This window comes from uncultured Comamonas sp. (assembly GCF_964277875.1).
GTDB lineage: Bacteria > Pseudomonadota > Gammaproteobacteria > Burkholderiales > Burkholderiaceae_C > Comamonas > Comamonas sediminis.
This window is the reverse complement of the sequence record NZ_CAXYJV010000040.1, coordinates 1-41,255: the sequence shown is the minus strand read 5'-3', so window position 1 is coordinate 41,255 and position 41,255 is coordinate 1. Positions and strand designations below refer to the sequence as shown.

The 41,255-nt window shown below is 63.1% G+C and carries 38 protein-coding genes; 19 read left to right on the top strand and 19 right to left on the bottom strand.

What is annotated here, in order from left to right:
• Positions 1-228: 228 nt before the first annotated feature.
• Entirely contained in the window at positions 229-1,107 is an 879-nt protein-coding gene (locus tag ACHWUQ_RS15525; RefSeq protein WP_394681660.1) for a DMT family transporter, read from the top strand.
• Between the two features lie 321 nt (positions 1,108-1,428).
• Entirely contained in the window at positions 1,429-2,142 is a 714-nt protein-coding gene (locus ACHWUQ_RS15520; protein ID WP_021025131.1) for a Crp/Fnr family transcriptional regulator, read from the top strand.
• A 185-nt stretch (positions 2,143-2,327) separates the two neighbouring features.
• On the opposite strand, the gene rnhA is transcribed toward ACHWUQ_RS15520, so the two are convergent.
• A complete protein-coding gene (rnhA, locus tag ACHWUQ_RS15515; RefSeq protein WP_027010474.1) occupies positions 2,328-2,777 on the bottom strand; it encodes a ribonuclease HI in 450 nt (149 codons plus the stop codon).
• A gap of 97 nt (positions 2,778-2,874) precedes the next feature.
• Positions 2,875-3,780 carry a class I SAM-dependent methyltransferase gene (locus tag ACHWUQ_RS15510; RefSeq protein ID WP_394681659.1) on the bottom strand — a complete coding sequence of 302 codons (906 nt, stop codon included), beginning with the start codon at positions 3,778-3,780 and terminating at the stop codon, positions 2,875-2,877.
• Between ACHWUQ_RS15510 and gloB the strand changes: the two genes are divergently transcribed.
• The 3 genes from gloB (at position 3,779) to ACHWUQ_RS15495 (ending at position 6,548) form a co-directional block, all read left to right on the top strand.
• The gene (gene gloB / locus ACHWUQ_RS15505; protein WP_394681658.1) at positions 3,779-4,552 is read left to right on the top strand and encodes a hydroxyacylglutathione hydrolase; all 774 of its coding nucleotides are present in this window, start codon (positions 3,779-3,781) and stop codon (positions 4,550-4,552) included. The genes ACHWUQ_RS15510 and gloB overlap by 2 nt on opposite strands.
• Positions 4,552-6,102 carry a transglycosylase SLT domain-containing protein gene (locus tag ACHWUQ_RS15500; RefSeq protein WP_394681657.1) on the top strand — a complete coding sequence of 517 codons (1,551 nt, stop codon included), beginning with the start codon at positions 4,552-4,554 and terminating at the stop codon, positions 6,100-6,102. The genes gloB and ACHWUQ_RS15500 overlap by 1 nt, the downstream gene beginning before the upstream one ends.
• Before the next feature lie 113 nt (positions 6,103-6,215).
• Positions 6,216-6,548: a tetratricopeptide repeat protein gene (locus ACHWUQ_RS15495; RefSeq protein WP_394681656.1), complete on the top strand. Its 333-nt coding sequence runs from the start codon at positions 6,216-6,218 to the stop codon at positions 6,546-6,548.
• A gap of 91 nt (positions 6,549-6,639) precedes the next feature.
• Here ACHWUQ_RS15495 and gsiD read toward each other — a convergent pair whose 3' ends face one another.
• The 8 genes from gsiD to ACHWUQ_RS15455 all read right to left on the bottom strand — a co-directional run bounded on the left by gsiD (position 6,640) and on the right by ACHWUQ_RS15455 (position 15,317).
• Complete coding sequence (gene gsiD, locus ACHWUQ_RS15490) at positions 6,640-7,602, bottom strand: glutathione ABC transporter permease GsiD (protein WP_312460463.1); 963 nt, start codon at positions 7,600-7,602, stop codon at positions 6,640-6,642.
• Between the two features lie 15 nt (positions 7,603-7,617).
• Positions 7,618-8,538: a glutathione ABC transporter permease GsiC gene (gene gsiC, locus ACHWUQ_RS15485; protein WP_239808781.1), complete on the bottom strand. Its 921-nt coding sequence runs from the start codon at positions 8,536-8,538 to the stop codon at positions 7,618-7,620.
• A gap of 3 nt (positions 8,539-8,541) precedes the next feature.
• Positions 8,542-10,074 carry a glutathione ABC transporter substrate-binding protein GsiB gene (gsiB, locus tag ACHWUQ_RS15480; RefSeq protein WP_239808782.1) on the bottom strand — a complete coding sequence of 511 codons (1,533 nt, stop codon included), beginning with the start codon at positions 10,072-10,074 and terminating at the stop codon, positions 8,542-8,544.
• 100 nt (positions 10,075-10,174) lie between these two features.
• Positions 10,175-12,079, bottom strand: a complete 1,905-nt coding sequence (locus ACHWUQ_RS15475; RefSeq protein WP_394681655.1) for a dipeptide ABC transporter ATP-binding protein — start codon at positions 12,077-12,079, stop codon at positions 10,175-10,177.
• A gap of 321 nt (positions 12,080-12,400) precedes the next feature.
• A complete protein-coding gene (locus tag ACHWUQ_RS15470) occupies positions 12,401-13,411 on the bottom strand; it encodes an isoaspartyl peptidase/L-asparaginase family protein (RefSeq protein WP_394681654.1) in 1,011 nt (336 codons plus the stop codon).
• A 52-nt stretch (positions 13,412-13,463) separates the two neighbouring features.
• The gene (locus ACHWUQ_RS15465; RefSeq protein ID WP_394681653.1) at positions 13,464-14,345 is read right to left on the bottom strand and encodes an alpha/beta fold hydrolase; all 882 of its coding nucleotides are present in this window, start codon (positions 14,343-14,345) and stop codon (positions 13,464-13,466) included.
• Between the two features lie 8 nt (positions 14,346-14,353).
• A complete protein-coding gene (gene aroQ / locus ACHWUQ_RS15460) occupies positions 14,354-14,815 on the bottom strand; it encodes a type II 3-dehydroquinate dehydratase (protein ID WP_394681652.1) in 462 nt (153 codons plus the stop codon).
• Positions 14,816-14,969: 154 nt separating this feature from the next.
• The gene (locus ACHWUQ_RS15455; protein WP_239808787.1) at positions 14,970-15,317 is read right to left on the bottom strand and encodes a hypothetical protein; all 348 of its coding nucleotides are present in this window, start codon (positions 15,315-15,317) and stop codon (positions 14,970-14,972) included.
• 207 nt (positions 15,318-15,524) lie between these two features.
• On the opposite strand from ACHWUQ_RS15455, the gene ACHWUQ_RS15450 reads away from it, so the two are divergent.
• Entirely contained in the window at positions 15,525-17,342 is a 1,818-nt protein-coding gene (locus ACHWUQ_RS15450) for a glutamine--tRNA ligase/YqeY domain fusion protein (RefSeq protein ID WP_239808788.1), read from the top strand.
• A gap of 65 nt (positions 17,343-17,407) precedes the next feature.
• On the opposite strand, the gene ACHWUQ_RS15445 is transcribed toward ACHWUQ_RS15450, so the two are convergent.
• Entirely contained in the window at positions 17,408-19,054 is a 1,647-nt protein-coding gene (locus ACHWUQ_RS15445) for an acyl-CoA synthetase (RefSeq protein WP_394681651.1), read from the bottom strand.
• Between the two features lie 134 nt (positions 19,055-19,188).
• On the opposite strand from ACHWUQ_RS15445, the gene dnaG reads away from it, so the two are divergent.
• The 5 genes from dnaG to ACHWUQ_RS15420 all read left to right on the top strand — a co-directional run bounded on the left by dnaG (position 19,189) and on the right by ACHWUQ_RS15420 (position 26,076).
• Entirely contained in the window at positions 19,189-21,252 is a 2,064-nt protein-coding gene (gene dnaG / locus ACHWUQ_RS15440; RefSeq protein WP_312460489.1) for a DNA primase, read from the top strand.
• Positions 21,253-21,604: 352 nt separating this feature from the next.
• Positions 21,605-24,073, top strand: a complete 2,469-nt coding sequence (gene rpoD / locus ACHWUQ_RS15435; RefSeq protein ID WP_239808791.1) for an RNA polymerase sigma factor RpoD — start codon at positions 21,605-21,607, stop codon at positions 24,071-24,073.
• A gap of 116 nt (positions 24,074-24,189) precedes the next feature.
• Positions 24,190-25,020, top strand: coding sequence for a formate dehydrogenase accessory sulfurtransferase FdhD (gene fdhD / locus ACHWUQ_RS15430; protein ID WP_312460496.1), 831 nt, complete (start codon positions 24,190-24,192; stop codon positions 25,018-25,020).
• A 285-nt stretch (positions 25,021-25,305) separates the two neighbouring features.
• Positions 25,306-25,611 carry a helix-turn-helix domain-containing protein gene (locus tag ACHWUQ_RS15425; RefSeq protein WP_027010615.1) on the top strand — a complete coding sequence of 102 codons (306 nt, stop codon included), beginning with the start codon at positions 25,306-25,308 and terminating at the stop codon, positions 25,609-25,611.
• A gap of 111 nt (positions 25,612-25,722) precedes the next feature.
• The gene (locus ACHWUQ_RS15420) at positions 25,723-26,076 is read left to right on the top strand and encodes an FKBP-type peptidyl-prolyl cis-trans isomerase (RefSeq protein WP_394681650.1); all 354 of its coding nucleotides are present in this window, start codon (positions 25,723-25,725) and stop codon (positions 26,074-26,076) included.
• A 99-nt stretch (positions 26,077-26,175) separates the two neighbouring features.
• Here the strand turns inward: ACHWUQ_RS15420 and ACHWUQ_RS15415 are convergent, their stop codons facing one another.
• Together ACHWUQ_RS15415 and ACHWUQ_RS15410 are read right to left on the bottom strand one after the other, a co-directional pair.
• A complete protein-coding gene (locus ACHWUQ_RS15415) occupies positions 26,176-28,212 on the bottom strand; it encodes a VC_2705 family sodium/solute symporter (RefSeq protein ID WP_394681649.1) in 2,037 nt (678 codons plus the stop codon).
• A complete protein-coding gene (locus ACHWUQ_RS15410) occupies positions 28,196-28,474 on the bottom strand; it encodes a hypothetical protein (protein ID WP_239808794.1) in 279 nt (92 codons plus the stop codon). Before ACHWUQ_RS15410 ends, ACHWUQ_RS15415 begins: the two co-directional genes overlap by 17 nt.
• Positions 28,475-28,687: 213 nt before the next feature.
• Here ACHWUQ_RS15410 and ACHWUQ_RS15405 point away from each other — a divergent pair, with 213 nt between their 5' ends.
• The 4 genes from ACHWUQ_RS15405 to ACHWUQ_RS15390 all read left to right on the top strand — a co-directional run bounded on the left by ACHWUQ_RS15405 (position 28,688) and on the right by ACHWUQ_RS15390 (position 32,585).
• The gene (locus ACHWUQ_RS15405) at positions 28,688-29,899 is read left to right on the top strand and encodes an ABC transporter substrate-binding protein (RefSeq protein ID WP_312415237.1); all 1,212 of its coding nucleotides are present in this window, start codon (positions 28,688-28,690) and stop codon (positions 29,897-29,899) included.
• 139 nt (positions 29,900-30,038) lie between these two features.
• Complete coding sequence (locus ACHWUQ_RS15400; RefSeq protein WP_394681648.1) at positions 30,039-30,974, top strand: hypothetical protein; 936 nt, start codon at positions 30,039-30,041, stop codon at positions 30,972-30,974.
• 103 nt (positions 30,975-31,077) lie between these two features.
• Positions 31,078-31,638 (top strand): sigma-70 family RNA polymerase sigma factor, encoded by a 561-nt coding sequence (locus tag ACHWUQ_RS15395; protein ID WP_239808797.1) that lies wholly within the window; start codon positions 31,078-31,080, stop codon positions 31,636-31,638.
• Entirely contained in the window at positions 31,635-32,585 is a 951-nt protein-coding gene (locus ACHWUQ_RS15390; RefSeq protein WP_394681647.1) for a hypothetical protein, read from the top strand. Before ACHWUQ_RS15395 ends, ACHWUQ_RS15390 begins: the two co-directional genes overlap by 4 nt.
• Positions 32,586-32,695: 110 nt before the next feature.
• Here ACHWUQ_RS15390 and ACHWUQ_RS15385 read toward each other — a convergent pair whose 3' ends face one another.
• From ACHWUQ_RS15385 to ACHWUQ_RS15365, 5 genes are all read right to left on the bottom strand, one after another.
• Complete coding sequence (locus ACHWUQ_RS15385) at positions 32,696-33,343, bottom strand: LysE family translocator (protein WP_394681646.1); 648 nt, start codon at positions 33,341-33,343, stop codon at positions 32,696-32,698.
• Between the two features lie 206 nt (positions 33,344-33,549).
• Positions 33,550-34,407, bottom strand: a complete 858-nt coding sequence (locus ACHWUQ_RS15380; protein ID WP_394681645.1) for a siderophore-interacting protein — start codon at positions 34,405-34,407, stop codon at positions 33,550-33,552.
• Between the two features lie 243 nt (positions 34,408-34,650).
• Positions 34,651-35,256: a lipocalin family protein gene (locus tag ACHWUQ_RS15375; RefSeq protein WP_239808801.1), complete on the bottom strand. Its 606-nt coding sequence runs from the start codon at positions 35,254-35,256 to the stop codon at positions 34,651-34,653.
• Positions 35,257-35,380: 124 nt separating this feature from the next.
• On the bottom strand, positions 35,381-35,908 hold the full coding sequence (locus tag ACHWUQ_RS15370; protein ID WP_239808802.1) for an MgtC/SapB family protein: 528 nt from the start codon (positions 35,906-35,908) through the stop codon (positions 35,381-35,383).
• A 103-nt stretch (positions 35,909-36,011) separates the two neighbouring features.
• Positions 36,012-36,221, bottom strand: coding sequence for a CsbD family protein (locus ACHWUQ_RS15365; RefSeq protein ID WP_394681644.1), 210 nt, complete (start codon positions 36,219-36,221; stop codon positions 36,012-36,014).
• A gap of 278 nt (positions 36,222-36,499) precedes the next feature.
• On the opposite strand from ACHWUQ_RS15365, the gene ACHWUQ_RS15360 reads away from it, so the two are divergent.
• From ACHWUQ_RS15360 to ACHWUQ_RS15350, 3 genes are all read left to right on the top strand, one after another.
• A complete protein-coding gene (locus ACHWUQ_RS15360; RefSeq protein WP_239808803.1) occupies positions 36,500-36,724 on the top strand; it encodes a hypothetical protein in 225 nt (74 codons plus the stop codon).
• A 204-nt stretch (positions 36,725-36,928) separates the two neighbouring features.
• Positions 36,929-37,225, top strand: a complete 297-nt coding sequence (locus tag ACHWUQ_RS15355) for a DNA-directed RNA polymerase subunit alpha C-terminal domain-containing protein (RefSeq protein ID WP_239808804.1) — start codon at positions 36,929-36,931, stop codon at positions 37,223-37,225.
• Positions 37,226-37,505: 280 nt separating this feature from the next.
• The gene (locus ACHWUQ_RS15350) at positions 37,506-38,777 is read left to right on the top strand and encodes a serine hydrolase domain-containing protein (protein ID WP_394681661.1); all 1,272 of its coding nucleotides are present in this window, start codon (positions 37,506-37,508) and stop codon (positions 38,775-38,777) included.
• 57 nt (positions 38,778-38,834) lie between these two features.
• Here ACHWUQ_RS15350 and ACHWUQ_RS15345 read toward each other — a convergent pair whose 3' ends face one another.
• Complete coding sequence (locus tag ACHWUQ_RS15345) at positions 38,835-39,524, bottom strand: hypothetical protein (protein ID WP_239808805.1); 690 nt, start codon at positions 39,522-39,524, stop codon at positions 38,835-38,837.
• A 163-nt stretch (positions 39,525-39,687) separates the two neighbouring features.
• Here ACHWUQ_RS15345 and ACHWUQ_RS15340 point away from each other — a divergent pair, with 163 nt between their 5' ends.
• Positions 39,688-40,023, top strand: a complete 336-nt coding sequence (locus tag ACHWUQ_RS15340; RefSeq protein ID WP_394681643.1) for a Rap1a/Tai family immunity protein — start codon at positions 39,688-39,690, stop codon at positions 40,021-40,023.
• The last annotated feature ends 1,232 nt before the right edge of the window (positions 40,024-41,255 follow it).

The window sequence follows — 41,255 nt, the reverse complement described above, 5'->3', positions numbered from 1 at the left end:
AAACCCTCGCCAAGCGGGATGGACGCGGATCGCCCGAGACCGCGTTCAGACCACGGCGGGGCGTTTTGCGGAGGATCCCTATTGCCGATCTGAAGAAGCCTTCCGATCGGCTTTTTTGCGCCTGCATGACAAGCTAGGCCGCTGAATCAGCCTATTGATGCGGTGACAGAAAAATTGTCAACCCGTGGTTACAATCGGCCGCCTCTGCTGCGCTAAAACTGCCTTTTCATGAGCCAACTCGGTATCGTCCTGCACGTGTGCGGGCTGTGGATTCTCTCCAGCCTCGATGCCAGCGGCAAGCTGCTGGTCGTTGCGGGCGTGCCGGTGCTGATGGTGGCCTGGTTCCGCTATGTCGGCCATGTGGTGCTGATAGGTGTGCTGGTGCTGCCCAGGCGCGGCATGGGGCTGTTCCGCACGCAGTCGCTCTCGCGCCAGATCCAGCGCTCGGTACTGATGATTGCCACCACCTTGCTGTTTTTCCATGTGCTGGGCATGGTGCCGCTGGCCGAGGGCACGGCGATGAATTTCATGGCGCCGCTGTTGGTGATGGCCTTGGCGCCCTGGCTGCTGGGCGAGCGCCCTGGCTGGCACCGCTGGGCGGGCGTGGTGCTGGGCTTTGTCGGCATGCTGGTGGTCATCCGCCCGGGCGGGCAGTTGTCCACCGAGGGCGCGATCTGGGGTGTGGTGACGGCCAGCACCTTTGCGCTGTTCCAGATCAGCACACGCCGCGTCGCTGCGGACGACCCGCTGACGAGCAATCTCTACGGCGGGCTGTTTGGCGCGTTGGTGCTCAGTGCCTTGCTGCCCTTTTTCTGGCAGCAGCTGGATCTGACGGTCTGGCAATGGCTGCTGCTGGCCTCCACCGGGCTGTCCGGCTTCGTCGGCCATTGGTTGCAGATCACTGCATACAGCAAGACCAGCGCCACCTTGCTGGCACCTTTCAACTACCTGCAGATCGTCTCTGCCACCACGTTGGGCTGGTTGATTTTTGGCCAGTTGCCCGACGCGGCAACCGCTGCCGGCATGGCTTTGATCTGCTGCGCGGGCCTGGGCGTGGTGCTGGTCGAAGTCTGGCAACAGCGCTTGCGCAAGCGCCTCTCTGCCTGAGCACACAAGAGGGAAAGCGCTGAAGCGCCGCCCAATACCCCAGCGTTTAAGACCAGCTTCACCATTGAAGAAGTACCCCTTCGCCAATCGCGCACACCGGGGAAACCCAAATATCAAATTGATAGCTATATACGCAAACCCAATGGACGGATAAGGCCCATTCGTTGCAGACGCACAGGTTGCAAAACCGGTCAACTTGGATTGCCGTGCCGCTGAGAGGCCGGGGTGACAATTAACAATTTGGCGGCGATGCTATACATTCGGTGATGACCGTCGCACAAGCGACAAAATTCATAATTCCAGTCACCGAGACGACATGCCATGGACGACCCCATCCTGACCCCCGAAGAGCGCGAAGCCATCAACACAGGGCGCTGGTTCAGCACCCTCTCGCCGACTTTGCGCCACGACATTCTGCGCTGCGCCTATGTCAAGCGCTTCAAGGACGGCGGATTGATTTTCTCGCGCGGCGATGAGCCCGAAGAGTGGGTCTCCGTGGCCCGGGGCTCGGCCCGTGTCAGCTCGGCGTCGCTCACCGGCAAACAGATCACGTTGACCTATGTTGAGCCAGGCACCTGGTTTGGCGACGTGGGCCTGTTCGATGACGACAGCCGCACCCATGACGTCTACGCCCATGGCGAGACCACGCTGGTCTGCGTCAGCAAGGCAGATTTTCAACGCATCCTGCAGACCCATGTGGAGTTCTACCAGGCGCTGGCGCGCATGCATGCGCGCCGCATCCGCAGCCTCTACGGCATGGTGGAAGACCTCAACACGCTGCCGCTGCGCGCACGCCTGGCCAAGCAGCTGCTGCACCTCTCGCGCAGCTATGGCGTGCCCGGCAAGGAAAGCAGCGAAACCCGCATCGGCCTGCAACTGGCCCAGGAAGAGCTGGCCCAGCTGCTGGGCGCCTCGCGCCAGCGGGTGAACCAAGAGCTCAAGTCGATGGAACGCGAGTCTTCGATCCGCATCGAGCCCTCGGGCCTGACGGTGCGTGACAGCAATGCGCTGCGCCGCATTGCGGCGTCGGAATAAGTTCGCGCCAGCTACTCGGCACGGGCCCACCCGCTGCGCATTGCGGTGGGCCCGTGCCGAACGGCATGTCTAGAAAACGCCGTAGCGGTAGGCCATATACAAAGCGGCCAGCACACCGACAACCGCCAGAATGCGCATGATGCGTCCCATCGCTCGCTCTCCCCTATTTGTATTGCTAAAAGGGCTCAGCCCCGGCCCAGCGCCATCGCGACACCCCGGTTGGCCAGCGCGTCTGCCCGCTCATTGCCCGGGTCACCCGCGTGGCCCTTGACCCAGTGCCAGGTGATGCGGTGCTCGCCGCCATGCACCAACGCATCGAGGCGCTGCCAGAGGTCCACATTCTTGACGGGCTCCTTGCTCGCCGTGCGCCAACCCTTGGCCTTCCAGCCGGTGATCCATTCGGTGATGCCCTTGCGGACATATTGGCTGTCCAGGTACAGCTGCACGTCGCAGGGGCGCTTCAAGGCTTCGAGCGCCTGGATCACCGCCATCAGCTCCATGCGGTTGTTGGTGGTACCCAGTTCACCCCCGAACAGCTCCTTCTGCGCTGTGCCAGCGCTCAGCAAAGCGCCCCAGCCGCCTGGGCCAGGGTTGCCCTTGCAGGCACCGTCCGTATAAATCACCACTTGGTTCACACCCACTCCTTGGCACACAGCCACGATTACAGGGGGCCACTATAAGCGCATTTGCAACCCCTCTGCAGCCTGATTGCAGGGCTGTGGCAGCCCCCGTTCAAACCGTGGGCGTACCCGCCGGGGGGTTGTGCGCGGACGCTCCATCGCCGCGGCGATGGGTTTCCGTGAGCCCTTCGCGCACGGCCACCGCTGGTCGGGCTGCCGGGCTGGGGACCGCAGGCTTCCAAGGCACTGGCAGCTTGCGCACACCCGCGACCTTTTTGACCGCTTCGACAAAATACACGCCGCCGAGTATCGGCCAAGCCGTTGGCCCCAAACGGTCCATCCATTCCCAACGCGCCAGCCAGGCATCACTGCGCATCGCGGGCCGGAAACAGCCAAAGCTGGCGCTTTGCAGCTCCAGATCCAACAGCTTGAGCCAGTCACGCAAGCGGCCATAACCGATCAGGTTGTGGTCATCGGGCATCGGCGGCAGCTTCTGCAAACCGGGAATGCGGCGGCTCCAGGTGTGCATGCCCCAGAGACTGGCCGGGTTGATGCCGCTGATCAGCACGCGGCCCTCGGGCACCATCACACGGGCCACCTCGCGCAACACCGCATGCGGGTCGGCACTGAGCTCGAGCGTATGGGGCAGCAGCACCAGGTCCAAGGTATCGGCGCCAAACGGCAGCGCATGGGCATCACACAGCAAGCCGGCCGTCACGGCCTCAGCGGGCGTTGCAGGCAGGCCCACATCACTTTGTAAAGGCGGCGCAAAGCGCTTTACATCTGCCAGTCTGCTCTGCTGCCACTGCGCCATCTGTTCGTTCGACTCCAGCGCGAGCCAGCGGTGGGGCGTGCGATTGTTGCGCAGCCCCTGCAGCGGGAAAAGTCCCATCTGCAGGCTATGGAAGCCAAAAATATCGGCCACCGCATCGTCGTAACATGTTTGCTCCCAGGACAGCATGTAGCTGCCCAGCGGCGTCTGCCACCAATTTTGCGTGCCTATAATTTGGTCATTCATGCATCTGTTACCTCTGCCCGCTTTCAACGACAACTACATCTGGCTGCTGCACAACGGACAGCACGCGCTGGTCGTCGACCCAGGCCAGGCTGCGCCCGCGCTTGCGGCGCTGCGCCGCCTTGGTCTGCAGCTGCAAGCCATTGTAGTGACCCACCACCACGGCGACCACACCGGCGGCGTGGCCGAGCTGCGCGAGGCCACCGGCGCCCGGGTCTACGGCCCCGCGACCGAAGACATCCCCCAGCCCTGCGAGCCCCTGCGGGGCGGCGATGGGCTGGCGCTGCTGGGCCTGCAGTGGCAGGTGATCGATGTGCCCGGCCATACCGCCGGGCATATTGCCTATTACTGCGCCGATGTGGCCGGACAACCGGTGCTGTTCTGTGGCGATACCTTGTTCTCAGGCGGCTGCGGCCGCCTTTTTGAAGGCACGCCTGCGCAGATGCATGCCTCGCTGTCGGCACTGGCTGCGCTGCCCGCCGATACGCAGGTCTGCGCTGCCCATGAGTACACACTCTCCAACCTGCGCTTTGCGCAGGCGGTTGAGCCCGACAACCAGGACGTCGCCCGCTATCTGGCGCACTGCGAGCAGTTGCGTGAACGCGGCGAGCCGACCCTGCCGGCGCAGCTTGGCAACGAGCTGCGCATCAACCCATTCCTGCGCAGCAGCCTGGCCCCTGTGGCCCGCGCTGCCCAGCAGTTCGATCCCTCCACCCCTAGCAGCGACCCGGTCGCCGTTTTTGCCGCGCTGCGTCGCTGGAAGAACCAATTTTGATGAAGCATCTGTACCTGTGGAGCCTGAGCGCCCTACTCGCCCTGACCGGCTGCGCCACCACCGAGACCGGCGGCCCGAATACCCCGGCAGCAGGTGACACCCCGAAGACCAGTTCGGCGCCGCACACCCCCAGCTACCCCAGCGGCCCCCTCAGCCCCATCAGTGCGGCCAACCTCCAAGGCAATGGCGCCGTCACCAGCCTGGCGGTGCCGGAAGATCTCTGGGATCGCATCCGGCGCGGCTTTGCGATGCCCGATCTGGAAAACGACCTGGTCAGCAACCAGGAGCAGTGGTACGCCAGCCGCCCCGATTACATCCAGCGCATGACCGCGCGCTCGTCCAAGTACATGTTCCACATCGTCGAGGAACTGGAGCGCCGGGGCATGCCGACCGAGCTGGCACTGCTGCCCTACATCGAGAGTGCCTACAACCCGCAGGCAGTCTCCAGTGCCAAGGCGGCCGGCATGTGGCAGTTCATGCCCGCCACCGGCACCTATTTCGATCTGAAGCAGAACATGTTCCGCGACGACCGGCGCGATGTGCTGGCCTCGACCCGCGCAGCGCTGGACTACCTGCAAAAGCTCTACAACATGTTTGGCGACTGGCACCTGGCACTGGCAGCCTACAACTGGGGGGAAGGCAGCGTGGGCCGCGCGCTAGCGCGCAACCAGAAGCAAGGTCTGGGGGGTACCTACACCGACCTGAGCATGCCCGACGAGACACGCAACTACGTCCCCAAGCTGCAGGCGGTCAAGAACATCATCGCCCATCCCGAGCGCTTCCAGGCTGAGTTGCCGCTGATCGAGAACCACCCCTACTTCCAGGCCGTGACCCTGGACCGCGACATCGACACCGCCCAGGTGGCCGAGATGGCTGGCGTCACGATGGATGAGCTCAAGTCGCTCAACCCCTCGTTCAACCGCCCCGTGATCTTCAAGGCAGGCACACCGCAGGTGCTGCTGCCCTGGGACAATGCGAATGTCTTCCGCCGCAACCTGCAGGCGCATGAAAAAGGCCAGTACGCGAGCTGGACCGTCTGGACCGTGCCCAGCACGATGACGGTGGCCACTGCCGCCGGCATGGTCGGCATGAGCGAGAACGACCTGCGCGCGGTCAACAACATTCCGCCACGCATGATGGTCAAGGGCGGCTCGGCGCTGATGGTGCCGCGCTCGGCCGCCGTCAAGCAGGATGTCTCCAGCCACCTCGCCGACAACGCCCACATCGCGCTGACCCCGGAAGTCGTCACCCGCCGCACGACCGTCAAGGCGCGCAAGGGCGATACCGTCGCCCGCGTGGCCCAGCGCTACCGGGTCACCGCCGCACAGGTCGCCGATTGGAATGATGTCGGCGTCAAGAGCGCCTTCAAGGTGGGCCACCAGGTCGTGCTGTACATTCCCGTGCGCGTAGGTGCTGCACCGGCAGCACGCGGCGGCCAGGCTGCGCGCGGCAGCCGCAGCAGCACGGCCAAACGGCCGGCGGTGCGCCAGACAGCGACCCAGAAGGCCCCCTCCAAGCGCAGCACCAGCACCACGAAGAAAAAGCGCTGAGCAAGCCCCTAAAGCCCCACCACAAGACGCTCCCTGGAGCGTCTTTTTTTATGCGCACAGACTCTGCGGACAAAGGCCTGGCACTATGCTGGGTGCAACACCGAGGAGACCGCATGCGCGAAGGATTGGAAAAACTGCTGGCCAAGGGACAGGACAGCGCTGTTCTGCGCTTTGGCCTGGGCCAGGCCTGCTTGAAGGAAGAGGACTATGCGGCCGCAGCGCTGCACCTGGCGCAGGCCGTCAAGCAGAATCCGCAGTACTCCGCCGCCTGGAAGCTGCTGGGCAAGGCCCAACTGGAGTCGGGTGCAGCGGATGCCATTGCGCAAGCCCAGGCCAGCTGGCAGCAAGGCCTGCAGGTGGCAGAGCAGCACGGGGACACGCAGACGTTCAAGGAGATCACGGTGTTCCTCAAACGCCTGCACAAAGCCGCTGGCGGAGCTGCTTGAGCGGCGCTGATCGCCGATAAAAAAGGCAAGGCCTGGAAGGCGCTTGCCGTTTCTGGATGGCAGCTGGCCAGCAACTGCCAGCTGCCGATGATCAGTTGTCCAGCTTGGGGTCCAGCGCATCGCGCAGGCCATCGCCCAGCAGGTTGAAGGCCAGCACCGTCACAAAGATCGCCAGGCTCGGGAACAGGGCCACATGCGGGGCATTGAGCATGTCACTGCGCGCCTCGTTCAGCATGGCGCCCCACTCCGGCGTCGGCGGCTGCGCGCCCATGCCCAGAAAGGACAGGCTGGCAGCGGTGATGATCGAGGTGCCGATACGCATCGTCAGGTAGACCACCACGGAAGACACGGTGCCCGGCAGCAGGTGGCGCAGCATGATGACCCGGTCGGGCGCGCCGATGGAGCGCACCGCCTCGATGTAGGTCTGCTGCTTGAGCGCCAGTACATTGCCGCGCACCAGGCGGGCAAAGGCCGGCACGCTGAACACGGCCACCGCCATGATCACATTGATCATGCCGTTGCCCAGAATGGCGACAATGCCGATGGCCAGCAAGATGCCAGGGAAGGCAAACAGCACATCGGACATGCGCATCACGCAGCGGTCCCACCAGCCCTCGTAGTAGCCGGCCAGCAGGCCCAGGATCGCACCGATCACCGCGCCGATGGCCACCGACACAAAGCCGGCCGCCAGCGAGATGCGCGCACCCACGAGGATGCGGCTGAAGATGTCACGGCCCAGCGAATCGACGCCAAACCAGTGCTTGGCGGTGGGGGGTGAGTTCAGCGCGTCGTAGTCAAAAAAGTTCTCGGCATCATAGGGCACGATCCACGGTGCCAGGATGGCCACCAGCACCAGTGCGATGATGAAGACGCCAGCGAACAAGGCCAGCTTCTGGCGCTTGAACTTGCGCCAGAACTCGGCCATCGGCGTGCGCATGCGCGTCGATGCGGCCAGGTTGGCAGGCAGAGACGGCGTGGCAACGCTGGCGGCCGGGACGGTGGTGGCCGCCGCCACAGCGCGGTCGGCAGATTCAGGAGCGTTCGGAGTATTCATGGCCAAAGCACCTGCTTAGCGGTAACGGATGGTGGGGTTGATCCAGGCATAGAGCAGATCGACCACCAGATTGATCAGGATGAATTCCAGCGAGAACAGCAGCACGAGGGCCTGGATGATCGGGTAGTCGCGCATCTCGACCGCATCGACCAGCAAGCGGCCCATGCCCGGCCAGTTGAACACCACCTCGACAACGATGGAGCCGCCCAGCAGGAAGCCGAACTGCAGGCCCATCATCGTCACCACCGGAATCATCGCATTGCGCAGGCCATGCTTGATGACGACCACGGTCTCCTTCAAGCCCTTGGCGCGCGCGGTGCGCACATAGTCCTCTTTGAGGATGTCGATGAAGGAGCTGCGGGTAAAGCGCGCCATCACCGCGGCCACAGCCGCACCCAGGGTCAGCGACGGCAGCACATAGTGCTTCCAGCTGTCGGCGCCCACGGTGGGCAGCCAGCCGAGCTTGACCGAGAAATACTGCATCAGCAGCATGCCCAGCGCAAACGACGGGAACGAGATGCCCGACACCGCCAGGGTCATGCCCAGGCGATCGGGCCACTGGTTGCGCCAGACGGCCGAGACAATGCCCAGGAACATGCCCAGCACCACCGACCAAGCCATCGCCACGACGGTGAGCCAGAAGGTCGGGCCAAAGCGCTCGGCAATCTCTTGCGAGACCGGGCGCTTGGTCCGGATGGATTTTCCAAAATCGCCCTGCAACGCATTGCTGAAGAAACGGACGAACTGCTGGTGCAGGGGCAGGTCCAGCCCCAGGTCCTTGCGGACCAGTTCGATCGTCTCCGGGCCGGCTTCTGGGCCAGCCGCCAGGCGCGCGGGGTCACCGGGCAGCATGTGCACAAAACCAAAGACCAGCACCGCCACGATGAGCAGTGTCGGTATCAGCCCGAGCAAGCGTTTGAGCAGGTAGCGATACATGGATTACTTCAGGTCGACATCGGTGAAATTGAAGTTGCCGTCCGGGATCACGTAAAAGCCCGACAGCTTCTTGGACTTGGCAGACACCAATTGCTCGGTGTTCAGGAAAATCCAGGGCGCGTCCTTCCAGATCTTTTGCTGTGCATCGGCATAGATCTTGCCGCGCTCGGCCGCATCGGTGGTCACCAGCGCCTTGGCAATGCCGGCATTGACTTCGGCGTTGTTGTAGTACGCAGTGTTGAAGCCGCGTGGAGGCTGGCTCTCACCGGCCAGCAGTGGGCGCATCGCCCAGTCGGCTTCGCCGGTGGACGAGGACCAGCCCACGTAGTACATGCGCACGGCGGCCTTGCTCGCATCCTGCACCGATTCCACTTCCGCCACGCGCTGGCCTGCTTCCAATGCGCGCACGGTCACCTTCACTCCCACCTGGGCCAGTTGCTGTTGGGCAAACTGGATGACCTTTTGGGCCGTCGAGTGGTTGTAGGCCGACCACAAGGTGCTCTCAAAGCCGTTGGGGTAACCGGCTTCCTTCAGCAAGGCCTTGGCCTTGGCAGGATCGTAGGGCCAGGGACCTAGCTTGGTGGCAAATTCCACACCCTTGGGCAGCACGCCTTCGGAGGGGATGGCGTAGCCGGCAAACGCCACCTTGGCCAGTGCTTCCTTGTTGATCGCGTAGTTCAGCGCCTCACGCACCTTGGGGTTGTCGAAAGGCTTTTGCGTGGTGTTCAGCGAGATGTAGCGCGCAATGATCGAAGGCGCCACGACAATGTCAAGGTTGGCATTTTTCTTGAGGTTTTCAACTGCTTCGGGCGGCACGCTGAAGGCGAACTGTGCCTCACCGGTCTGCATCATCGACGAGCGGGTGTTGTTGTCCACCACGGGGCGCCAGGTGATCGAATCCACCTTGGGCAGGCCGGACTGCCAGTAGCCATCAAACTTGCTGACCTTGACATAGTCCGAGGGCTTCCACTCGACGAACTTGAAGGGGCCGGTGCCCACGGGATGCTGCGCAATGTCCTTGCCATACTGCTTGAGCGCAGCGGGCGAGATGATCACGCCCGAGGGGTGGGCGAGCGAGTTGACGAAAGGCGCAAACTGTTCCTTGAGCGTGAACTTGACCGTGTGCTCGTCCACCGCCTCGGTCTTGGCAATGTTCTTGTACAGGTTGTAGCGCTTGAGCTTGTTGTCCGGGTTGGTCACGCGGTCAAAGTTGGCCTTCACCGCTTCGGCGTTGAAAGGGGTGCCGTCATGGAACTTCACGCCGCTGCGCAGCTTGAAGGTGTAGACCAGGCCGTCCTTGCTCACGTCGTAGCCGGTGGCCAGCACCGGGATCATCTTCATGTCCTTGTCGAAGCTGTACAAGCCTTCGTAGAAGGACTTGGCCATCGCTTGCGACAGGGTGTCATTGGCGTCATAGGGGTCCGTCGTCGTGAAAGACGAGTACACCGCCACCGTCACATCCTTGGCGGCAAACGCCGGCAAAGCCGAGCCCGCCAGCAGCATGGCTGCGGCGATCGAAGTCAAACGTCGTTGCATATCAACTCTCCTCTTCAGGTTTTGCATCGGCTGGCCCACCACGGCGGCGACCAGACCCACTACATTCTTGGCATTACGCACCTTGGCACACTGCGCAGGCTCACGCCGGCTGCAGATCCTGCACTTCACCCGCTGGCACCGCAGGCTGGGGCATCTCCTGCGCCACCCAGTGGCCCGGGCCCACCTCGCGCATCGGCAGCACGCGTGGCGGGTCATCCACGCCACGCACGGGGCTGGGGATCTCGGCCACATTCAAGGTGTGCTTGCGGCGCTGCGTCGGGTCGGCAATCGGCACGGCCGCCATCAGGCGCTTGGTATAGGGGTGCTGCGGGTTCTCGAACACCGCGCGGCGCGGGCCGATCTCGACGATCTGGCCCAGGTACATGACGGCCACGCGGTGGCTGACCCTCTCGACCACGGCCATGTCATGCGAGATGAACAGAAAGGCAATGCCAAACTCCTGCTGCAGGTCCATCATCAGGTTGATGATCTGCGCGCGGATCGACACATCAAGGGCCGAGACGGCCTCGTCGGCAATCACCACCTTGGGGTTCAGCGCCAGTGCACGGGCAATCGCAATGCGCTGGCGCTGGCCACCCGAGAACTCATGCGGGTAGCGGTTGGCAGCAGCCGGTGGCAGGCCCACCTTCTCCAGCAGCCACTCCACCTTTTTCTCGGCCTGCTCGCGCGGCAGCAGCTTGTGGATCAGCATGGGCTCCAGAATGCTGTAGCCCACGGTCAGCCGAGGGTCGAGCGAGGCAAACGGGTCCTGGAAAATGAACTGGATATCACGGCGCAGCGCTTGCAGTTGCGCGCCCTGCAGCTTGGCAATATCGCGCCCGGCCACCTGCACATCGCCGGATTGGAAATCGATCAAACGGGCCAGCGCGCGGCCCGTGGTGGACTTGCCGCAACCGGATTCGCCGACCACCGCCAGGGTCTCGCCCGGCTGCAGGCTCAGGCTCACCTGCTCGACCGCGTAGACCTGGCGCTTGACACCGCCAAACAGGCCTTCCTTGATCGGGAAACGCGTGACCAGCTTGTTGACCTGCAGCACCGGCTCGCCCGCCTGCACGGTCGATGGCTGGGGCGCGGGCGCCTCGGCCTGCGTGCTCTGGCCCAGCAGGCTGAAGCGCTCGGGCAGATCCTTGCCGCGCATGGCGCCCAGCTGCGGCACGGCGGCCAGCAGGTTGCGGGTGTAGGTCTGCTGCGGGTTGGCAAACAGCTGCACACAGTCCTGCTCTTCCACCTTGTCGCCGCGGTACATCACCAGCACGCGGTCAGCCACCTCGGCGACCACGCCCATGTCGTGGGTGATGAAGATCACGCCCATCGACATCTCGCGCTGCAGCTCCTGCACCAGCGCCAGAATCTGGGCCTGGATGGTCACATCCAGCGCCGTCGTCGGTTCATCGGCAATCAGCAGCGAGGGCTTGCACGACAGCGCCATCGCAATCATCACGCGCTGGCGCATGCCGCCCGACAGCTGGTGCGGGTGGCGCGTGAGCACATTGCGCGCCTCCGGAATGCGCACCAGCTCCATCATGCGCAGCGCCTCGGCCAGGGCGGCGCTGTTGGACTTGCCCTGGTGCAAACGAATCGATTCGGCAATCTGCTCACCGACGGTGAACACCGGGTTCAGCGAGGTCATCGGTTCCTGGAACACCATCGCCATATCGGCCCCGCGCACCTGGCGCATCTGCGCTGGCGTGGCCTTGGCCAGGTCGATCGTGCCGGCATGGCGGCCGCGCAGCAGCATCGAGCCGCTGTCGATCTGGCCGCCACCGGTTTCCACCAGCCGCATCAGCGCCAGCGATGTGACCGACTTGCCCGAGCCCGACTCGCCCACCACCGCGAGGGTCTGGCCGGCATAGACATCGAGGTTCAGGTTCTTGACCACCTGCACCCGCCCCTGCTCGATCTTGAAGCTCACGGACAGATCCCGCACCTGCAAAACGGGCGGCGTCAGGTCATCGTGCACGGGAGTAGAACTGGGGTTGGACATAGGTAGATGGGGCAGTGCGGGACTTCGGAAAGAAGGCACGAGCCGTAATGCAGGACAGGCACCCGGGTTGGGACAAATCCTTGAGAAAAATCCCCGTGATAGCAAGAACACTGGGGCTTACACATTCACCTGGGTGACAGTGCTAGCAATTGTAGAAAGCCGGGGATGGGGTTTGGATGCAAAACCTCCTATGGTTTTCACCTACGCAATATCCGCAGTAGTGCGCACCACCGCATTGCGTGGCTTGCCCGTTGCAGGCAAGCCACTTCACCAGGGCCGGGGTCGGGTATAGCTGCTGCCCCCTGGCTCAGCGATGCGCCATCAGGCCGGCGCCAACGCGTCGTTGGCATAAATGGCCACCAGCGCCTCGCCGTCGATGCCGATCTGCCCCCGGTACATGCCTTCGGAGTTGAAGCACAGCGAGACCTCCCCGTCGGCGCCCACCGCAATCAGGCCGCCATCGCCACCCAGCGGGGGCAGCACGCGGTGGATGACCTCGGCCGTCGCCTCGGCCACCGACTCACCCAGCAGTTCGATGCGCGCTGCCACAGTGTGGGCGGCCGAGCCCCGGATGAAGGCCTCGCCCACGCCCGTGCAGGAGACGGCCACCACGCCATGCTTGGCATAGGTGCCCGCGCCCACCAGGGGCGAGTCGCCGACACGGCCGGGCTTCTTGTTGGTCAGACCGCCGGTCGAGGTGGCAGCGGCCAGCTGGCCCTGCACATCCAGCACCACCGCGCCGACGGTGCCCATCTTCTTGCGCTCATCCAGCGGCGCTGCCTGGGTCTGGCTTTGGGCGGTGTGGTCCAGCGCCACCTGCTCGCGGCCCGATGCCAGCGCCGCCGCCTGCACGGTACGCAGCTGGGTCAGGCGCTGCTCGGTCGAGAACCAGTCGCGCGCCACCATCTCGCAGCCCTGGGCCTGGGCAAAGCGCTCGGCGGCCTCGCCAATCATGAACACCGGACCGCCCGCCTCCATCAATGCCAAAGCCGCACGCACCGGGTTGCGCACGGTGCTGACACCGGCCAGCGATCCGCAGGCCAGATCGCGCCCGCGCATCACACAGGCATCCATCTCATGCGTGGCATCGGCCGTGAACACGGCGCCGCGCCCGGCGTTGAACAGGGGGCATTCCTCGAGCAGGCGCACGGCCTCCACGGCCACTTCTTCGGCAGGCGCGCCTGCAGCCAGTTTTTGCTGCGCGCCTTGCAGCACATCGCGCAAGGCGTCGCGGTAGGCCTGCTGTTGCGCAGGGGTGATGGAGGCACGGGTGATGGTGCCGGCGCCGCCATGGATGGCGATCACAGGACGGAAGGTGGTGGAGGTCGTCATAGTTGTAGGGCCGGCCGCCTCTTGCGCTGCCAGCCGGTTCCAGGTGAATCAATCAGGAAGAAAGCAGCGGCAGCAGTGCCGCCATGAAAGCCTCGGGCTGCTCGTACTGCACCCAATGGCCGCTGTCCGGCAACCGCACAAAGGCCTGCAGATGGGGGGTGACCGCACGGTATTGGTGCTCCAGCGCGGGCATATAGCTTTTGTACAGGGCGTCATAAGCGCCATAGATCGCAGCGACCGGGCAGGCGATCTGCGGCAGCGACTGCGCCAGGATATCGGTGTTGGCCAGGCGCCGGCGCGGCAGGCGATCGCGCAGCACATTGTGCTGGTGCAAGGCCAGCGCCTGGCCGTCGATCTTCGCAGCATCCCAGAGCATCAGCGCGCCCAGGTTGTAGCGGTGCATCTCCAGCTGCTCGGCCGGGTCGCTCAGATGGCGCCAGCCCTTCAAGCTGAACTGCTTCTCCGGCACGACACCCATCGCCGGAGCACCGACCAGCACCAGGCGCTCGGCCGCCTGCGGGTAGGCGGCGGTTAGCATGGCCGCCGTCATGCCGCCAAACGAGAAACCCATCAACTGGCAAGGCAGCAGATCCAGCTGCGCCATGCCGGCATGCAAAGGCGCCAGCATCGCATCGGCATCGGCGCCCAGCGCTGGCGGGTCGGAATCGCCGAAACCCGGCAGATCGGGCAGCCAGAGCTCGTAGCCTTGGGCAAGCAGCGCATCGATATTGCGGATCCAGTGGGTCCAGCTGCCGCTGCCGCCATGCAGCATCACCAGGGGCAGCCTGCCAGGGCGGCGCTCGCCCCAGGTATGCCAGACCAGGGTCCGGCCTTCAAAAATCGTGGTGTGCCGTGTGGCCTGGGCCAGCAAACGCTGGTACAGCGCCGGCAAGGGCAGCAAGCCCGCCGCGCTGGTGTCTGGAACATCCGACATCGCAACCTTCAGGCCGCAGGTGCGAGCAGCACCTGGGCTACCGCATCGATCGCAATGCTGTAGCCCTGCACGCCCAGGCCACAGATGACTGCCTTGGCGACGGGGGCGATATAAGAATGGTGGCGGAAGGACTCACGGGCATGCACATTGCTGATGTGCAGCTCGATCACCGGCAGCGCGGCCCCCTTGATCGCATCCATCAGGGCCACGCTGGTGTGGGTATAGGCGGCGGCATTGAGCACCACGCCGGCCAGTTGGCCTTCGCGCTGCAGCCGGCCCGCCTCGTGCAGCCAGTCGATCAGCGCGCCCTCATGGTTGCTCTGGTGAAAACGCAAGGCCAGCTGGTTGCGCGCGGCCGCCTGGGCGCAGAGCTGCTCGACGTCGGCCAAGGTGTGGGCACCATAGATGGCGGGCTCGCGCAGACCCAACAGGTTCAGGTTCGGGCCGTTCAGTACAAAAACAGTTTTCATCTCAGCTTCCACAACGGACAACAGCTGTGGATTATCCGAGCATTCCAACCGTTGCTGCATCAGCCAAGCGACAGCCGAGCGGCTGGCGCGCTGCCAGGCGCGCATAAAAAAGCCCTGGCGGGCCAGGGCGTGGTTGCTAGCGCAGCGCGGCTGCTCAATAGCGGTAGTAATCGCGGTCGTGGCGATGGTGGCGGTGGTAGCGGCCGGGAGGTGGGCCGTAATACACCGGCGCCGGGCGGTAGACCGGTGCGGGGCGGTAGACCACGGCGGGAGGTGGAGGTGCCACATAGACCGGCTGGGGCGCATACACAGGGGGCGGTGCCACATACACCGGCTGCGGTGCATACACCGGCGCAGGAGCGACATACACCGGGGCTGGCACATTGATACCCACCGACCAGGACACCCGGCTGGCATGGGCGCCAGCGCTCATCAGCGCCAAGCCAGTCAGCACAGCGGCAGCGGCCCAGCGAGAGCCTTGTTTCAGCATCGAGTTGCGCATATTGATCTCCTTGCGAGAATCCCTGAAAAATGTCATTGAACTTTCAACGCGGCAAGCAGGCAGAAAGATACCAAACGCTCTGCAAATTATGGTTTCAAGACCAGCTATCCTGTTGCAAAGCGTAAATGACATGCCTGATGCAGGGTCAGAGCCCCATAAACCGCAATCCGTTCCAGCCATCAGGGTACTCCCTTAGAATACACCTCTATGAATGCACCTGCCCCGAGCGCTTCGCACAACGGTAGTGACGAAGTGGTCAAACCCACCAATTTCCTGCGACAAATCATCGAGGCCGACCTCGACAAAGGCAGCTATGCCCAGCGCCACTGGGGTGGCTCGCCTGGCGATGCCCAGCACCACCAGCAAGGCCCCGTCGACCAGGCCAAGATCCGCACCCGCTTCCCGCCCGAGCCCAACGGCTACCTGCATGTGGGCCATGCCAAGGCCATTTGCCTGAACTTTGGTCTCGCGCGCGACTTCGGCGGCGTCTGCCACCTGCGCTTTGACGACACCAATCCGGAAAAGGAAGACCAGGAGTATGTGGACGGCATCATCGATGCCGTGCGCTGGCTGGGCTTTGACTGGAAGGACCCGAGCGGCGAGCAGAACCTGTACTACGCCAGCAACTACTTCGACTTCATGCACCGCTGCGCGGTCTACCTGATCGAGCAGGGACTGGCCTATGTGGACGAGCAGTCTGCCGAAGAGATGAAGGCCAACCGGGGCGACTTCACGCGCCCGGGCGTCAACAGCCCGTTCCGCGACCGCAGCGTGGCCGAGAACCTGCAACGCTTTGCCGACATGAAGGAGGGCAAGCTGCCCGATGGCGCTGCCGTGCTGCGCGCCAAGATCGACATGACGGCGCCCAACATCAACCTGCGCGATCCTGCGATCTACCGGGTGCGCCATGCCGAGCACCACAACACCGGCAACCAATGGTGCATCTACCCGATGTACACCTTTGCGCACCCGATCGAGGATGCCTACGAGCACATCACTCACTCGATCTGCACGTTGGAGTTCGAGGACCAGCGCCCCTTCTACGACTGGTTGCTGGACCACCTGCGTGCCGGTGGCCTGATCGATGCGCCCCAGCCGCGCCAGTACGAGTTCTCGCGCCTGAACCTGACCTATGTGATCACCAGCAAGCGCAAGCTCAAGCACCTGGTGGACAACCAACTGGTCAGCGGCTGGGACGACCCACGCATGCCCACCGTCGTCGGCCTGCGCCGCCGTGGCTACACCCCCGCGTCCATCCGCAATTTCTGCGAGCGCATCGGTGTCACCAAGGACTACGCCTGGATCGACTACGCCACGTTGGACGGCTGCCTGCGCGAAGACCTGGAAAACCAGGCCCACCGCGCGATGGTGGTGCTGGACCCTGTCAAGCTGGAGCTGAGCAACTGGGCCGAGGTGTTCGGCAGTGCCGACCACCTGGAAGCCTGCAGCCTGCCCGCCCTGCCCCACCCGGCAGAAGGCCAGGTCGCCCCCGAGCGCCACTTCACGCTGGGCCGCGAGGTCTGGATCGAGCGCGAAGACTTTGCCGAAGTGCCTCCCAAGGGCTACAAGCGCCTGTTCCCTGGTAACAAGGTACGCCTCAAGGGCGGCTATGTGATCGAATGCACGGGCTGCGAGAAGGATGCCGATGGCGTGATCACCAAGGTGCTGGCCACCGTGGTGCCCGACACCAAGAGCGGCACGCCTGGTGCGGACAGCGTCAAGGTCAAGGCCGCCATCACCTGGGTGGGCGTGGCCGATGGCGTGCAAGCCGAAGTGCGGCTCTATGACCGCCTGTTCACCGATCCGCAGCCCGATGCCGGCGGCAAGGACTTCCTGGCCCTGCTCAACCCCGAAAGCCTCAAGGTCGTGACCGCCTATGTCGAGCCATCGCTGAAGACGGCGCAGCCCGATGACAAGTTCCAGTTCGAGCGCTTTGGCTACTTTGTGGCCGACCGCCACGACCACCGCAGCGACAAGCCGGTGTTCAACAAGATCACCGGCCTGAAGGATTCCTGGGGCAAGTAAAGGTCAGCGCCCAGCGAGTCGATCCCAACCCGCCCAGCTTGCTGCGGCGGGTTTTTTCATGCGCATCAACTGTCTATGGCATCCGCAGACCCCGCCTGCTTGCGCAGCTCGAACTTCTGGATCTTGCCGGTGCTGGTCTTGGGCAGCTCGCCAAACACCACTGCACGCGGAATCTTGAAGCCAGCCAGGTGCTTTTTGCAGTGGGCCACGATGTCCTCCGCGCTTACCTGCGCGCCAGGCTTGAGCTCGACAAAGGCGCAGGGCGTCTCGCCCCAGCGGGCATCGAGCTTGGCCACCACGGCCGCTGCAAGCACGGCGGGGTGGCGGTAGAGCACGTCCTCGACCTCGATCGACGAGATGTTCTCCCCGCCCGAGATGATGATGTCCTTGCTGCGGTCCTTGATCTTGATATAGCCATCCGGGTCCTGCACCGCCAGGTCACCGGTGTGGAACCAGCCACCGCGAAATGCCTCCTGCGTCGCCTCGGGATTTTTCAGGTAGCCCTTCATCGCGATATTGCCCCGCAGCATGATCTCGCCCATGGTCTGGCCATCCTGCGGCACTGGCGCCAGGGTCTCCGGATCGCGCACCTGCGCATCGCGCTGCAGGTGGTAGCGCACGCCCTGGCGGGCATTGAGGCGGGCACGCTCGCCCACGTCCATGGTCTGCCAGTCGGCCTGCTGCGCGCAGACCATCACCGGGCCATAGACCTCGGTCAGCCCATAGACATGGGTCAGGTCAAAGCCCAGTTGCTCCATGCCCTCGATCATCGCTGCCGGCGGCGCAGCGCCCGCCACCATGCATTTGACGCCGGCAGGCACGCCCTCCTTCAACGCCGCAGGCGCGTTGACCAGCAGGCTGTGCACAATCGGCGCGCCGCAGTAGTGGCTGACGCCATGCTGCTTGATCGCCGCAAAAATGGCCTGCGCATCAACCCGGCGCAGGCAGACATTGACGCTGGCGCGCAGCGCCACCGTCCAGGGAAAGCACCAGCCATTGCAGTGGAACATCGGCAAGGTCCACAGGTACACCGCGAACTTGGGCATGTCCCATTCCAGCACGTTGCTGATGGCATTCACGGCCGCGCCCCGGTGGTGGTAGACAACGCCCTTGGGGTTGCCGGTGGTGCCACTGGTGTAGTTCAGCGCAATCGCATCCCATTCATCGCCAGGCAGCTGCCAGTCAAAACCGGCATCGCCCTGGGCCAGCAAGGCCTCGTAGCTCAGGCTGCCCAGCCGTTCGCTAGCCTCGCCGTAGAGCGCGTCTTCCACATCCACCAGCAGGATGGGTGTCTGCGATTGGCGCAGCGCCAAGGCCTTGGCCACGACGCTGGCGTATTCCGGGTCGACGATCAGCGCCTTGGCCTCGCCATGGTCCAGCATGAAGGCAATGGTCTGTGGATCGAGCCGGGTGTTGAGCGTATTGAGCACCGCGCCCGCCATCGGCACGCCAAAATGCGCCTCCACCATCGGCGGGGTGTTGGGCAGCATCACCGCCACCGTATCGTTCTTGCCAATGCCATGCTGCTGCAAGGCGCTGGCCAGTTGCCGGCAGCGCGCATAGGTCTGCGCCCAGGTCTGGCGCAGTTCGCCGTGGATGATGGCCAGCCGCTCCGGGTAGACCTCGGCGGTGCGGGCGATGAAGCCCAGCGGTGTCATCGGCGTATGGTTGGCCCCATTGCGGGCGAGCCCGGTGTCAAAAATGCTGCTCATGGCGGTTGGTCTCCTGGGCAGCACTGTGCCACAAGCTGCTGACGCGAAGATTGCGCGCTGTCACGCTTTCGATAGCCGGCAATGGCCACCGACCACGGGCGGATTGGGGTGGCGGCGCGGCAGCGCAGCCCGGCATGCGCGACAATAGCCGGGTGTCCATTCCCCAGTCATTTATCCAGGAGCTGCTGTCCCGCGTCGACGTGGTCGACGTGGTCGGCCGCTATGTGCAGCTGAAAAAAGGCGGCGCCAACCTCATGGGGCTGTGCCCCTTCCATGGCGAGAAATCGCCCTCCTTCAGCGTCAGCCCCTCCAAGCAGTTCTACCACTGCTTTGGCTGCGGCAAAAACGGCAATGCCATCGGTTTTCTGATGGACCATACCGGCATGGGCTTTCGCGAAGCGGTGACCGACCTGGCCCAGAGCGTGGGCCTGCCAGTGCCCGAGGACGATGTATCGCCCCAGCAGCGCGAGCGCGCCGCGCAGGCGCGCGAAAAACAAGCCTCGCTCACCGATCTGCTTGAAAAAGCCGGAGACGCCTACCGCAAGCAGCTGTCGCAATCGCCCAAGGCCATTGCCTACCTCAAGGGCCGGGGCGTCAGCGGCATCACCGCCAAGCGCTTTGGCCTGGGCTATGCGCCCGAGGGCTGGCGCAGCCTGGCCAGTATCTTTCCTGCCTATGACGATGCCAAGCTGGTCGAATGCGGCCTGGTGATCGAATCGGACGATGGCGAAGGCAAACGCTACGACCGCTTTCGGGACCGGGTGATGTTCCCCATCCGCAACATCAAGGGCGAGTGCATCGGCTTTGGCGGCCGGGTGTTTGGCGATGAAAAGCCCAAATACCTGAACTCGCCCGAAACCCCGGTCTTCCACAAGGGGCGCGAACTTTATGGGCTGTTCGAGGCCCGCACGGCCATTCGCGAGCATGGCTATGTGCTGGTGACCGAAGGCTACATGGATGTGGTGGCGCTGGCCCAACTGGGCTTTCCGAATGCGGTCGCCACCTTGGGCACTGCCTGCACGCCTGACCATGTGCACAAGCTGTTCCGCTTTACCGATACCGTCGTCTTCAGCTTTGACGGCGATGCCGCCGGCCGCCGCGCCGCGCGCAAGGCACTGGACGGCGCACTGCCCTATGCCAGCGACACGCGCAGCATCAAGTTTCTGTTTCTACCGGCCGAGCACGACCCGGACAGCTTTGTGCGCGAGTACGGCGCGGACGCCTTTGCCCGCCATGTGCATGACGCCACGCCGCTGTCACGCTTCTTGCTCGAAGCGGCCAGCGAGATGTGTGACCTGGGCCAGGCCGAAGGCCGTGCGCGCATGTCCAGCAACGCGCGCCCGCTGTGGAACCTGCTGCCCGATGGCGCGCTCAAGCGCCAATTGCTGGGCGAGATAGCCGACAAGGCCCAGTTGCCCGCGGCCGAGCTGGAAAATCTGTGGCAAAAGACCACCGCACAAGAGCTGGCACGCCAAAGCGGCGGCAGCCAGGCGGCCGCCAGCAGCGGCCCGCGCCATGCCTCCGCCTGGGATGCCCCGCAGACGGGTGCCGACAGCATGCCTGCCTATGGCGATGCGCCCCCCTGGGGCAGCGACACCACGATGGACCGCTACCCCGGCCAGCGCAACGAGCACTACGGAGAGCCACGCAGCCCCCATGGCGGCGGCAACGGCTACACCAAGCGCAGTGGCGAGTGGCGCCCCGGCCAGGGCGGCCGCAAAGGCGGTTGGCAGCCCCGGCCCGAACCACAGCCGCCAATGCCCAGCGTGGCGGTCACCCGCGAGGACCAGGCCGCCCGCCTGCTGCTGTCGCATATGGCGTTTCTGGAGAACTTCTCACCCGAAGACGCCGCCACCTTGGCCCAGCTGCCGAGCCCCCATGGCCCGCTCTTTGCCTGGGTGGAGCAGCAGTTTCTCGCCCATGGCGCCCAATCCTGGGCGGTACTGCGCGAGCATATGCGCGGTCACCCGGTCGAGGCCTTCGCAACGGTGCTGATGCAAGGCCAGCATGCGCAGATTGACGGCCCGCTCGACGAGATCCGCGCCGAGTTGCGCGACTCCCTCAGCCGCATCGTGCTGGACCAACTCGAAGAGCAAAACCGCCATCTGGTCACCCAGGCTTCCGATCCGCAGGCGCTGCGCCGCTACCAGAGCAACTTCCACCGCATCGGCCTGCTCAAGCGCCAGGTCAACAAGTAAGCCCGGCCCTCCATCGCCGGGAAGGGCCTGCAAAAATATTTAGCCCGATGGCCGTACAGGCCCTTGACATTGGGCAAAAAGGTATAATATTTGACACATCGGCAAGAGCGACAGCAGCACCTCCGGACCGGGCCCGCATGAAGGATCATGCGATTTGCCACCAGCGCAAGTGCCCAAAATACCGCAAGGACTGCATTCCAAATGATCGCCCCCACATCTTGCCTTGAGGCTTAGCGCCTCGTGCAGCCGCGTTGTTCGCCGCACTTGTTGCGATTGACCGCTGCAGTTCCCATGCGCCGGTGATGGCGCTTGCCAGTTTTCTTTGTGTGTTCTCTTTGCTCTGAGGGTGTCCATGCCAGCTACAAAGTCCGCGAAGTCGTCCGTCAAGTCGTCCACCAACACCAGCGCGGCCAAAAGTGCCAAAGCTACAGCAGCCAGCCCTGCCGCCAAACCGGCGGCCAAGCGTGCTACTGCTGCAGCAGGCAAAACCGTAAAAGCCAGTGCTGCGCCCACCCCAGCCAAGGCAGCGACGAAGAAGGTTAGCTCCGTGTCCGAAAAACAACGCCTGTCCCAGGCCGAACTGCTCAAGGCAGCCGATGCCCTGCTCAATGCAGGTGCCCCCAAAAAGCGCGCCGCCAAGAAAAGCGAAGCCGCCGATGAAGAGACCCCGGTGAAGGCCAAGGCCGCCACCAAGACTGCAGCCAAGGCCAAGACGGCCAAGGCCGAAGACGACAAGCCCAAGGCGCCCCGCAAGACGGCTGCCGCCAAGACCAAGGCCAAAGCCAAGGACAAGGGCGATGAAGATATCGACGATACCGATTTCTCGGATATCGAAGAAGACATCGCCGGCGACAGCGAAGAGGTGGTAGAGGCCTCGACCTCCTCCCCTGATGCGCCGACCGAGAAGGTCAAGCCGCTGCGCATGAAGGTCTCCAAGGCCAAGGAACGCGCGTTGATGAAGGAGTTCGGCCTCGACGAAGCCGTTCTGACCGAAGAGGAAATGTCCACCCGCCGTCAGCGCCTGAAGGCCCTGATCAAGCTGGGCAAGACCCGCGGCTACCTGACCAATGCCGAAATCTCCGACCACCTGCCCGACAAGCTGGTCGATGCCGAGACGCTGGAAGTGGTGATCTCCATGTTGAACGACATGGGTGTGGCCGTCTACGAGCAGACGCCCGACGCAGAAACCCTGCTGCTGAACAACACCGGCCAGTCCGCGACCACCGAAGAAGAAGCCGAAGAAGAAGCCGAAGCGGCTTTGTCAACGGTGGATTCCGAGTTCGGCCGCACCACCGACCCGGTCCGCATGTACATGCGTGAAATGGGTACTGTCGAGCTGCTGACCCGCGAAGGCGAAATTGAAATCGCCAAGCGCATCGAAGGCGGCCTGCAGGACATGATGCTGGCCATCAGCGCATCGCCCGCGACCATTGCCGAGATTCTGGCGATGGGCGAAGAGATCCGCGAAGGCAAGGTCGTCATCTCCACCGTGGTGGACGGCTTCTCCGACGCCGACGAAAACGACGACTACGTCGCGGAAGAAGACTTCGACGAGTACGACGAGGAAGACGACGACGACGGCAAGGGCGGCTCCAAGGCGCTGACCAAGAAGCTCGAAGAGCTGAAGAACGAAGCGCTGTCGCGCTTTGCCAAGCTGCAGTCGCTGTTCGAGCAGTTGCACGCCGCCTATGACAAGAGCGGCTACGGCTCGCCCCAGTACACCAAGGTGCAGGACCAGTTGTCGGCCGAGCTGATGACCATCCGCTTTACCGCCAAGACCATTGAAAAGCTCTGCGACATGCTGCGCGAGCAGGTCGACAGCGTGCGCCAGAAAGAGCGTGCACTGCGCAAGATCATTGTCGAGAAATGCGGTCTGCCCCAAGAAAAGTTCATCCAACTGTTCCCGGCCAACTTGCTCAACCTGCAATGGATCGAGAAGGAAGCGCAAGCGGGCAACAGCTGGAGCGCCATCATGGGCCGCAATATCCCGCCGGTGCAGGAGCTGCAGCAGAACCTGATCGACCTGCAGGCCCGCGTCGTCGTGCCGCTCGATGAGCTCAAGCTCATCAACAAGCGCATGAACGATGGTGAGCGCGCCTCGCGCAATGCCAAGAAGGAAATGATCGAGGCCAACTTGCGCCTGGTGATCTCGATTGCCAAGAAGTACACCAACCGGGGTCTGCAGTTCCTCGATCTGATCCAGGAAGGCAACATCGGCCTGATGAAGGCCGTGGACAAGTTCGAATACCGCCGCGGCTACAAGTTCTCGACCTATGCAACCTGGTGGATTCGCCAGGCGATCACGCGCTCCATTGCGGACCAGGCTCGTACCATCCGCATTCCGGTGCACATGATCGAGACCATCAACAAGATGAACCGCATCAGCCGCCAGCACTTGCAGGAGTTCGGCTTCGAGCCGGATGCCTCCATCCTGGCCGAGAAGATGGAGATCCCGGAAGACAAGATCCGCAAGATCATGAAGATCGCCAAAGAGCCGATCTCGATGGAAACGCCGATCGGTGACGATGACGACAGCCACCTGGGTGACTTCATCGAAGACAGCGCCAACACTGCGCCGGTCGATGCCGCGATGCAGGCCGGCCTGCGCGATGTGGTCAAGGACATCCTCGATGGCCTGACCCCCCGCGAAGCCAAGGTGCTGCGCATGCGCTTCGGTATTGAAATGTCCACCGACCACACGTTGGAAGAAGTGGGCAAGCAGTTTGATGTGACGCGCGAGCGCATCCGCCAGATCGAAGCGAAGGCACTGCGCAAGCTCAAGCACCCCAGCCGCTCGGACAAGCTGCGCAGCTTCATCTGAACGTCCTCAAGACCGATCCGGTCTTGTCCGCAAACCCCGCCCCGGCGGGGTTTGCTTTTTTGCACGCCTGCCCACGGCCCGAACGCCGGCATTCGCTTTGCGTCACAATCAGCGCCATGTCCTCCGATCTGCCCCGCGCCGTCCAGCAACTGCCCGCCACCGTGATCACGCCTGAGGCCTCGGTCTCGCGCCTGGATACGGTTGCGGCCGAAGTGCCGGTGGCGCTGGTGTTCAACGGCATCTCGCATGCGGTGATGATGTGCAGCCCCCAGGACCTGGAGGTGTTTGCACTGGGCTTTGCGCTGTCCGAAGGCATCATCGACCAGGTGGCCGACTGCTATGGCATCGAGGTGCAGCCGCTGGCGCCTTGCGGCACGGACCCGGAAGCACCGGGCATCAGCGTGGAGATGCAGATCGCCAGCCGCTGCTTTGTGCGCCTGAAGGAGCGGCGCCGCGCCCTCACCGGCCGCACCGGCTGCGGCATCTGCGGCATTGATACGATGGACGCGCTGGACCTGGTGCCCGAGCCTCTGCCAGCGCTGGCGGATTGGGCCAGCCAGCTGGACCTGACTGCGTTGCAGACGGCATTTTCTCAGCTGCCCGGGCTGCAGCTGCTCAACCAGCAGGCTGGCGCTGTTCATGCGGCTGGCTGGGCCACCCCCGATGGCCAATTGCAGGCCGCACTGGAGGATGTGGGCCGCCACAATGCGTTGGACAAGCTGCTGGGCCACATGGCGCAGCAACAGATGCTGGCCCAACCCGGCTTTGTGGTGATGACCAGCCGTGCCAGCTATGAACTGGTGCGCAAATGCGCCCGCATGGGTCTGCCGGTGCTGGCCACCATCTCTGCCCCCACCAGCCTCGCCATCCAGGTAGCCAACCAGGCCGGCATGCGCCTGTTTGGCCTGTGCCGGGGTCCGCGCATGGTGCGCTACAGCGCCCATTGACCGGCTCGCGCCCCCTGTAGACCAGGGCACGGGCCCGCGCGTGCGGGAGGGCCACTTCTGCGCTGCAGCGCCTTCTGGGCGGCCTTTGCACACTCAAAAACCGTAGCAATTGAACAACACTTAGGATGCCGCCTAGGCCCATTCGGCAGCTGCGCCTATACACCGCCGATGAAGAGCTATTAAACTTGTAGCAGATGTTGCCGCGACGCCGATCGCACCCTCTCAGTGGATTTGCATGCGAAGGCCTGGACCTCGCTCCTCAACACAGCGCAAGGAGACCCTTACATGAGCGCCAAGGAAAACACCGCCATCAACCAGCTCTTCGAGCGGTTGGAATGCCGCTACGCTTTGCGTGTGCTCTGGGCCTTGCGTGACGGGCATCCCCAGACCTTCCGCTTGCTGCAGGACAGTGTGGGCGGCATTACGCCCAACACGCTCAACACCCGCATCAAGGAGTTGCGCGAGGCCGGTTTCCTCGACCACAACAGCGATGGCTACACGGTCACCCCCTCCGGCCAGGACCTGCTCAAGCGCCTGTCCGATGTGCAGGCCTTTGCGACTCGCTGGGTGGCAGCCCAGACCAAGAAGTAAATTCCCGCGCACCGAAGCCATTTTTGTCCTGCAGAGCCCGCCTTGTGCGGGCTCTGCGTTTGTGGGCGGGTATGATCGCAGCTGGTAGCAAAGCACTCACAAAGGAATCACATGACCACCGTCACCACCCCATCCGGCCTGCAGTACGAAGACACGGAAGTTGGCACCGGCGCCGAAGCGGCCAAGGGCAAGCAAGTCACCGTGCACTACACCGGCTGGCTCTACAACAATGGTGAGCAAGGCGCCAAGTTCGACTCCAGCAAGGACCGCAACGACCCCTTCGTGTTCCCGCTGGGCGCCGGCATGGTCATCAAGGGCTGGGACGAAGGCGTGCAAAGCATGAAGGTGGGCGGCAAGCGCACCCTGATCATCCCTGCGGAGCTGGGCTATGGTGCACGCGGCGCAGGCGGCGTGATTCCTCCAAACGCCACGCTCAAGTTCGACGTGGAACTGCTGAAGGTCTAAGACCCACATGCCTGCGGGCCTCTGAACCACCCCCATAAGAACTGCACATGGCGCCCAGCCTGTGCAGTTTTTTTCATGTCCGGGCCAGCCTGGCCTGCGCTATGGGGCGCGGGGCAAGGACTGCCGGGTGCAGCAGCTGACCGCCCAGGTCACGAAGATGCCCAGCGGCACACCAAACACCGCTGCCAATGTGGGCTGAATGCCCCACCACAGATGCGCAGAGGCCTGGGCGCCGGGCACCAGGCTGGTGATCGGCATGTTGACGACCATGTAGTACAGCGTAATTCCCAGGCCGGCCGCCATGCCGCACACGGCCCCGCGCCGCGTGGCACCGCGCCAGTACAGGCCCAGCAGCATGGCCGGCACAAAGGCGGCAGCGGCAATCGAGAATGAAGCGGACACCAGCACCAGAATGCCCGAGCTGCGCACCGACGCCACTGCGGCCGCAGCGAGCGCCACCATCAGCAACGTGAACTTGGACAGAATCACGCGCTGCTGCGGCGTGACCGACTTGCCGCGCTCGACCAGGTAGAGGTCACGCACCAGCGCGTTGCTGATGGTCAGCAGCAGGCCATCGGCGGTGGACAGCGCAGCGGCCAGCCCGCCGGCCGCCACCAGGCCCGAGACCACAAAGGGCAGGCCCCCCAACTCCGGCGTGGCCAGCATGATCAGGTCCGCACCAAGGTGGATTTCGCCCCATTGCACAATGCCATCGCCATTCGCATCCTCGATCGACAGCAAGGCATTGTCCATCCGCGTCCACTGCGCGATCCAGGCCGGCAACGCATCGAAATGGCTACCGACCAGGCTTTGCATCACCTCCAGCTTGACCAGCGCAGCGAGCGCCGGCGCACTGGTGTAGAGCAGCACCACGAAGAACAAGGTCCAGACCACCGAGCTGCGCGCAGCCGCCGGACTGGGCAGGGTGTAGAAGCGGGTGAGCAGATGCGGCAGACCGGCCGTGCCCAGCATCAGGCAGAACATCAGCGCCATGAAGTTACGGCGCGACAGACTCTCCTGCTCCTGCGCGCTCTGTTCGGTGCCCAGCATCGGCGCATAGGGCAAGGTGTGCTGCGGCATGCCGCCCAGCGGCTGGGCACGGGCATAGTTCTCGCGCATGGCTGCCGTCCACAGCTCACGGGCGCTGCCCACGTCCTGCGGCAAGGCGGCCAGCTCGCGTCCTGCGGCCAGCACCTGGCTCAGGTCCGCATTGCTGATGCGCAACTGCTGCACTTTCTCGTGCAGGCGCGTGCGCTCCGCCTCCAGCGCAGCGGGGATGTTGCGCAGCCGCGATTCATACAGCATGCCCTTTTGCAGATAGACCAGTTCCACATCGCGCTCGGCCGGGTCGCTCAGCAGCTGCTTTTCCAGGTCGGCGATCTTGCCCAGGTCCTGGGTGTAGGCTACGGCGGCGACCGGGTTGCCCAGGCGCTGGTAGGCCAGCCACGACACCGGGATCAGGAAGGCCAGCAGGATCATCACGTACTGCGCGACCTGGGTCCAGGTGATGGCCCGCATGCCGCCTAGAAAGGAGCACACCAGCACACCGCCCAAGCCCAGCATGATGCCGATCTCGAACTGCACGCCGGTGAGCCGCGAGGCGATCAGGCCCACCGCATAGATCTGCGCCACCACATAGGAAAACGAGCACATCACCGCTGCCACCGCAGCAATCACGCGCGGCCAGCGCCCGCCATAGCGCAGCTGAAAGAAATCGGGCAAGGTGTAGAGATTGAGCGCCCGCAGCTGCGGCGCAATCAGCAGCGCCACCAATACAAAGCCGCCACTCCAGCCCAGCAGATAGGCCAGGCCCCCCGCTTGCTGGCTGGTGCCGGCAAAGCCCTGCAGGTACAGCGCGCCCGACAGCGACAAGAAGGAGGCCGCGCTCATCCAGTCGGCCGCCGTGGCCATGCCGTTGTAGACCGGCGGTATGCGGCGCCCGGCCACGTAGTACTCCTCCGAATCGGCCGTGCGCCCCCAGACGCCAATGGCCGCATACATCATCACCGGGACAAACAGGAACAGCGGACCAATCCACTGGCGCGACAGACCGGCGCGCTCGGCCCAGGCGACCAGGCCGATGAAGCAGCCCAGGCCCAGCAGGTACAGCACAAAGAACTTATGGTTTCGTGCCATGGTCATTGCGGGCAACCTGCACATCCTTCTCCGGGTGGCGGTGCATGTACAAGGCGTAGCCGCCAACCAGCAGCACATACAGCACCGGCAGCACCGATGCGCCGTACAGATAGGCCGTGCCATTGCCCCAGAGGGCATCGATCTCCGGCGCCCAGTACAGGCCGCCAAAAGTGCTGAGCACCAGCACCAGCAAGACCAGCAGCTTCATTGCGTTGAGCGGCATGGTCTCAAAGGGGGCGGGGTGGGTGTGCGAGGGATCCATCGGGGCCTTTCAAGCCGTATGACTGAGACAGCAGCAGGGTGCAGCCAGCATTCTTGCATTTTGTCGCAGATGGGACTGGTTTGCCCAGCGTCCTAGGGGAAGCACCGTAATGGGCTGCCGCAACGCTTTTGATAATTCCTGCGAAGGCCGGTGGCCACGCCGCAGCCAGGCCAGGACCCGCCGGTGACGACAACAACAGACAGGAGACAAGCAATGACCCTTCGCACATCCACCGCTGCTGCCAGCTTGCTGGCATGCGCCACCCTGGCCGTCCAGGCCGCCGGCATCTCCGATGACAAGGTCAAGATCGGTGTGCTCAGCGACATGTCGGGCCAGTACGCAGACTCGGGCGGCAAGGGCTCGGTAGAAGCGGCCAAGATGGCAGTCGAAGACTTTGGCGCCAAGGTGCTGGGCAAGCCGGTGGAAGTAGTTTTTGCCGACCACCAGAACAAGGCCGATATTGGCGGCACCAAGGCGCGCCAGTGGTGGGATGCCGAAGGGGTGGACATGATCGTCGACATCAACAACTCGGCCATTGCCGGTGCGGTGTTCACGATGGCCAAGGAGCGTGGCAAGGTCGCCATCAGCACGGGCGCGCTGTCCACCGGGCTGACCAATGAGTTCTGCGGCCCGACATCGATCCACTACACGGTGGATTCGTACTCGCTGGGCAAGTCTGCGGTGCAGAGTATCCTGGCCCAGGGCAAGAAGGACTGGTACATCGTGGCCGTCGATTACGCCTATGGCAAGGTGACGGCCGCCACCGTCACCGACTTCGTCAAGGAAGGCGGCGGCAAGGTGCTGGGCACCGTCTACCACCCCTTCAATGCCAGCGATTTCTCGTCCTTCATGATGCAGGCCCAGGCCAGCAAGGCCCAGGTGATCGCACTGGCCAACGCCACGCAGGACACCGTCAACTCCATCAAGACGGCGCGCGAGTTCGGCATGACCAAGAACCTGACCTTTGTGCCCCAGCTCATCTACATCAACGATGCCCATGCGATGGGGCTGGAGCTGGGCCAGGGCCTGACCTTTGCGACCGCGTTCTATTGGGACCGCAACGATGCCTCGCGCGAGTGGTCCAAAAAATACCAAGCCCGCATGAAGAAAATGCCCTCGATGAACCAGGCCAGCGTCTACTCGGCCGTTACCCAGTATCTCAAGGCCATCGAGGCGGCTGGCACCGATGATGGCCTGGCGGTGACCAAGCAGCTCAAGACCATGAAGATCAACGACATGTTCTCGCAAAACGGCTATGTGCGCGAAGACGGCCGCATGGTGCATGACATGTTCCTGGTGCAGATGAAGACACCCAAGGAATCCAAGGGCCCCTGGGACTACTACAAGATCCTGGACACCATCCCGGGCGAGCAGGCCTTCCAGCCACTGTCCAAGAGCACCTGCTCGCTGGTCACGCAGAAGTAAGCGCGGCTTTGGGGCAGGCCCGGTGCAACGGCCTGCCCGCGAGGCTTACAAATAAATACGATTGGGTGCAGCGCCATTTAACCCCTTGCGGGCGGATGGCGCGATTCAGGGCAGACCACCACTTCTGCAAAGCCCTGCCATGCACGCCCCCTCTGCCCCTGTTTCTGCGTTCTTCTCCGCTTGCCCGCACCAGCGCCTCGGCATCAAAGCCCTGGCATCACTCACCCTGCTTGCTGGCAGCCTGGTGGGCGGCCTGCCCGCGCAGGCCAGCCCGTTGGCCGATGTGCAGATCATCGACCGCAGCAGTGGCCAACGCCTGCCTCTGTACTACCACCAAGGCGAGTACTGGGTGGCAGGCCAGCCGGGCAGCAGCTATGCCGTCGATATCAAGAACCGCAGCCGAGGCCGCATCCTCGCAGTGCTCAGCATTGACGGCATCAACGCCATCAGCGGCCAGGCAGCGGCTGCCGTGCCCGACGATGGCTATGTGCTGGGCGGCCGCCAGCAATGGGCCATCTCCGGCTGGCGCAAGAGCGACCAGCAGGTCGCCGCCTTCTACTTCTCCCACAGCGACGATTCTTATGCCGCACGCACCGGCCGGCCCCGCGACATCGGCGTGATCGGGGTCGCGGTGTTCCGCGAGCGCGAACCCCAGCCCCAGCCACCCATCCTGCGCAACCGCGAGGCGCAAAAAAGCTCGGCACCGGCCGCCGAGGCCAGCAGCGCCGACAGCGCAGCGCCAGCGATGCCGCCACCCGCCAGCCCCGCCGCCTCCGCCGCGCCCAGTGCCCCGGTCGCTGCAGAATCCCGCCAGGCCACCGCACCCGCTGTCCCGGCACCGGTGGCGCCGCGCCTGGGCACCGGCCATGGTGCACTGGAGCGCTCTGTGACGCGGACCACCGAGTTCCACAGCGCCAGCAGCAGCCCGGCGCACATCATCCGCATCCGCTATGACAGCCATGCCAACCTGGTGGCCCAGGGCATCATCCGCGCGCCGCAGTCTGCAGCGCAGCCGGCGCCCCGCCCTTTTCCGGCATCGCCGTCGGGCTATGTACCTGATCCGCCTGCCTATTGACGGCCTGCATGCGCGGGCAAGGCCGTGCGGCGGCGTGCGATTTTCTCCACAGTCGCCACCCGCAAGCACAGGCTTTTGCATAATCTGCCGCATGCAAGCCGAGATGCCAGACGACCAAGCGCTGATGCTGGCCTACGCCAGCGGTCAGGTGGCGGCGTTCGAGCAGCTCTACCAGCGCCACAGCCAGCGCTTGTGGCGTTATTTTTTCCGCAATACCGGCAATGCCGCGCTGGCCGATGACCTGGCGCAGGAGACCTGGTTTGCCGTGGTCGATGGCGCCGCCCGCTACCAGCCGCAGGCACAGTTCACTACCTGGGCCTTCACCTTGGCCCACCACAAGCTGGTGGACCACTGGCGCCGCCACAAGGCCCACCGCAGCCTGGATGAAGAGGACAGCGAAGGCATGCGCCTGGCCGAGACCTTGTTTGCCAACTCCGGCTTTGACCCCGAGCGGCTGCAGGGCCGCAAAGACCTGGCGCGCGCGCTGCTCGACGCCCTGGCCCAGTTGCCCCCCGAACAGCGCGAGACATTTTTGCTGCAGGCCGAAGCCGATATGTCCTTGGCCGAGATCGCGGCGGCCACGCAGGTGACCCAGGAAACGGCCAAAAGCCGCTTGCGCTATGCCCGCGCCAAACTGCGCCAGGCCATCGAGGTGACCGCATGAACGCCCCGCAAGACCCCAAGCGGCCCGATACGCTGGCCGACCTCTACCGTGAGGCCAGCGCGCAGGATGCCGGCCCCAGCGATGCCAGCACCGCGCGCATCCTGGCCCATGCGCGTGCGAAAGCAGCACAGACCCCCGCCGCTGCACCTGGCGATCTGGACAGCGCCGGCCAACAAGGCCAGCACTTCGGTGGCGAGGCCGCCAACGACCGCCGCTGGTGGCTGCAGGCACTGGGCAGCCTGGCCGCCATTGGCCTGGTCAGCTGGCTGGCGCTGCAGCAGCTGCATGAACCCGGCGCGCCGCAGCTGGAAGCCCCGCAGATGGACAGCGCGCCCAGCGCGGCATCGGCACCGCCGCCCCCACCTGCCGCGCCCGTTGCACCTGCGGCTGACAGGGCTGCGAGCCCCGACAGCGCCAAGATGCGCAGCGAAGCCGCGCCTATGGGCAAAGCAGCAAGCCCTGCCGCCAAGCAGGCGCCCCCACCGGCCCCCGCCGCTGCGGCTGGCGCAGGCGCTAGCAGCGCCAACACAGGGCCTGCGCCTGCCATCGCACCCGCACCACAGGCAGAGCGCCGCATGCCCTCGGCAGCCGCGCCAACGCCAGTAGCGCCGCCCATGCCGGCACCTTCAGCACCCGCAGCTCCCGCTGTAGCACCCGCCTACCCAGCGGCCGCACCCGCTGCCAGAAAGCAGGCGGCCGAGCGGGCAGCAGCACCGATGGCCGCAGCACCCGCTGCATCAGAAGCCGCCTCCGCACTGGCTGCTGCCGCTACCCTGCCCGCATGCGGCCCCCATCTGGATGCCCAGGCCCTGGCCGAGCAGCGCCGCCGCGTCCAGGCCTATGACAAGGCCCTGGCCGCTGGCCTGCCAGCACCTGCGCCAGTGCCGCTGTGCCGCCCAGCGCCGGCCCATGAGGCAGAACCTGCGCAGCCTGTGGACAGCCGCTGAGCCATCGCCCAACGCGGCGCCGACATAGAAAAACAGGCCTGCATATTGCAGGCCTGTTGGTTTGGTATCAGCGGAGATCAGCGAAGAGGTGGCGCAGGATTTAGGCCGACCTAAGCCATCAGGTCATGAAGCCCATAGCCAAAACCGGCAACGCCAATGGCCAGCAGAAGGCAGGAGGCCACCAGCAAAATGCGCTTCTCGCGGGCGGGGGAGATCAAGGTACGCACCAGGAGCGCAATCAGCCCCAGCATGCTGAAATCCAGCACCACCCAGATGACGGTGAGCACCGCCAGGCTGTGGTCAGGCGCAGGCAGCACGCCGATGAACTGCGGCAGAAATGACGCAAAGAAAATGATGTCCTTGGGGTTGGAGACACCGAGGATAAAGCCCTGGCTGAAGCCGCCCTGCTTGCTGCCCGTGGCAGGTTCTGCAGACATGGTAGTGCCAGTTTGGGCATCCATGGCGCAGGCATCGCCGACCATGCCCCAGGCGATCCAGACGATGTAGAGGCAGCCTGCCAGGCGCACCAGCTTGAACGCGGATTCATCGATGACCAGCAAGCCCTTGATCAACAGCGCCGACAGGAAAATCAGCACCAGCGAGGCCAGATTGGTGCCGCAAATGGTGGCAAACGCCCGGCGCATGCCACCCACCAGCCCGGCACGAGCCACCAGCAAGGTCACCGGGCCCGGGGTGACCAGCAAGGTAATGACCGACAGCGCGAACAGAAAAACCAGCGATAGATTGAGATCAGACATGGGCTGCGAACTGGGGAGATAGTGCGTGCCTGCGGCGCAGGCCAAAGCGAACGATTGTGCCGCCAAGCCCCGCGTCAATCAATGCACGGCAGCCGTGGTGAACGCTATTGCGACCGCCACGACCGCTGAAGCCCGGCGAAGCGGCACCGCGCGCGCCCCTGATAACCAGCAGGTGGGCCCGGAGCGTTCTGCGGCGTGCCGGGCGCCTACAGCGCAATGCCCAGGTCGTCCCAATCTGCCAGCTTGCCGCCGGCGGCGCAGAACTTTTGGTAGGCACTTTGGCGCTCGGCATCAATGTCGGTATTGCTTGCGCCGCGCTTCCAGTATCCGGCGATGGACACATCCGCCTTGTCCATGCCGAGCTCGGTTTGAAAATACTTGCGGATAGCGCGCATTTCATCGCGCTCGCCCGCACCCCAGATCAGATGCTGCGCAGGGGACTGCAACTGGCGCGCCTGTTGCAGCAACAGGTCGGTGCCATGCGCTGGCAGCCGCTGCAACTGCAGGCCAGGCACTGTCGGCAATTCCCCGATCCCATGCACATCATCACTGGCGATCCAGCCCACGCCTTGAACCCCTGCGGGCCAGCGGCGCAGGATCGCGTAGAGCGCAGGCAGTCCCGAGTCGTCGCAGAACAGCGCCACCGGGCGTCCTTCGCCCCGGGGCAGCACAATATTGCCACGGGGGCCTGTCAGCCGCACTTGCTGGCCAATGGCCGCCTGTGCGGCCCAGCGCATCATCGGGCTGTCACCTCCGTGCATCACCACATCGAACTCGGCGCAGCGCGTATGCGGCACAAAGCTTCTGACGGTGTAGACACGCGAGATGGCAGGCCATTGCGGATCAGGATAGACCCGGAAGGCGACGTTCACGCCGTCCCACACCGGGTCGTTGCCGACGTCACCTAGATGCATGCCGACCCGCAAGGTATGCGGTGACGGGCGCTTGAGCGAAATGATCGTGGCATCGAGCAGCTGCAGTCCGCGTTGGTGCTCGGTGTCACGGCGCACATCGGGGGCCGCTTGGCTGCTAGAGGGCTGGGAAGGGTGGGAAGAATGGGACATCGACATACAGACCGCGCGGGCCATCGATAGCGTGGAAAAGAGCTTGGCTGGCTGGCAGACCCTTGAGGCCGACCGGTGGCTAGCAAAAACGACCTTGGAGACGCTGAGGTCCCGGGTCGCCCCACGATGAAACAGATGCCGAGAGCAGCGCCGTGGCTGCATCTCTCGATGGGCTGATGATAAATCAGTTGAGAATGAATATCATTTAATACCCATGCCACGCACGCAGCCTTTGTCCCGCTATCAAGCCGCCTTGGAGCTTTCCACCATTTCCAGCGCGGCGCCATGCGGCACGCGCACCAGGCGGCTCGCATCGACGCCGTTGCTCACGGCAATCGCTACCAAACGCGTATAGGCAGCGTCATCGATGCTGGGTGTACGCGAGAGAATCCATGCGTATTTCGCCCCGTCGCCCACCACCACCGCATGGCCTGCATCGTGATCGACGTAGACCACATGGTAGCCCGCATAAAAAGGACGAAAGAAAGAGACTTTCAACGAGCCGACTTCCGGGCCTGCCAGCAGCTTGGCGACCGCTGTTGCGGATTTCCACCGCCCGTTCGCCGGATCGAATCCGCGATTGGTCACCTGCACCGTGCCGTCGCTTTGCAACACATAGTCGGCGGTGCAGGAGGTCAGACCCCTCTCAAACACATAGTCAATTCGGGCCAGCTCATACCAGTGGCCCATGTACTGCTCCGCATCAAAGTCCTGCACGGGGCGCACATTCTGAGGCACCCGTACCCGCTGGCCGGCATACCACAGCGCCGAGACGGCGGCTGTCAACACCATGGCCAGCGGAAATGACGAGGTTTTGGCGGTGGCCGCCGCCCGAGGGGTACTGCGCATTGGGGCTCCTTTGAACAAAACCCTTTTGTACCGCGCATGCCGCAGCAGCGGCGTAGGCCCGGCCAATGCGAGGGTCTAGGTGGATTCTGACAATGCCGCGCCGGAAGCAGGACGCGGCCCGCCCTCACTCGGGCTGGCGCTGCTCCGCCGGCGAGCCATCCTTGCGCGGCACCACATTCTTGGGCAGCACCATCAACACGAACAGCGCAAACAAGGCGCAGAGAATGGCAGCAGCTTCCTCCCCTGCGCCCACGGCCATGCCGATTGCCGCAGTGAACCAGATCCCCGCAGCGGTCGTCAGGCCCTTCACATCCTCGGTGCTCTCCTTGGCCGGCTTCAGAATCGCACCGGCGCCCAGAAAGCCGACACCGGCCACCAGCCCCTGGATCACGCGGCTCGAATCCATAGGCGTCATGCCCATCAGCTGCGCCACCGCGAGGAAAGTGGCAGAACCCATCGCCACCAGCATATGGGTGCGCAAACCTGCGGCCTTGCCGCTGGCTTCTCGTTCATAGCCCAGCATGCCGCCCAGCAATGCGGCCAGCAACAACTTGAAAATAATGCGTGTGGCCTGGGCCAGATCCGTGAGGTCGGACAGTTCACCAGCCACGGTATTGACAATGGTCTGGAAAGCAGAGTCGGAAGAATTCATCGCACAAGCCTTGGTGCATAACGCAGCAAAGCGGCCATGCATTCAGGGCCGCTCGCCAGCACATTAAAAACCTCCCCGGTGTGAACCGGAGAGGCCGCCTTGATTACCAGCGGTAGTTATTCTTGGTTTCCCAGTCTTTTACCTGCAGCTCGGCTGCATCCTTGGCAATGCCTTCGCGCTCCTGGATGCGCCCCACCAACTGTTCACGTTGGCCATCGACGACATCCAGATCATCATTGGTCAATTTGCCCCATTGCTCCTGCACCTTGCCTTTGAACTGCTTCCAGTTGCCCTTGATCGTGTCTTCGTTCATCAGTCACTCCTTGATGGTTTGAGGGTTAAAAGATTGGCGTGCAACCAGTGTCACACCATCACCAGTCCGGTATTGCAGTCGTGCAAGCTGCATGGCCGTAAGGGCTCTCCCACAGCCATCGCTGAACGGACGATTTGTGCCTAAGTCACGTCAGACCAAAGCTTTTTCTATGGGAATTCGATACCCAGTACATGCGCCGCAGCGCATACTGGCGGTGGCGACGAGGAGCGGCCTCGCATAGAACCGGCATTCCAGCGATATTCAAGGAGTTGAAAGCCATGACATATGCATCCAAACCCCTTCCGGCTCAGGCACTGAGCCAGGAAGAGATTCAAGCCCGTTATGAAAGGGACCGAATTTCCTATCCCGATGGTGTTCCCGACTCCCGTATTACCTGGATAGAAAGGCCAGAATACAAAGGCAATGAACTCAGCTACCGCGGCCAGAAGCCCAAGACCATCGTGACCCTGGGCAGTAGCGCGAGCCCCAGCACTCCTTCCTGAGTGCCTCCAAGTGTGCAAGCAAGCATGGCCCTCCATGGGTGCTGGCAGATGCATCCATTTCTCTGTCCACCAGCCCTCTGCAGAGGGCTTTTTCATGCGCGCAGGGGCAGGCGCCGCATCTCGCACTGCGCACCTGGGTTGTAAGCTTGTATTAGGACTCGGGTGCTAGCATCAAGGCTCGCAACATAACCCTGTCTCTATCTGATGTCTCCGCTGAACGATGCGCCATTTGCGCACGCCACCCCGCTTGCAGGAAAGCTCTCCAACCGCGCATTCAACGCCCTGGCCCGCCACAACATCACGACCGTGGAAGCAGTCATCGCGGCCTACCCCGAGCGGCTGCTCAAACTGGCCGGTTTTGGCCTGCAGTCGCTGCGAGAGGTCGAAGCGGTGTTCTTCCCCGGCCAGTGCTATCTGGCTGACCTCAAAGATGGCCAACGCCCCTCGAAGAAAATGCATATTGCAGCGCCTGCAGGATTAGGACTGGCTTCAACCGCCTGAATACAGGCTCAACCGCCACGCAATACAAACCGGTACGCGCCGGTCCCCCCGCCCACCTTGGTGCGCTCCCGTACAGCGAGCGCCTCGATGCGAAGACCGTGCAAAACGCGATGATTCCCGTCACCCATCCACACTGTTTGCGGCAGATGAAGGCAGCATGCTTTTGGGCTCTATAAGATACTGCGAAGAGCATGCATGAATGGAGCTACAGATGGCAGTAACGCAGTGGTTGAAACGCGCACCGGGCCTGGGCGCAGCATCGCTTTTGCTGGTCTGCCATATGGCTGCAGCGCAAGCGGTGCCCGCATCTGCATACCCCGATGCCGCAGACAGCGATCCCGTCAAACTGGGCTGGATGGTCGGATCGCCGCCGCCTGCGAACCGCATTCTGCGGTTTGAAGACGGCTCCTATTTCCAGTTCCCGGCAATGCGCTGGAGTGTGGCGCACTTTCGCGAGCTGATGCCGACCGTGAATGTTTCACGCGGCCTGCGGCCTGCCGCCCCATTGCCGAGGGCTTTGCGTGACGATATCGACGGCTTGGAATTCAAGCGCCTGGATACCGGAGAAACCATGCGTTGGCGTGACGCGCTGGCCGCCAACTACACCGACGGCATGGTCGTGCTGCACCAAGGCCGCATCGTTTACGAACGCTATGCCGGCGCACTCCAGCCCGATGGCCAGCATGCAGCGATGTCGGTCACCAAGTCCTTTATAGGCACCTTGGCAGCGATGCTGGTCGCAGAAGGAAAGCTCGACCCTGAGCGCAAGGTGGCGGACTATGTGCCGGAACTCTCCAAATCAGCCTTTGGCAGCGCCACCGTGCGCCAGGTGATGGACATGACCACCGGCATCCGGTTCAGCGAAGACTATGCCGATCCCAACGCGGAGGTCTGGGCCCATGCGGCCGCAGGCAATCCCTTGCCCAAACCCAAAGACTTCAGCGGCCCCCGCAGCTATTACGAGTTTCTGCAAACCGTACAACCACAAGGCCAGCACGGCGAGGCCTTTGGCTACCGCACCGCCAATACCGATGCGCTCGGTTGGATCATCGCGCGGGTCAGCGGCCAATCCGTCGCGCAGCTGTTGTCCAGCCGGATCTGGAGCCGCCTGGGCGCCGAGCAGGATGCGTATATGTCGGTAGACGCAACCGGCACCCCGTTTGCCGGCGGGGGCCTGAACACAGGCCTGCGAGACCTTGCGCGCTTTGGCGAAATGGTCCGCAACAAGGGCTTTTTCAACGGACAGCAGATCATTCCCGCTGCAGCCATCGCAGATATCCGCCAAGGCGGCAAGCCGGCCGACTTCGCCAAAGCCGGCTACACCCTCTTGCCCGGCTGGAGCTACCGCAATATGTGGTGGATCACGCACAACGACCACGGTGCCTTTGCCGCACGCGGCGTGCATGGCCAGGCGCTCTATATCGATCCGAAAGCGGAAATGGTCATTGCCCGCTATGGCTCGCACCCGGTGGCTGGGAATGCGGCAAATGACCCAACCTCATTGCCGGCGTTTGAGGCGCTGGCGCGGTATTTGATGCGGGCTCGGCGCTGATGCAGGCCAGCGAAAACATCGCCAGCCAAGTGCCTACGCAGGTTTTTTCGATGGCCGTTAAAAGGATGAAAGAACCCTGTACTTGATGGAGCTTCCCGGCAACTCAAGCACTTGGATACGTGCCGTCCGGAATTGGATCTCCATGGGGAGTGCCTCGACGTCGTAGGCCACATCCTGAGAAAACGCCGGGCGTACAAAGTCACCGGCGTACTCGCGGTACAGCAGCCTCAGTGTCTTGCCCGCAGAACCCAAAAATACCAACTCATTGCGAAAGGCCTCAGGCCGAAGAATGGACTCTTCTACCGCTCTAATCGCAATGGGTCGCGGCAAGTCTTTATGCCACCATACGGAGTCCGCCGGTACCATGACCTCCGTCACATGGCCATCCGCCGTGAGACCAGAAAAGCATGTGGGTTTGATGGCCACACCGAGTAGATTGCGCATTGTCATACGCTCTGTGCAGTAGGCCTCTTTCGAGTCTGCTACTGCCTTGACCAAATAGTCAGTCTGGGAGACGTCTACGGGAGCGCCCCCAATCCTTCCAGAATACGGTTCGGCAAGCTGCATGCCGGATTTCTTCCAGACTTTGTATTGCGACAGCACGGCAGAGCCAACAGTGGCAGTGGAGGTACTTCCGATACTCGGATCTGTGCCGATGGTTGGCTCAACACTTGGCGCCTTCTGTACTTGGATGGTGGTACAAGCAGACAGTGAAAAAAGCAAAGCGGGAATCAGGACGTAACGCATAGAAGCCAATTTCTGAAGTCGATTCCTTGAGCATAGCAGCGATGCCGCAATGTGGTGCTCAGTTTATCTACAGCACCTCCGTGATCCGGAGATGGCGGGTCGCGTGTTGTTCCCTGCCACGGTCAGTACTGTAAGATTCCGCTCATTTGCCTAGGAGATTGAATTGATTCGCCATCTGATTGCCACGCTCTGTCTCGCAGCTGCTGCCAACGCAAACGCATACTCCGGCAACGACCTTCTTAACGACCTCACAAGTACCAAGCGCAATGGTCTTACACCTGGCAACGCGTTGCACGACGGGGTTGGAATGGGATATATCATGGGCGCCAGTGACATGCTGATCCAATCTGAGGCCGTGTGCTATCCCAAGAACATAAAAAATGGACAAATTAGCTCTGCGGTGCAGAAGTATTTGGAAGGAAACCCCGAAAAGAGAGATGCGCAGGCGGCGCTTCTCGTTTATATAGCCCTTACAGTGAACTTTCCTTGCAAGAAGTAGTCTTTTAGAATTCACATTTCTGCATTTATTAATCCGAATGGCATAACCACAACCGAGATTACCCTCGCGTTAAGACCGCCAGCTTTGGGCCTGGCGCTCTAGTTCAAAGCATTATGACAGATATTAAATTTTAGAAATAAAACGCATAATATCTTCTTCCTCATACCGAATGAAAATTTTTATTTTGGATTTCTATCACCCGCAGCGCTTCCAGATGGACGTGCACTTCATTCTTTCCAGCATACAACGATAGAGCTGCCGATACTTCAAGAAGACCTTCTTGAGAATTGAACTTTCTCAAAGCAAGTTTTAACTACATCAACCCCAAAACTGCCGGTGCAACAGTTTCACCCGCAACGCCAGGATTTCTGGATCATGCGACATATGCAGGACGGGCGTGGTGCCCATGCGCACATACTCATGCCAGGCGTGGAAGGCGCAGGACTTGGGCAACGTCTGGGCCGTATCCCTGATCGCGTCACGGGTGAAAATCAGGGCTTCAGAATGCGCATTCTTGAACCGGGCCAGTACCGACCGGGTGCACATTTCTCAATGTGCAGGCTCTAACGCATGAGTCACTCTGGATGGAATCAACGAAGCCTACTCTCTCAGCCCGTCCCGCTGGATGTGGGCCGACGTCCCTTCATCCAAGCCAGCGCCGAGAGCACGCTCAGCGCAAAAATCCGGCATTGCTCGGCATTCCAAGAAGCGCAGAGCCAGCACCACTGGCCAAGCATGCATAAGATGCATGCACGCCTGGCGCATGAAGCTTTCAGCCCTGCGATAGCCTAGCCGCAGCTGTGCCGCGCACTGCGATGGCAACCCGATCTAATTACAAGGCCTTCTGCAAATACTGCACATAACGCAAGGACGCATTGCATGGGTAGCAGACGCGGCACACCTACGCGACCAACGCCCTGCGCGCCGGCGTGAACCTGACCTGCATCGCCAGGCAGATGGGACACAAGAACGCAACAAAGATGCTTTCACCGGCCGCCCCAATGGGATTGACGGCTCAGATCGGGCGCAGGATAAGCCAAAGCTTGAAAAGCAGCGCAGAAATGAAAAAACCGCCCAGAAGGCGGTTTGTTCAAAATAGAAACCTTGGAGAGGTTTCTTACCAAATCCCTGTTATCCTGAAGTCTGGTTCTCTTCAGAGGGAAAATTTGGTAGGCGCGATTGGACTCGAACCAACGACCCCCACCATGTCAAGGTGGTGCTCTAACCAGCTG

Excerpts from the sequence above, each read along its gene's own strand:
- ACHWUQ_RS15525 (WP_394681660.1), top strand. The coding sequence starts at position 229 with ATGAGCCAACTCGGTATCGTCCTGCACGTGTGCGGGCTGTGGATTCTC.
- ACHWUQ_RS15520 (WP_021025131.1), top strand. The coding sequence starts at position 1,429 with ATGGACGACCCCATCCTGACCCCCGAAGAGCGCGAAGCCATCAACACA.
- gloB (WP_394681658.1), top strand. The coding sequence starts at position 3,779 with ATGCATCTGTTACCTCTGCCCGCTTTCAACGACAACTACATCTGGCTG.
- ACHWUQ_RS15510 (WP_394681659.1), bottom strand. The coding sequence starts at position 3,780 with ATGAATGACCAAATTATAGGCACGCAAAATTGGTGGCAGACGCCGCTG.
- ACHWUQ_RS15500 (WP_394681657.1), top strand. The coding sequence starts at position 4,552 with ATGAAGCATCTGTACCTGTGGAGCCTGAGCGCCCTACTCGCCCTGACC.
- ACHWUQ_RS15495 (WP_394681656.1), top strand. The coding sequence starts at position 6,216 with ATGCGCGAAGGATTGGAAAAACTGCTGGCCAAGGGACAGGACAGCGCT.
- gsiD (WP_312460463.1), bottom strand. The coding sequence starts at position 7,602 with ATGAATACTCCGAACGCTCCTGAATCTGCCGACCGCGCTGTGGCGGCG.
- gsiC (WP_239808781.1), bottom strand. The coding sequence starts at position 8,538 with ATGTATCGCTACCTGCTCAAACGCTTGCTCGGGCTGATACCGACACTG.
- gsiB (WP_239808782.1), bottom strand. The coding sequence starts at position 10,074 with ATGCAACGACGTTTGACTTCGATCGCCGCAGCCATGCTGCTGGCGGGC.
- ACHWUQ_RS15475 (WP_394681655.1), bottom strand. The coding sequence starts at position 12,079 with ATGTCCAACCCCAGTTCTACTCCCGTGCACGATGACCTGACGCCGCCC.
- ACHWUQ_RS15470 (WP_394681654.1), bottom strand. The coding sequence starts at position 13,411 with ATGACGACCTCCACCACCTTCCGTCCTGTGATCGCCATCCATGGCGGC.
- ACHWUQ_RS15465 (WP_394681653.1), bottom strand. The coding sequence starts at position 14,345 with ATGTCGGATGTTCCAGACACCAGCGCGGCGGGCTTGCTGCCCTTGCCG.
- aroQ (WP_394681652.1), bottom strand. The coding sequence starts at position 14,815 with ATGAAAACTGTTTTTGTACTGAACGGCCCGAACCTGAACCTGTTGGGT.
- ACHWUQ_RS15455 (WP_239808787.1), bottom strand. The coding sequence starts at position 15,317 with ATGCGCAACTCGATGCTGAAACAAGGCTCTCGCTGGGCCGCTGCCGCT.
- ACHWUQ_RS15450 (WP_239808788.1), top strand. The coding sequence starts at position 15,525 with ATGAATGCACCTGCCCCGAGCGCTTCGCACAACGGTAGTGACGAAGTG.
- ACHWUQ_RS15445 (WP_394681651.1), bottom strand. The coding sequence starts at position 19,054 with ATGAGCAGCATTTTTGACACCGGGCTCGCCCGCAATGGGGCCAACCAT.
- dnaG (WP_312460489.1), top strand. The coding sequence starts at position 19,189 with ATGCGCGACAATAGCCGGGTGTCCATTCCCCAGTCATTTATCCAGGAG.
- rpoD (WP_239808791.1), top strand. The coding sequence starts at position 21,605 with ATGCCAGCTACAAAGTCCGCGAAGTCGTCCGTCAAGTCGTCCACCAAC.
- fdhD (WP_312460496.1), top strand. The coding sequence starts at position 24,190 with ATGTCCTCCGATCTGCCCCGCGCCGTCCAGCAACTGCCCGCCACCGTG.
- ACHWUQ_RS15425 (WP_027010615.1), top strand. The coding sequence starts at position 25,306 with ATGAGCGCCAAGGAAAACACCGCCATCAACCAGCTCTTCGAGCGGTTG.
- ACHWUQ_RS15420 (WP_394681650.1), top strand. The coding sequence starts at position 25,723 with ATGACCACCGTCACCACCCCATCCGGCCTGCAGTACGAAGACACGGAA.
- ACHWUQ_RS15415 (WP_394681649.1), bottom strand. The coding sequence starts at position 28,212 with ATGGCACGAAACCATAAGTTCTTTGTGCTGTACCTGCTGGGCCTGGGC.
- ACHWUQ_RS15410 (WP_239808794.1), bottom strand. The coding sequence starts at position 28,474 with ATGGATCCCTCGCACACCCACCCCGCCCCCTTTGAGACCATGCCGCTC.
- ACHWUQ_RS15405 (WP_312415237.1), top strand. The coding sequence starts at position 28,688 with ATGACCCTTCGCACATCCACCGCTGCTGCCAGCTTGCTGGCATGCGCC.
- ACHWUQ_RS15400 (WP_394681648.1), top strand. The coding sequence starts at position 30,039 with ATGCACGCCCCCTCTGCCCCTGTTTCTGCGTTCTTCTCCGCTTGCCCG.
- ACHWUQ_RS15395 (WP_239808797.1), top strand. The coding sequence starts at position 31,078 with ATGCCAGACGACCAAGCGCTGATGCTGGCCTACGCCAGCGGTCAGGTG.
- ACHWUQ_RS15390 (WP_394681647.1), top strand. The coding sequence starts at position 31,635 with ATGAACGCCCCGCAAGACCCCAAGCGGCCCGATACGCTGGCCGACCTC.
- ACHWUQ_RS15385 (WP_394681646.1), bottom strand. The coding sequence starts at position 33,343 with ATGTCTGATCTCAATCTATCGCTGGTTTTTCTGTTCGCGCTGTCGGTC.
- ACHWUQ_RS15380 (WP_394681645.1), bottom strand. The coding sequence starts at position 34,407 with ATGTCCCATTCTTCCCACCCTTCCCAGCCCTCTAGCAGCCAAGCGGCC.
- ACHWUQ_RS15375 (WP_239808801.1), bottom strand. The coding sequence starts at position 35,256 with ATGCGCAGTACCCCTCGGGCGGCGGCCACCGCCAAAACCTCGTCATTT.
- ACHWUQ_RS15370 (WP_239808802.1), bottom strand. The coding sequence starts at position 35,908 with ATGAATTCTTCCGACTCTGCTTTCCAGACCATTGTCAATACCGTGGCT.
- ACHWUQ_RS15365 (WP_394681644.1), bottom strand. The coding sequence starts at position 36,221 with ATGAACGAAGACACGATCAAGGGCAACTGGAAGCAGTTCAAAGGCAAG.
- ACHWUQ_RS15360 (WP_239808803.1), top strand. The coding sequence starts at position 36,500 with ATGACATATGCATCCAAACCCCTTCCGGCTCAGGCACTGAGCCAGGAA.
- ACHWUQ_RS15355 (WP_239808804.1), top strand. The coding sequence starts at position 36,929 with ATGTCTCCGCTGAACGATGCGCCATTTGCGCACGCCACCCCGCTTGCA.
- ACHWUQ_RS15350 (WP_394681661.1), top strand. The coding sequence starts at position 37,506 with ATGGCTGCAGCGCAAGCGGTGCCCGCATCTGCATACCCCGATGCCGCA.
- ACHWUQ_RS15345 (WP_239808805.1), bottom strand. The coding sequence starts at position 39,524 with ATGCGTTACGTCCTGATTCCCGCTTTGCTTTTTTCACTGTCTGCTTGT.